56 protein-coding genes (1 of these 56 only partly in view) are annotated in these 53,788 nt (G+C 66.4%); 25 read left to right on the forward strand and 31 right to left on the reverse strand.

Going from position 1 to position 53,788, the window contains the following annotated elements:
• The first annotated feature begins 111 nt into the window (after nt 1-111).
• Nucleotides 112-1,197, forward strand: coding sequence for a helix-turn-helix domain-containing protein (locus tag HNP46_RS07545; RefSeq protein WP_184587376.1), 1,086 nt, complete (start codon nt 112-114; stop codon nt 1,195-1,197).
• Nucleotide 1,198: 1 nt separating this feature from the next.
• Here HNP46_RS07545 and HNP46_RS07550 read toward each other — a convergent pair whose 3' ends face one another.
• From HNP46_RS07550 to glpK, 4 genes are all read right to left on the reverse strand, one after another.
• Nucleotides 1,199-1,525 (reverse strand): GlpM family protein, encoded by a 327-nt coding sequence (locus HNP46_RS07550; protein WP_184587595.1) that lies wholly within the window; start codon nt 1,523-1,525, stop codon nt 1,199-1,201.
• Nucleotides 1,526-1,616: 91 nt separating this feature from the next.
• On the reverse strand, nt 1,617-3,158 hold the full coding sequence (glpD, locus tag HNP46_RS07555) for a glycerol-3-phosphate dehydrogenase (RefSeq protein ID WP_184587378.1): 1,542 nt from the start codon (nt 3,156-3,158) through the stop codon (nt 1,617-1,619).
• Nucleotides 3,159-3,309: 151 nt separating this feature from the next.
• Nucleotides 3,310-4,065, reverse strand: a complete 756-nt coding sequence (locus HNP46_RS07560) for a DeoR/GlpR family transcriptional regulator (RefSeq protein ID WP_184587380.1) — start codon at nt 4,063-4,065, stop codon at nt 3,310-3,312.
• A gap of 224 nt (nt 4,066-4,289) precedes the next feature.
• On the reverse strand, nt 4,290-5,804 hold the full coding sequence (gene glpK, locus HNP46_RS07565) for a glycerol kinase GlpK (RefSeq protein ID WP_184587382.1): 1,515 nt from the start codon (nt 5,802-5,804) through the stop codon (nt 4,290-4,292).
• A gap of 172 nt (nt 5,805-5,976) precedes the next feature.
• On the opposite strand from glpK, the gene ybaK reads away from it, so the two are divergent.
• From ybaK to HNP46_RS07580, 3 genes are all read left to right on the forward strand, one after another.
• Nucleotides 5,977-6,447 carry a Cys-tRNA(Pro) deacylase gene (ybaK, locus tag HNP46_RS07570; protein WP_184587384.1) on the forward strand — a complete coding sequence of 157 codons (471 nt, stop codon included), beginning with the start codon at nt 5,977-5,979 and terminating at the stop codon, nt 6,445-6,447.
• Between the two features lie 272 nt (nt 6,448-6,719).
• Nucleotides 6,720-7,505 carry a PhzF family phenazine biosynthesis protein gene (locus HNP46_RS07575; protein WP_184587386.1) on the forward strand — a complete coding sequence of 262 codons (786 nt, stop codon included), beginning with the start codon at nt 6,720-6,722 and terminating at the stop codon, nt 7,503-7,505.
• Nucleotides 7,506-7,600: 95 nt separating this feature from the next.
• The gene (locus tag HNP46_RS07580) at nt 7,601-8,545 is read left to right on the forward strand and encodes an electron transfer flavoprotein subunit alpha/FixB family protein (RefSeq protein WP_184587388.1); all 945 of its coding nucleotides are present in this window, start codon (nt 7,601-7,603) and stop codon (nt 8,543-8,545) included.
• On the opposite strand, the gene HNP46_RS07585 is transcribed toward HNP46_RS07580, so the two are convergent.
• Both HNP46_RS07585 and argF read right to left on the reverse strand, forming a co-directional pair.
• Entirely contained in the window at nt 8,542-9,603 is a 1,062-nt protein-coding gene (locus tag HNP46_RS07585; RefSeq protein ID WP_184587390.1) for an ABC transporter ATP-binding protein, read from the reverse strand. The two genes, HNP46_RS07580 and HNP46_RS07585, sit on opposite strands and share 4 nt — an antisense overlap.
• Before the next feature lie 17 nt (nt 9,604-9,620).
• Nucleotides 9,621-10,538 carry an ornithine carbamoyltransferase gene (gene argF / locus HNP46_RS07590; protein ID WP_184587392.1) on the reverse strand — a complete coding sequence of 306 codons (918 nt, stop codon included), beginning with the start codon at nt 10,536-10,538 and terminating at the stop codon, nt 9,621-9,623.
• A gap of 314 nt (nt 10,539-10,852) precedes the next feature.
• Here argF and HNP46_RS07595 point away from each other — a divergent pair, with 314 nt between their 5' ends.
• The 3 genes from HNP46_RS07595 (at nt 10,853) to HNP46_RS07605 (ending at nt 14,633) form a co-directional block, all read left to right on the forward strand.
• Complete coding sequence (locus tag HNP46_RS07595; RefSeq protein ID WP_184587394.1) at nt 10,853-12,946, forward strand: molybdopterin oxidoreductase family protein; 2,094 nt, start codon at nt 10,853-10,855, stop codon at nt 12,944-12,946.
• 132 nt (nt 12,947-13,078) lie between these two features.
• The gene (grxD, locus tag HNP46_RS07600; protein ID WP_184587396.1) at nt 13,079-13,405 is read left to right on the forward strand and encodes a Grx4 family monothiol glutaredoxin; all 327 of its coding nucleotides are present in this window, start codon (nt 13,079-13,081) and stop codon (nt 13,403-13,405) included.
• 64 nt (nt 13,406-13,469) lie between these two features.
• Complete coding sequence (locus HNP46_RS07605; protein ID WP_184587398.1) at nt 13,470-14,633, forward strand: MFS transporter; 1,164 nt, start codon at nt 13,470-13,472, stop codon at nt 14,631-14,633.
• 48 nt (nt 14,634-14,681) lie between these two features.
• Here HNP46_RS07605 and bfrB read toward each other — a convergent pair whose 3' ends face one another.
• Together bfrB and HNP46_RS07615 are read right to left on the reverse strand one after the other, a co-directional pair.
• Nucleotides 14,682-15,158 carry a bacterioferritin BfrB gene (gene bfrB / locus HNP46_RS07610; protein WP_024765400.1) on the reverse strand — a complete coding sequence of 159 codons (477 nt, stop codon included), beginning with the start codon at nt 15,156-15,158 and terminating at the stop codon, nt 14,682-14,684.
• 220 nt (nt 15,159-15,378) lie between these two features.
• On the reverse strand, nt 15,379-15,594 hold the full coding sequence (locus HNP46_RS07615; RefSeq protein ID WP_045209834.1) for a bacterioferritin-associated ferredoxin: 216 nt from the start codon (nt 15,592-15,594) through the stop codon (nt 15,379-15,381).
• A gap of 262 nt (nt 15,595-15,856) precedes the next feature.
• Between HNP46_RS07615 and HNP46_RS07620 the strand changes: the two genes are divergently transcribed.
• Nucleotides 15,857-16,459, forward strand: a complete 603-nt coding sequence (locus HNP46_RS07620; RefSeq protein WP_184587400.1) for a peroxiredoxin — start codon at nt 15,857-15,859, stop codon at nt 16,457-16,459.
• Between the two features lie 198 nt (nt 16,460-16,657).
• On the opposite strand, the gene rnt is transcribed toward HNP46_RS07620, so the two are convergent.
• The gene (gene rnt / locus HNP46_RS07625; RefSeq protein ID WP_184587402.1) at nt 16,658-17,338 is read right to left on the reverse strand and encodes a ribonuclease T; all 681 of its coding nucleotides are present in this window, start codon (nt 17,336-17,338) and stop codon (nt 16,658-16,660) included.
• Complete coding sequence (gene pyrC, locus HNP46_RS07630; protein ID WP_138212518.1) at nt 17,335-18,381, reverse strand: dihydroorotase; 1,047 nt, start codon at nt 18,379-18,381, stop codon at nt 17,335-17,337. The genes rnt and pyrC overlap by 4 nt, the downstream gene beginning before the upstream one ends.
• Before the next feature lie 138 nt (nt 18,382-18,519).
• On the opposite strand from pyrC, the gene HNP46_RS07635 reads away from it, so the two are divergent.
• The 4 genes from HNP46_RS07635 to ppnN all read left to right on the forward strand — a co-directional run bounded on the left by HNP46_RS07635 (nt 18,520) and on the right by ppnN (nt 23,047).
• On the forward strand, nt 18,520-19,518 hold the full coding sequence (locus HNP46_RS07635; RefSeq protein ID WP_184587404.1) for a flagellar protein MotY: 999 nt from the start codon (nt 18,520-18,522) through the stop codon (nt 19,516-19,518).
• Between the two features lie 132 nt (nt 19,519-19,650).
• Entirely contained in the window at nt 19,651-20,868 is a 1,218-nt protein-coding gene (locus tag HNP46_RS07640; RefSeq protein WP_184587406.1) for an argininosuccinate synthase, read from the forward strand.
• Nucleotides 20,869-20,963: 95 nt separating this feature from the next.
• Nucleotides 20,964-21,356 carry a lactoylglutathione lyase gene (gloA, locus tag HNP46_RS07645; protein ID WP_184587408.1) on the forward strand — a complete coding sequence of 131 codons (393 nt, stop codon included), beginning with the start codon at nt 20,964-20,966 and terminating at the stop codon, nt 21,354-21,356.
• Nucleotides 21,357-21,652: 296 nt separating this feature from the next.
• Entirely contained in the window at nt 21,653-23,047 is a 1,395-nt protein-coding gene (gene ppnN, locus HNP46_RS07650) for a nucleotide 5'-monophosphate nucleosidase PpnN (RefSeq protein ID WP_184587410.1), read from the forward strand.
• A gap of 170 nt (nt 23,048-23,217) precedes the next feature.
• Here ppnN and HNP46_RS07655 read toward each other — a convergent pair whose 3' ends face one another.
• The 10 genes from HNP46_RS07655 to HNP46_RS07700 form a co-directional block, all read right to left on the reverse strand.
• Nucleotides 23,218-23,400, reverse strand: coding sequence for a PA3496 family putative envelope integrity protein (locus HNP46_RS07655; RefSeq protein ID WP_017521020.1), 183 nt, complete (start codon nt 23,398-23,400; stop codon nt 23,218-23,220).
• A gap of 107 nt (nt 23,401-23,507) precedes the next feature.
• Complete coding sequence (gene nth, locus HNP46_RS07660; RefSeq protein ID WP_184587412.1) at nt 23,508-24,146, reverse strand: endonuclease III; 639 nt, start codon at nt 24,144-24,146, stop codon at nt 23,508-23,510.
• Nucleotides 24,143-24,856 carry an electron transport complex subunit E gene (locus HNP46_RS07665; RefSeq protein WP_184587413.1) on the reverse strand — a complete coding sequence of 238 codons (714 nt, stop codon included), beginning with the start codon at nt 24,854-24,856 and terminating at the stop codon, nt 24,143-24,145. The genes nth and HNP46_RS07665 overlap by 4 nt, the downstream gene beginning before the upstream one ends.
• The gene (rsxG, locus tag HNP46_RS07670; protein WP_184587414.1) at nt 24,849-25,484 is read right to left on the reverse strand and encodes an electron transport complex subunit RsxG; all 636 of its coding nucleotides are present in this window, start codon (nt 25,482-25,484) and stop codon (nt 24,849-24,851) included. The genes HNP46_RS07665 and rsxG overlap by 8 nt, the downstream gene beginning before the upstream one ends.
• Nucleotides 25,481-26,521, reverse strand: a complete 1,041-nt coding sequence (locus HNP46_RS07675; RefSeq protein ID WP_184587597.1) for an RnfABCDGE type electron transport complex subunit D — start codon at nt 26,519-26,521, stop codon at nt 25,481-25,483. The genes rsxG and HNP46_RS07675 overlap by 4 nt, the downstream gene beginning before the upstream one ends.
• Nucleotides 26,521-28,842 carry an electron transport complex subunit RsxC gene (rsxC, locus tag HNP46_RS07680; protein ID WP_184587415.1) on the reverse strand — a complete coding sequence of 774 codons (2,322 nt, stop codon included), beginning with the start codon at nt 28,840-28,842 and terminating at the stop codon, nt 26,521-26,523. The genes HNP46_RS07675 and rsxC overlap by 1 nt, the downstream gene beginning before the upstream one ends.
• On the reverse strand, nt 28,839-29,387 hold the full coding sequence (gene rsxB / locus HNP46_RS07685) for an electron transport complex subunit RsxB (protein ID WP_184587416.1): 549 nt from the start codon (nt 29,385-29,387) through the stop codon (nt 28,839-28,841). The genes rsxC and rsxB overlap by 4 nt, the downstream gene beginning before the upstream one ends.
• Nucleotides 29,384-29,968 carry an electron transport complex subunit RsxA gene (gene rsxA / locus HNP46_RS07690; protein ID WP_184587417.1) on the reverse strand — a complete coding sequence of 195 codons (585 nt, stop codon included), beginning with the start codon at nt 29,966-29,968 and terminating at the stop codon, nt 29,384-29,386. The genes rsxB and rsxA overlap by 4 nt, the downstream gene beginning before the upstream one ends.
• 37 nt (nt 29,969-30,005) lie before the next feature.
• Nucleotides 30,006-30,317, reverse strand: coding sequence for a CcdB family protein (locus HNP46_RS07695; protein WP_184587418.1), 312 nt, complete (start codon nt 30,315-30,317; stop codon nt 30,006-30,008).
• Entirely contained in the window at nt 30,317-30,562 is a 246-nt protein-coding gene (locus HNP46_RS07700; RefSeq protein WP_184587419.1) for a type II toxin-antitoxin system CcdA family antitoxin, read from the reverse strand. Before HNP46_RS07700 ends, HNP46_RS07695 begins: the two co-directional genes overlap by 1 nt.
• Nucleotides 30,563-30,710: 148 nt before the next feature.
• Here HNP46_RS07700 and HNP46_RS07705 point away from each other — a divergent pair, with 148 nt between their 5' ends.
• Complete coding sequence (locus tag HNP46_RS07705) at nt 30,711-31,229, forward strand: hypothetical protein (protein ID WP_184587420.1); 519 nt, start codon at nt 30,711-30,713, stop codon at nt 31,227-31,229.
• 45 nt (nt 31,230-31,274) lie between these two features.
• On the opposite strand, the gene HNP46_RS07710 is transcribed toward HNP46_RS07705, so the two are convergent.
• Both HNP46_RS07710 and metG read right to left on the reverse strand, forming a co-directional pair.
• Nucleotides 31,275-32,075 carry a DUF4349 domain-containing protein gene (locus HNP46_RS07710; RefSeq protein ID WP_409372414.1) on the reverse strand — a complete coding sequence of 267 codons (801 nt, stop codon included), beginning with the start codon at nt 32,073-32,075 and terminating at the stop codon, nt 31,275-31,277.
• Nucleotides 32,076-32,106: 31 nt separating this feature from the next.
• A complete protein-coding gene (gene metG / locus HNP46_RS07715; RefSeq protein WP_184587422.1) occupies nt 32,107-34,140 on the reverse strand; it encodes a methionine--tRNA ligase in 2,034 nt (677 codons plus the stop codon).
• Nucleotides 34,141-34,345: 205 nt separating this feature from the next.
• Here metG and apbC point away from each other — a divergent pair, with 205 nt between their 5' ends.
• Nucleotides 34,346-35,440 carry an iron-sulfur cluster carrier protein ApbC gene (gene apbC / locus HNP46_RS07720; protein ID WP_184587423.1) on the forward strand — a complete coding sequence of 365 codons (1,095 nt, stop codon included), beginning with the start codon at nt 34,346-34,348 and terminating at the stop codon, nt 35,438-35,440.
• Nucleotides 35,441-35,455: 15 nt separating this feature from the next.
• Nucleotides 35,456-36,070 (forward strand): hypothetical protein, encoded by a 615-nt coding sequence (locus HNP46_RS07725; protein WP_184587424.1) that lies wholly within the window; start codon nt 35,456-35,458, stop codon nt 36,068-36,070.
• 16 nt (nt 36,071-36,086) lie between these two features.
• Here HNP46_RS07725 and HNP46_RS07730 read toward each other — a convergent pair whose 3' ends face one another.
• A complete protein-coding gene (locus tag HNP46_RS07730) occupies nt 36,087-36,581 on the reverse strand; it encodes a rod shape-determining protein (RefSeq protein ID WP_184587425.1) in 495 nt (164 codons plus the stop codon).
• Nucleotides 36,582-36,726: 145 nt separating this feature from the next.
• On the opposite strand from HNP46_RS07730, the gene dcd reads away from it, so the two are divergent.
• Together dcd and HNP46_RS07740 are read left to right on the forward strand one after the other, a co-directional pair.
• Nucleotides 36,727-37,293: a dCTP deaminase gene (dcd, locus tag HNP46_RS07735; protein WP_017521037.1), complete on the forward strand. Its 567-nt coding sequence runs from the start codon at nt 36,727-36,729 to the stop codon at nt 37,291-37,293.
• Between the two features lie 26 nt (nt 37,294-37,319).
• Nucleotides 37,320-37,910 (forward strand): hypothetical protein, encoded by a 591-nt coding sequence (locus HNP46_RS07740; protein ID WP_184587427.1) that lies wholly within the window; start codon nt 37,320-37,322, stop codon nt 37,908-37,910.
• Here the strand turns inward: HNP46_RS07740 and HNP46_RS07745 are convergent.
• From HNP46_RS07745 to HNP46_RS07760, 4 genes are all read right to left on the reverse strand, one after another.
• Complete coding sequence (locus HNP46_RS07745; RefSeq protein WP_184587429.1) at nt 37,884-38,441, reverse strand: AAA family ATPase; 558 nt, start codon at nt 38,439-38,441, stop codon at nt 37,884-37,886. The two genes, HNP46_RS07740 and HNP46_RS07745, sit on opposite strands and share 27 nt — an antisense overlap.
• A 194-nt stretch (nt 38,442-38,635) precedes the next feature.
• Nucleotides 38,636-41,176: a penicillin acylase family protein gene (locus HNP46_RS07750; RefSeq protein WP_184587431.1), complete on the reverse strand. Its 2,541-nt coding sequence runs from the start codon at nt 41,174-41,176 to the stop codon at nt 38,636-38,638.
• Nucleotides 41,177-41,345: 169 nt separating this feature from the next.
• Nucleotides 41,346-41,546, reverse strand: coding sequence for an SEC-C metal-binding domain-containing protein (locus HNP46_RS07755; RefSeq protein WP_024765232.1), 201 nt, complete (start codon nt 41,544-41,546; stop codon nt 41,346-41,348).
• Between the two features lie 8 nt (nt 41,547-41,554).
• Nucleotides 41,555-42,040, reverse strand: coding sequence for an LEA type 2 family protein (locus HNP46_RS07760; protein ID WP_184587446.1), 486 nt, complete (start codon nt 42,038-42,040; stop codon nt 41,555-41,557).
• A 122-nt stretch (nt 42,041-42,162) separates the two neighbouring features.
• Here HNP46_RS07760 and HNP46_RS07765 point away from each other — a divergent pair, with 122 nt between their 5' ends.
• On the forward strand, nt 42,163-42,726 hold the full coding sequence (locus HNP46_RS07765) for a hypothetical protein (RefSeq protein WP_184587448.1): 564 nt from the start codon (nt 42,163-42,165) through the stop codon (nt 42,724-42,726).
• On the opposite strand, the gene HNP46_RS07770 is transcribed toward HNP46_RS07765, so the two are convergent.
• From HNP46_RS07770 to HNP46_RS07780, 3 genes are all read right to left on the reverse strand, one after another.
• Nucleotides 42,727-43,353 (reverse strand): trimeric intracellular cation channel family protein, encoded by a 627-nt coding sequence (locus tag HNP46_RS07770; RefSeq protein ID WP_184587450.1) that lies wholly within the window; start codon nt 43,351-43,353, stop codon nt 42,727-42,729.
• A 123-nt stretch (nt 43,354-43,476) separates the two neighbouring features.
• Nucleotides 43,477-43,950, reverse strand: a complete 474-nt coding sequence (locus HNP46_RS07775) for a YchJ family protein (protein ID WP_184587452.1) — start codon at nt 43,948-43,950, stop codon at nt 43,477-43,479.
• Between the two features lie 2 nt (nt 43,951-43,952).
• Nucleotides 43,953-44,441 (reverse strand): DUF6231 family protein, encoded by a 489-nt coding sequence (locus HNP46_RS07780; RefSeq protein ID WP_184587454.1) that lies wholly within the window; start codon nt 44,439-44,441, stop codon nt 43,953-43,955.
• Nucleotides 44,442-44,580: 139 nt separating this feature from the next.
• Between HNP46_RS07780 and HNP46_RS07785 the strand changes: the two genes are divergently transcribed.
• From HNP46_RS07785 to HNP46_RS07795, 3 genes are all read left to right on the forward strand, one after another.
• Complete coding sequence (locus HNP46_RS07785; RefSeq protein ID WP_184587456.1) at nt 44,581-45,213, forward strand: OmpA family protein; 633 nt, start codon at nt 44,581-44,583, stop codon at nt 45,211-45,213.
• Between the two features lie 120 nt (nt 45,214-45,333).
• A complete protein-coding gene (locus HNP46_RS07790; protein WP_184587458.1) occupies nt 45,334-45,621 on the forward strand; it encodes a DUF1145 domain-containing protein in 288 nt (95 codons plus the stop codon).
• Entirely contained in the window at nt 45,614-46,378 is a 765-nt protein-coding gene (locus HNP46_RS07795) for a collagen-like protein (RefSeq protein WP_184587459.1), read from the forward strand. The genes HNP46_RS07790 and HNP46_RS07795 overlap by 8 nt, the downstream gene beginning before the upstream one ends.
• A gap of 82 nt (nt 46,379-46,460) precedes the next feature.
• Here the strand turns inward: HNP46_RS07795 and HNP46_RS07800 are convergent, their stop codons facing one another.
• Complete coding sequence (locus HNP46_RS07800; protein WP_184587461.1) at nt 46,461-46,925, reverse strand: CopD family protein; 465 nt, start codon at nt 46,923-46,925, stop codon at nt 46,461-46,463.
• A gap of 122 nt (nt 46,926-47,047) precedes the next feature.
• Here HNP46_RS07800 and dinG point away from each other — a divergent pair, with 122 nt between their 5' ends.
• The 4 genes from dinG to HNP46_RS07820 all read left to right on the forward strand — a co-directional run.
• Nucleotides 47,048-49,192 (forward strand): ATP-dependent DNA helicase DinG, encoded by a 2,145-nt coding sequence (gene dinG / locus HNP46_RS07805; RefSeq protein WP_184587463.1) that lies wholly within the window; start codon nt 47,048-47,050, stop codon nt 49,190-49,192.
• Nucleotides 49,193-49,396: 204 nt separating this feature from the next.
• Complete coding sequence (locus tag HNP46_RS07810; protein WP_184587464.1) at nt 49,397-51,679, forward strand: beta-galactosidase; 2,283 nt, start codon at nt 49,397-49,399, stop codon at nt 51,677-51,679.
• 103 nt (nt 51,680-51,782) lie between these two features.
• Nucleotides 51,783-52,928, forward strand: coding sequence for a serine hydrolase domain-containing protein (locus tag HNP46_RS07815; protein WP_184587466.1), 1,146 nt, complete (start codon nt 51,783-51,785; stop codon nt 52,926-52,928).
• Between the two features lie 245 nt (nt 52,929-53,173).
• Nucleotides 53,174-53,788: the 5' portion of an OmpA family protein gene (locus HNP46_RS07820; RefSeq protein ID WP_184587468.1), read on the forward strand. The gene runs 192 nt beyond the window's last position; the window shows 615 of its 807 coding nt (coding positions 1-615); it begins with the start codon at nt 53,174-53,176; its stop codon lies off the right edge, out of view.

The following is a 53,788-nucleotide window of genomic DNA, read 5'->3' on the forward strand; positions in this document are numbered from 1 at the left end:
CACGGTCTGTCAGAGAAAGACAGTTGCTCCTACGACAGGGCACCGCTGTCATCCATCGGTTTACAGCTGTGTATACTGCGGCCCTCGACTTCGTCCAGGGACCGCGCCCCCATGCTGGAAAACAGCTTCGCCTTCCGTCTCAAGGAACTGCTCGAACACCACAAGCTGACGCTGCAGGCCGTGGGCACGGCGCTGGGGATTTCGCGCACGGCGGTGCACAAGTGGACCAAGGGTGGCGAGATCGACTACGACAACCTGCGCAAGCTGGCCGCCTTCCTCAAGGTCAACTGGCTCTGGCTGCGCTACGGCGAGGAAGCCCTGCGCAGCGTGCAGGACGCCGAGCCCGTCGAGTTGCCGATGACCGACCTGCGCCGCCGCTACACCGCCGAGATCATGGAGAGCGAGACGCGCATGAAGCTGGCCCAGGAGGGCGCGCGCATCGTCACCTGGGAATGGAACCTGATCAGCGACGAGGTGACCTACTCGCCCAACGTTGAAGCGGTCTACGGCTGGCACGTCAGCTCCAACCAGGACTTCTGGAGCCACCTGCCGGCGGAGGACCTGGCCACCGTGCAGGCGATGTATGACGGCGCCGCGGCGGACGGCAAGGGTTGCGAGTGCGACTTCCGCATCGTCCAGCCCGACGGCAGCGTGCGCTGGATCGCCTCGCGCGCCACGGTGGTCAACGATGCCGTCGGCCGGCCGCTGAAGATGGTCGGCATCAGCATGGACAACACCGAGCGCATGGCCACCGAGGAGCAACTGCGCAACAGCGAGGAGCGCTTCCGCGCGATCTTCGAGCTGACCTGGGGCGCGCTGGCCTACATTGGCCTCGATGGCGGCTGGCAGCGGGTCAACAGCAGCCTCTGCGAACTGCTCGGCTACCGTGCCGAAGAGCTCTACGCCCTGACCTTCCAGGACATCACCCACCCGGACGACCTGGCGACCAACCTCGACCTGCTGCGCCAGCTGCTGGCCGGCCACTTCGACCGCTACGTGGTGGAAAAGCGCCTGCGCCGTCGCGATGGCGACTACGTCTGGGTCCGCGTGCGTACTTCGCTGCAGCGCCGACGCGATGACGGCCTGCCCGATCACCTGATCAGCGTCTTCGAGGACATCCGCGCCGAGCGCGCCGAGCGTGAGCGCCTGCAGGCGCGTATCGAACAACTGGAAATGCAGCTGGCGGCGCGCGCCTGACTCAGTGCAGGCGCACCCAGACGAATACCAGCAACGACGCCGCCACCAGCCAGGCCATCGCCGCCATCGCGAGCGACAGTTCCAGGCGCAGGCGATCCACCAGCAGGTAGAGCGCGGCGAGGTAGACGAAGTAGGGAATGATCGACCACATGCCGAAGGCGATGGTGGTCTTCAGGTCGTCCACCGAACGGCTCTTGCCGACGATGTAGTGGGCGATCAGGGCGAAGGTGGGGAACAGCGGCACCAGGCCGGCGATGTAGTAATTGCGCGTCTTCGACAGCGCGGCGAGGATCAGTACCACGCCGGCGCCGAGGGCTGCCTTGAGGATCAGGTCCACGTCTCTCTCTATGCGGCGACGCCATCGGGTCGATGGCGTTGGGGATTATCCGCGAGACTGGTTGCTGGCTCCAATGCGACGTTCAGGCAACCTGCGTGCTCGGCTCCAGCGGACTTTCGCTGGCGAGGAACTGCTCCAGGCGCTCCTTCTGCCGGGCATTGAGGAACAGGCCGAGCTTGGTGCGGCGCCAGAGGATGTCTTCGGCATCGCGCGCCCATTCCTCGCGGACCAGGTATTCCACTTCCCGCGCATACAGCCCGGCGCCCAGGTGTTCGCCCAGTTCGCTGAGGTTGTGTGCGCCGTCCAGCAGCTTCCAGATGCGGCTGCCGTAGGTGCTGGCCCAGCGGCGGGCGAGGGCGGGGTCGAGCTGGCGCAGGCGCTCCATCAGCTGGATGGCCAGGTCTTCCACGGTGGTCATGGCTTCGCCGCCCGGTAGCGGGGCGTCGGCGGTCCAGCGCGGTTTCATCACGCCGCTGAAGTGCGGCGCCAGTTGTTCCAGCGCGGCCTCGGCGAGCTTGCGGTAGGTGGTCAGCTTGCCGCCGAACACCGAGAGCAGCGGCGCTTCGCCGGGGGTGTTGTCCAGCGCCAGGGTGTAGTCGCGGGTGACGGCGGACGGATCGTCCGACTCGTCGTCGCACAGCGGACGCACGCCGGAGAAGCTGCGCAGGATGTCCTGGCGGCTGATCTGGCGCTTGAAGTGGGCGTTGACCACGTTGAGCAGGTAGTCGGTTTCCGCCTCGCTGATGCTGATCTTTGCCGGGTCGCCCTGGTATTCGAGGTCGGTGGTGCCGATCAGGGTGAACTGGCGCAGGTAGGGGATGGCGAAGACGATGCGCCGGTCCTCGTTCTGCAGGATGTACGCGTGCTCGCCTTCGTAGAGGCGCGGCACGATCAGGTGGCTGCCCTGGATCAGGCGGATGCCGTAGGGCGGTTTCTGCCGCAGTTCTTCGCGCAGGAAACGATCGACCCAGGGGCCGGCGGCGTTGACCAGCACGCGGGCGCGGATCGAATAGAGGCTGCCGTCGCGCCTTTCGAGGTGCAGGTGCCACAGCCCCTTGCTGCGCCGCGCGCTGACGCAGCGGGTGCGCGGGTGCACGTGGGCGCCGTGCTCGCGGGCGGCCATGGCGTTGACCACGACCAGGCGGGCGTCGTCCACCGAGCAGTCGGAGTATTCGAAGCCGCGGCTGATCTCGGCTTTCAGCGGGCTGTCCAGGCCGAAGCGCACGCCACGGGAGGCCGGCAGTTTTTCGCGCTTGCCCAGGTGGTCATAGAGGAACAGGCCGGCGCGGATCATCCAGGCCGGGCGCAGGTGCGGGCGGTGCGGCAGCACGAAGCGCAGCGGGTGGACGATGTGCGGGGCCTTGGCCAGCAGCACTTCGCGCTCGGCGAGGGCTTCGCGGACCAGGCGGAATTCGTAGTGTTCCAGGTAGCGCAGGCCGCCGTGGACCAGCTTGCTGCTGGCGGAGGAGGTGTGGGCGGCGAGGTCGTGCTGTTCGCAAAGGAACACCGACAGCCCGCGCCCGGCAGCGTCCGCCGCGATGCCCGCGCCATTGATCCCGCCACCGACGACAGCCAGGTCATAGACTTCGGCCAGGGGCGCGTGGCGCTTGCTGGTGGGGTTCATGGGGCCGCCTTGGGGTTGAAAGTGAATCTTTGAATGTTCGTTTTCGAAAATATCCTAGTCCAGTGAACGAAATATGACCAGCCTTCGGCGCGAATTCGCGCAGGCGTTCGTCTGAATGTTCGAAAGTGAATGGGCCGATCGAAGATTTCGCTCAAACCAGTTCGAGCTGCACCTTGTGCTGCTGCATCAGGCGCACCACGGCAGCCGGCGGTGGGCTGTCGGTGAACATGCGGCTGACCAGGGAAATCGGCCCCAGGCGTACCACGGCGTTGCGGCCGAACTTGCTGGAGTCGGCGGCGAGGAACACCTGCCGGGCGTTGTCGATGATGGCGCGGGAGACGCGCACTTCCTGGTAGTCGAAGTCCAGCAGGCTGCCGTCCTCGTCGATGCCGCTGATGCCGACCACGGCGAAGTCGACGCGGAACTGTTCGATGAAGTCCACCGCCGCCTGCCCGACCACGCCGCCGTCGCCGCGCACGGTGCCGCCGGCGATCAGTACTTCGAAGTCGTCCTTGCCGGCGAGGATGCCGGCGACGTGCAGGTTGTTGGTGATGACCTTGAGGTTCTGGTGGCCGAGCAGGGCGCGGGCAATCGCTTCGGTGGTGGTGCCGATGTTGATGAACAGCGAGGCGTTGTCCGGAATCTGCGCGGCGATGGCTTCGGCGATGCGCTGCTTCTCGTCGCGCATCTGGTCGGCGCGGGTGTTGTAGGCGGTGTTCTCGACGCTGGAATCCCACGCCGCGCCGCCGTGGTAGCGGCGCAGCAGGTTCTGTTCGGCGAGCTGGTTGATGTCGCGGCGGATGGTCTGCGGAGTCACGGCGAACTGCTGGGCGAGTTCCTCGATGCTCAGGTAGCCGCGCTCGCGGACCAGGTCGAGGATGCTTTGCTGTCGGGGTGGCAGGTTCATGCGCTGTGCTCGTGCGGACGGGCCGGGAGGGCAAGGATGCCGCAGCGGAGGCTCGCTGTCATGCCGGGTTGGTTAGGCGCGGGTGCTTTCCCTCACCCTAACCCTCTCCCAGAGGGAGAGGGGACTGATCGGTGCCGGCTGGCACCGTTGCATCAGCCGGTGTGGCCGGCTCCCTCTCCCTCTGGGAGAGGGCTGGGGTGAGGGCGTGATGTGGCACCCAACTTTCAGTCGTCGGCCGCCCAGCCGCGGGTACGCTCCACGGCCTTCTTCCACCCTGCATACAGCCGCGCGCGCTCGGCTTCGTCACAGGCCGGCTGGAACACCCGTTCGATCACCGCCTTGTTCTTCAGCTCGTCCAGGCTGCCCCAGAAGCCGCAGGCGAGGCCTGCCAGCAGGGCGGCGCCGAGCGCGGTGGTCTCGCGCATCTGCGGGCGTTCCACCGGGGTGCCGAGGATGTCGGCCTGGAACTGCATGAGGAAGTTGTTGGCCACCGCACCGCCGTCCACGCGCAGGGCGCGCAGCGGTTCGCCGGCGTCCTGCTGCATGGCGTCGAGCACGTCGCGGGTCTGGTAGGCGATGGATTCCAGGGTGGCGCGGATCAGGTGGTCGGCCTTCACCCCACGGGTCAGGCCGAACAGCGCGCCACGGGCATACGGGTCCCAGTAGGGCGCGCCGAGGCCGGTGAAGGCGGGCACCAGGTAGACGCCGTTGCTGTCCTTCACCTTGGTGGCGAAGTACTCGGAGTCGTGGGCGTCGTTGATCACTTTCAGCTCGTCGCGCAGCCACTGCACGGTTGAACCGCCATTGAATACCGCACCTTCCAGCGCATAGGCCACGTCGCCGCGCGGGCCGCAGGCAATGGTGGTGAGCAGGCCGTGGGTGGATTTCACGGCCTTGTCGCCGGTGTTCATCAGCAGGAAGCAGCCGGTGCCGTAGGTGTTCTTCGCCTGGCCTGGCTCCACGCACATCTGGCCGAACAGCGCGGCTTGCTGGTCGCCGGCGATCCCGGCAATCGGCGTGCGGTGCATGCCCAGGCCGCCGACCTTGCAGTGGCCGTAGACCTCGGAGGAAGCGCGCACCTGCGGCAGCATGGCACGCGGCACGTCCAGCGCGGCGAGCAGGCGTTCGTCCCAGTCGCGCCTGTGGATATCGAACATCAGGGTGCGCGAGGCGTTGGTGTAGTCGGTGACGTGCACCTCGCCTTCGGTGAGCTTCCAGATCAGCCAGCTGTCGACCGTGCCGAACAGCAGTTCGCCGCGCTGGGCGCGCTCGCGGGCGCCGTCTACGTGGTCGAGGATCCACTTGAGCTTGGTGCCGGAGAAGTAGGGGTCGATGACCAGCCCGGTGGTGTCGCGGATGTGCTGCTCCAGGCCGTCACGCTTGAGCTGCTCGCAGATCGCCGCGCTGCGCCGGCACTGCCAGACGATGGCGTTGTGGATCGGCCGGCCGGTGGCCTTGTCCCACACCAGGGTGGTCTCGCGCTGGTTGGTGATGCCGATGGCGGCCACTTCGCCGAAGCCGATGTTGGCCTGGGCCAGGGCTTCCACCAGGGTCGAGCTCTGGGTCGCCCAGATTTCCATGGGGTCGTGTTCGACCCAGCCCGGTTGCGGATAGATCTGCGCGAACTCGCGCTGCGCCGTGCTGACCACGTTGGCGTCGTGGTCGAAGACGATGGCGCGCGAGCTGGTGGTGCCCTGGTCGAGGGCGACGACGTATTTCTTGTTCTTCGGGTCGGTCATGGCGGCGGCCTTGTGCGGATTCCGTTCGGCAGCTCCGGCCACGCAGGCCGGAAGAGCAATGGCGCAGACCATACGGGATTCGCTGGCGTCGGTGAAGCGAACACCGTGCAGTGCAGCACGCCTTGGCTTACTGTTATGCGCTGGAAAGCCGCTCGCGAGAAGCCCGCCGATCATGACCCCCGCCATCGACCTGCTGAAGAAGAACCGCGCCGAACACCATGTGCTGAGTTACGAGCACGACCCCAAGGCGCCGTCCTACGGCCTGGAGGCCGCCGAAAAGCTCAACCTCGACCCGGCGCGGGTGTTCAAGACGCTGCTGGCGGCCAGCGAGAAGGGCGAACTGCTGGTGGCGGTGGTGCCGGTGGTGGGCACCCTGGACCTCAAGGCGCTGGCCCATGCGGCGGGCGTGAAGAAGGCCGACATGGCCGACCCCAACGCCGCCCAGCGTGCCACCGGTTACCTGGTCGGTGGCATCAGCCCGCTGGGGCAGAAGAAGCGCCTGCGCACCTTCATCGATGAATCCGCCCAGGGCTTCCCGACCATCCACGTCAGCGCCGGTCGACGTGGGCTGGAGGTGGAGTTGAGCGCCGAGACGCTGGCCGGGCTGACGGCGGCGAAGTTTGCGCCTATCGGGCGCAGTTGAGCTTTTTCAGGAGCATCTGTGTTCTCTTGATGAGTGCGTGCCGGCCTGTGCCCTTACCCCAGCCCTCTCCCAGGGGGAGAGGGGGTAGATCGTGCCGGCTGACGCTTTGGTTTCATCCTGCACCGAACGGTCCCCTCTCCCGCTTGCGGGAGAGGGTCAGGGTGAGGGGCTCCTGATCTTGTAAAGGTTTGGGGGACTGTGTGGTCCCCACTGTACGGTTCACCGTTCGCCGGCTTCTGTCATGCTCGGCCATCACTGACAAGGAGATTGCCATGCTGCTCGACTTCCACCAGGTGGACGCCTTCACCGACCGTCCTTTCGCCGGCAACCCGGCCATGGTCTATCGCCTCGACGCCTGGCTGAGCGACGAGCTGATGCAGAAGATCGCCGCCGAGCACAACCTGTCGGAGACTGCCTTCCTGGTGCGCGAAGCCGAGGGCTGGCGCATCCGCTGGTTCACTCCGACCGCCGAGGTGCCGCTGTGCGGCCACGCGACCCTGGCCAGCGCCCATGTGCTGTTCGAGGTGTTCGACGAGCCGGGCGAGGTGCTGGAGCTGAACTCGCTGTCCGGCCCGCTGCGGGTGACCCGCGAGGATGGCCGGCTGGCGCTGAACTTCCCGGCGCAGCCGCCGAGCGAGTCGGGGTCCACGGTGGAGTTGCAGAACGCGCTGGGCGTCGAGGTGGTGGATGCGCTGAATACCGCCAATCACCTGCTGGTGTTGCTGGAGTCGGAACAGGCGGTCCGTGATTGCCAGCCGGATTTCGCCGCCCTCTCTCGCCTGCCTTACCTGGGCGTGATCGTCACGGCGCGCAGCGATGACTACGACTTCGTCTCACGCTTCTTCGCCCCGGCGATCGGCCTCAACGAAGACCCGGTGACCGGTGCCGCCCACTGCGTGCTGATTCCCTATTGGTCGCGCCGCCTGAACAAGCTGCAGCTGCGCGCATTCCAGTCCTCGGCACGCGGCGGCGAACTGTGGTGCCGTCTGGAAGGCGAGCGCGTGAGCATCGCCGGCTATGCGCGCCTGGTGGCCAGCGGTCGTCTGCTGGTTGTTTGATCTGTGACCGGGGGGCTTGCCGTCCCCCGGCGTACCCTTGCCTTCATTCACGGCCGCGTCGCTCCTGCGCGGCGCGTCCGAAAGGAGGCAAGCCCATGGCAATCCTGCTCATCGCTGACTATCCATCCACCGGCGCCCCCGCCGCTCTCGCTCCGGCGACCCTGAGCGCCCTCGCGGCTGCCCGACAGATCGGTGGCGAGGTCCATCTGCTGCTGGCCGGCAGCGGCCTCGGCGACCTGGCCGGGCGCGCCCGATGCATCGACGGGGTGGCGCGGGTTCTGCTGGCGGACGACACGGCCTACGACCACCTGCTGGCGGAAAACCTGTCTGCGCTGGTCGTCAGTCTGGCGCCGCGCTACACCCACATCCTCGCGCCGGCCACCGCCGTGGGTCGTGATTGCCTGCCGCGCATCGCGGCCTTGCTGGATGTGGACGCCGTGTCCGACGTCACCGCCGTGATCGACGAGCAAACCTTCCAGCGCCCGATCTACGCCGGCAACGCCATCGCCACCGTGCGCTGCGAGGGGCCAGTCGCGGTGCTGGGTATTCGTCCTACGGCGTTCGACCCGGTCGCCACCACAGGTGGTCACGCTGAGCTGGAGCGCATCGACGGGCCGGGCGATCTCGGCCTTTCGCAGTGGCAGGACGAGGAGCATCCGGACTTCGAGCGCCCGGCGCTGGAGTCGGCAGATGTCATAGTCGCTGGTGGTCGCGGGTTGCAGACGGCGGAAGGCTTCGCTGCGCTCTATCCCCTGGCGGATCGTCTGCACGGGGCTGTGGGGGCTTCGCTGGCAGCGGTGGATGCGGGCTTTGCGCCGGCGGAGCTGCAGATCGGCCAGTCCGGGCGCATCGTCGCGCCGCAGCTCTATCTCGCCGTGGGGATTTCCGGTGCAGTGCAGCATGTGGCTGGGATGAAGGACGCCAAGGTGATCGCCGCGATCAACCTCGATCCGGACGCGCCGATTTTCGAGATCGCCGACTACGGTCTGCAGGGCGACCTGTTCGAATTGCTGCCGGAATTAGCGAAGGCGCTCGCCTAGAGCGCCACGCTGCCCTGGGCCGGGAACAGCACCAGATGCTCGGCGGCCACGCCGATGCCTACTTCGTCGCCCGGCTGATGGTCCGCATGGCTGGGGAACAAAGACTCCAGCTGGGTGCCGGTCGGCAATTGCAGGCGATAGAGCGTCGCCGCGCCGAGGAATGACTTGCCGACGATCCGCGCCTTCAGCGCGCCATCGGCGGCGGGCACCAGATCATCCGGGCGCAGCAGCACGTCCACCGCGCTGCCGTCCGGCAGGCTGTAGGCGCGGTTGCCGCGCAGCAGGCCCAGTTCGGTCTGCACTGCGTCGGTGCCGCACATCTGTCCGCGAATGAAGTAGCCCTGGCCGACGAAGCTGGCGACGAAGGGCGTCTGCGGTTCGTGGTAGAGGTTGAACGGGGTGTCCCACTGTTCCAGCAGGCCGTTGCGGAACACGCCGACATGGTCGCTGACGGCGAAGGCTTCTTCCTGATCGTGAGTCACCAGGATGGCACTGGTACCGCGCGCCTTGAGAATGTCGCGCACCTCGTGGCTGAGCTGGCGGCGCAGCTCCACGTCGAGGTTGGAGAAGGGTTCGTCGAGCAGCAGCAGTTGCGGCTGCGGTGCCAGCGCACGGGCCAGGGCCACGCGTTGCTGCTGGCCGCCGGAGAGTTCGTGGGGGAAGCGCTGACCGAGGCCACCGAGCTTCACCAGTTCCAGCAGCTCGCCGACGATGCGCTCGCGCTCGGGGTCCTTGCGGATGCCGAAGGCGATGTTGTCCGCCACCGACAGGTGCGGGAACAGCGCGTAGTCCTGGAACACCATGCCGATCCGGCGCTTCTCCGGTGACAGGGTGAAGCCGGGGCGCGAAATCACTTCGCCGGCCAGTTCGATGCGGCCACTCTGCACCGGCTCGAAACCGGCGATGGCGCGCAGGGTGGTGGTCTTGCCGCAGCCCGAGGGGCCGAGCAGGCAGCCGATGTCGCCGGCGTTCAGGTGCAGGCTGACGCCTTGCACCACACGCTGCTGTTCATAGCCACAGGAAAGATCGTCGAGGGTGAGCAGCAGCGGTTGGGTCATCGGACTCTAAACAGGGATCAGGCGTAATGCGCGTGCTCGACCAGCAGTTCGAGCAGGGCTTTCTGCGCGTGGAGACGGTTTTCCGCCTGGTCCCAGGCCACGGAGCGCGTGTCGTCCAGCAGGTCTTCGCTGATCTCTTCGCCACGGTGGGCCGGCAGGCAGTGCATGAATAGTACATCCGCCGCCGCGCCGTCGAGCAGCGCACGTGTTACCTGATATGGCTGGAACAGGCGCAGGCGCGCGGCCGCTTCGTCTTCCTGGCCCATGGAGGCCCAGACGTCGGTGCTCACCAGATGGGCGCCGGCCACGGCTTCGCTAGGTGCGCGGAAGATCTTCACGCGCTCGCCAGCCTGCTGCATCAGCGCGGCGTTCGGCTCATAGCCTGCCGGGCAGGCCACGTTCAGCTGGAAATCGAAGCGGATCGCCGCCTCGATGTAGCTATTGCACATGTTGTTGCCGTCGCCGATCCAGGCCACGGTCTTGCCGGCGATGCTGCCGCGATGCTCGTGGAAGGTCTGCATGTCGGCCAGCAGCTGGCAGGGATGCAGGTCGTCCGACAGGCCGTTGATCACCGGCACGCGGGAGTTCTCGGAGAACTCGATCAGGTTGCTGTGGGCGAAGGTACGGATCATCACCGCATCGACCATCCGCGACATGACCCGCGCGGCATCGGCGATCGGTTCGCCACGACCCAGCTGGGTGTCGCGCGGGGAGAGGAAGATGGCCTGGCCGCCGAGCTGGATCATGCCGGCTTCGAAGGATATCCGCGTGCGGGTCGAGGCCTTCTCGAAGATCATCCCCAGCACGCGGTTCTTCAGCGGTTCGTAGAGCACGCCTCGGTCGCGCAGGTCCTTCAGCTCGCTGGCGCGGCGGATCAGACCGAGCAGTTCTTCGGTCGTGTAATCCAGCATCGAGAGGAAGTGACGTGCGCTCATGGTTCGTACCTACTACTTATTCTCAGAATCAGGCCGAGGTACCGACCGGCTTTCGTGAGAAAAAACGGGCTGAACCTGCGGCGGGACCGCATGGAGCGGGAAATGGGGGAAGGCGCGATCCTATAAGGAAATGACGGATCTACGCAAGTTTCGCCCGGAGGGCCCGTCGGGCGCGGCTTCAACATGGTCGTTCCTGATGTCCCGCGATTCACCCGACGGAAGCTGGTGGTGCATCCTCCAGCCAGGATTCATAGTGCTTTCGACCCCGCGACCGGCCCCCTGAGGCGCCGGCGACAACAAGAACGAGGCGAGCCATGAGCAAGACCCTCCACCACCGTGCGTGCCATCTGTGCGAGGCCATCTGCGGCCTGACCATCGAGACCGAGGATGAGCGCATCCTCTCGATCAAGGGCGATGCCCAGGACAGCTTCAGCCGCGGCCACATCTGCCCCAAGGCGGTGGCCCTGCAGGACATCCAGAACGACCCGGACCGTCTGCGCCAGCCGGTGCGTCGCGTCGGCAACGAGTGGCAGCCGATCAGTTGGGACGAGGCCTTCGAGCTGGTCGCCACGCGTCTGGCGGACATCCGCCAACGCCACGGCAACGACGCGGTGGCGGTCTATCAGGGCAATCCCAGCGTGCACAACTATGGGCTGATGACCCACAGCAACTACTTCCTCGGCCAGCTGAAGACCCGCAACCGCTACTCGGCGACCTCCGTGGACCAACTGCCGCACCACCTGGTCAGCCAGCAGATGTTCGGCCACGGCCTGCTGATCCCGATCCCCGACATCGACCACACCGATTTCATGCTGATCCTGGGCGGCAACCCGCTGGCGTCCAACGGCAGCATCATGACCGTGCCGGACGTGGAGAAGCGCCTGAAGGCGCTGAAGGCGCGCGGCGGCAAGCTGGTGGTGGTCGATCCGCGCCGCACCGAGACGGCGGCGCTGGCGGACCAGCACCTGTTCGTCCGCCCTGGCGAAGACGCAGCCTTGCTGCTGGGCATCCTCGACACGCTGCTCAGCGAAGAACTGACCCGCGAGACCTCCCTGCCAGTCAACGGCCTGGAGGCGGTGCGCGAAGCGCTGGCGCCGTTCAAGGTGGAAGCCATGGCCGCGCGCTGTGGTGTGCCCGCCGAGGATATTCGCCAACTGGCGCGGGAATTCGCCGCTGCCGACAAGGCCGTTTGCTACGGGCGAATGGGCGTTTCCACCCAGGTTTTCGGCAGCCTCTGTCAGTGGCTGGTGCAGTTGATCAACCTGGTCACCGGCAACCTCGACCGCGTCGGCGGCACGCTGTGCACCACACCGGCGGTCGATCTGGTGGCGACCACCGCGGGCGGCGCGTTCAACCGCTGGCAGAGCCGCGTCTCTGGCCTGCCGGAATACGGCGGCGAACTGCCGGTGGCGGCGCTGGCTGAAGAGATGCTCAGCGAAGGCGAAGGGCAGGTGCGTGCGCTGGTGACGGTGGCCGGCAACCCGGTGCTGTCCACGCCCAATGGCCGACGCCTGGAGCAGGCGCTGGACGGCCTGGAGTTCATGCTCAGCGTCGACCTCTACATCAACGAGACCACCCGCTACGCCGACCTGATCCTGCCGCCCACCGCGCCGCTGGAGCACGATCATTACGACACCACCTTCAACGTCTTCGCGGTGCGCAACGTCACCCGTTTCAACGAGGCGATCCTGCGCAAACCCGAAGGCGCCCTGCACGACTGGGAAATCTTCGTCGGCCTGGCCAGGGCTTTCGCTGCGCGCCTGGGCAACGAGCTCAAGCCGACCCTGGCGCCGGAGCAGATGATCGAGATGGGCCTGCGCTTTGGCCCCTATGGCGACGCCAGCGAGCACAAGCTGAACCTGGCGCGGCTGCGTGAGCATCCCCACGGGCTGGACCTGGGCCCGCTGCAGCCGAACCTGGCACCGCGCCTGAAGACGGCCAGCCGCAGCATCGAGGCGGCGCCGGACATCTTCCTCAATGACCTGCGCCGTTTCGCTGACAGCCAGTCCCATGCCATCGACCAACTGCTGCTGATCGGCCGCCGTCACGTACGCAGCAACAACTCGTGGATGCACAACTACCACCGCCTGGTGAAGGGCAAGCCGCGCCACCAGTTGCTGATGCACCCGCAGGACCTGGCCACGCGCGGGCTGGTGGACGGGCAGAAGGTGCGGGTGCGTTCGCGGGTCGGCAGCATCGAGATCGAAGTGGCCGCCAGTGACGAAGTCATGGCCGGTGTGGTCAGCCTGCCCCACGGCTGGGGGCACGGGCGGCCGGGCGTGCAGCTGTCGATTGCCCGCGAGCAGGGTGGCGCCAGCGCCAACGACCTGACCGACGAACGCCACCTCGACGCGCTCTCCGGCAACACCGCGCTCAACGGCGTGCCGGTGGAGGTCGAGGCGGCCTGACGAGCTGACGCACGTCACCTGCAAAGCCGAGCGTTGCACTCGGCTTTGCAGTACAATGCGCGGTACCGTGCCGGCCAAAGCCCACCGTGGGGACTGCCGGGTCAGTATCTGAAAGTTAAGCCGAGGAAGTTCATGGATATCATCGATACCATCAAAGAGCAGATCTCCAGCAACCCTGTCCTGCTGTACATGAAGGGTTCGCCGAACGCTCCCCAGTGCGGTTTCTCGTCCCGCGCCGCGCAGGTGCTGATGGCTTGCGGTGAGAAGTTCGCCTACGTCGACATCCTGCAGAACCCGGAAATCCGCGCCAACCTGCCCAAGTACGCCAACTGGCCGACCTTCCCGCAACTGTGGGTCGGTGGCGAGCTGGTCGGCGGCAGCGACATCCTGGCCGAGATGTTCGAAAAGGGTGAGCTGCAACCGCTGATCAAGGACGCCGTAGCCAAGGCCAACGCCTGAGTCTTTCGTGCTGTCGCACAAAGCCCCGCCTTGGCGGGGCTTTGTTTTTGGGAAGAAATAAACAATGACTGAACAGACGCGGGCCAACGCCGCGCGCTGGGCGTGTGGATACTGCTTCGCCATGGGCGGGATGGTCCACGGCAGCGTGATGGGGCGGGTGCCGGCCCTCAAGAGCATGACCGGGGTGGACGAGCAGCAACTGGGCCAGGCCCTGCTGGGCGCAGGCTTCGGTGCGCTGCTGGCGTTCGCCTTCGCCGGTGCGCTGGTGCGTCGCTATGGCAGCCGGGCAATCACGGTAATTTCCGGGCTGGCGCTGATGGCAACCTTCCCTCTGCTCGGGCTGGCGCAGGATGTCTGGGTGCTGGCGGCGGGCTTCCTCGCCGTCGGCCTGACCTTTGCGACCATGGACGTGGCGATGAACACCCAGGCGGTGGAAGTCGAGCGGCGCCTCGGTCGCCCATGCATTTCCAGCCTGCACGGCATGTACAGCCTGGGCGGCCTGGTCGGAGCCGTCGGCGCAGCAGCCTTTGCCGATCTCGCACCGATCTGGCATTTCAGCCTGCTGGCGTTGATCGCCGTGGCGATCCTGCCATTCTTCGCCCGAAACCTGTTCGAAGGACGTCCGGAACCGCTGGAGGACGAGGCGCCAGCCCAACGTGGCTGGCGCCTGCCGCCACCGGCGCTGATCGGCCTGGGGCTGCTGACCCTCTGTGCTTTCGTTTCCGAAGGGGCGGTCGCCGACTGGGGCGCCTTGCTGCTGCACCAGGTGCTGGGCGCCTCCGAACGCCTGGCGGCGCTGGGCTTCGCAGCGTTCTCCGCGACCATGGTGCTGGGCCGGCTGTTCGGTGATCGCCTGCGCGTGCGCTTCGCCGACGAGGCGCTGGTGCGTAACCTCGCGCTGCTGGCGATTGCGGGCATGTTCCTGGCGCTGTTCAGCCCCTGGGTGGCCGGCGCGATTGCCGGTTTCGCCCTGGTGGGCGCGGGACTGTCGGTGGTGGTGCCGATCCTGATCGGCGCAGCCGGCAACCGGCCGGGCGTCGAGCCGTCGCGTGGCGTGGCAGCAGTGGCGTCGTTCGGTTATGGCGGCTTGCTGATGGGCCCGCCGCTGATCGGCTTCCTCGCCGAGCACGTGGGCTTGCGCCTGTCTTTGCTGGTGGTGGTGGGACTGTGCGCCGGGCTGGTGCTCAAGGCGTCACTGGTGCGCCGTCCGCCAAAGGCGAACGCCTAGAAGGGAAGGGCACCGGCGTCCACAACCGCGCCGGTGCCTTGTGCCTGATCAGTCGTCTTCGTGCATGTGCGACTGCAGGTAGTTTTCCAGGCCGACCTTCTGGATCAGGCCCAGCTGGGTTTCCAGGTAGTCGATGTGCTCTTCCTCGGACTCGAGGATGTCCTTGAGCAGGTCGCGGCTGACGTAGTCATGCACGCTTTCGCAATGCACGATGGCGTCGCGCAGGTCCTTGGTGGCCTTGAGTTCCAGGTTCAGGTCGCACTGCAGCATTTCCTGGGTGTTCTCGCCGATCAGCAGCTTGCCCAGGTCCTGCAGGTTGGGCAGGCCTTCGAGGAACAGGATGCGTTCGATGAGCTTGTCGGCGTGCTTCATCTCATCGATGGACTCGTGGTACTCGTGGGCACCAAGGCGCTTCAGGCCCCAGTCGTTCCACATGCGCGAGTGCAGGAAGTACTGGTTGATGGCGATCAGCTCGTTGCCGAGGATCTTGTTCAGATGCTGGATGACTTTCTTGTCGCCTTTCATGCCGGGGTCCTGCCGTGTGGAGTGGGAGAGATTGAAATTCTCGCGCCCTTATAACCATCTGTCAAACATAAGTCCTTGAAATTGTTATAAAAAGGAATATGAATGCGAATGTTTTCATTCCGCAACTTGACGCTAAACCACTGAATTACAGGCATAAAAAAACCGGGCCTAGGCCCGGTTTCTTCGGAATATCTGCTGAACTGATCAGCGGTATTTTTTCTCAGCCCGCCGCGTAGGCCAGGTTGTAGTTCATCGACTGGGCACTCTGCAGCTCGCCGAGGGTATCGCGGACCACCTGTTTGGCCAGGCAGGCGCACTTGCCGCACTGGGTGCCGACACCGGTGCATTCGCGCACTTCGCGGTAATTGCAGGCGCCGTCGTAGATCGCATCGCGGATCTGGGTATCGGTGACACCGTTGCAGAGGCAGACGTACATATGTGCACTTCAGTCGCTGTGGGGTTGTTGGAAGCGATACTAATAATAATGAGAATGATTGTCAAAAGTTGACGGGATCTCATTTCGGCCAGCCGATAAATGGTTAACGGGTTCAAGGAGTTAGCGTCGAGACCGCGTGGATGAAGGCTTCGCGCCCGCGGTGTATGATGGCTCCCCCCTGGAGCGGCAGCCCCTCAAGCACGGCAGTTTTGACCGGGCAGGGTGCCTGGCTCCGCAGCGCCTCACTCTCAAGGAGAAGGAAATGAGCGTACTCGTCGGTAAGAAAGCCCCCGATTTCAACGTGGCTGCCGTGCTGGGCAGCGGCGAGATCGTCGACAGCTTCGTACTGTCCGAAGCCATCAAGGGCAAGTACGGCCTGGTGTTCTTCTACCCGCTGGACTTCACCTTCGTCTGCCCGTCCGAGCTGATCGCCCTGGATCACCGCATTCCCGAGTTCCAGGCGCGCAACGTGGAGGTGATCGGCGTCTCCATCGATTCCCACTTCACCCACAATGCCTGGCGCAACACCCCGGTGGACAAGGGCGGCATCGGCCCGGTGAAGTACACCCTGGCCGCCGACATCAGCCACGAGATCTGTAAGGCCTATGACGTCGAGTCCGAAGGCGGCGTGGCCTTCCGCGGCGCCTTCCTGATCGACCAGAACGGCGTGGTGCGCTCGCAGATCATCAACGACCTGCCGCTGGGCCGTAACATGGACGAGCTGCTGCGCCTGGTGGATGCCCTGCAGTTCACCGAGGAGCACGGCGAAGTCTGCCCGGCCAACTGGAAGAAGGGCGACAAGGGCATGACCGCCTCGCCCGAAGGCGTCGCTGCCTACCTGGCCGAGAACGCCGGCAAGCTGTAAGGCTGCTGCTGCATGAAAGAGCCCCGCTTCGGCGGGGCTTTTTCATGCACGGTCGAGCGTGTGTGATTGGCGTAGGAGCGGACTCCGTCCGCGATAGGCTCGCGTCGCACCGGATGCCATCGCGGACGGAGTCCGCTCCTACGAATTGCCAAAGAAAAAGCCCCGCGAGTGCGGGGCTTTTAATTCACGAAGCAGCGATCAGTGATCGTCTTCCATCCAACCGCCGAATTCCTTCCAGCGGTTGACGATGCCGCAGAACAGCTCGGCGGTCTTCTCGGTGTCGTATCGCGCCGAGTGCGCCTCGCGGTTGTCGAACTCGATGCCGGCGGTCTGGCAGGCCTTGGCCAGCACGGTCTGGCCGTAGGCGAGACCGGCCAGCGTGGCGGTGTCGAAGCTGGAGAACGGGTGGAACGGGTTGCGCTTCACGCCGCTGCGGTTGACTGCGGCGTTGAGGAAGCCCAGGTCGAAGCTGCTGTTGTGGCCGACCAGGATTGCCCGCTTGCAGCCGTTGGACTTCAGCGACTTGCGGATGCCCCGGAAGATTTCGGTCAGCGCCTGTTCTTCCGGCACGGCCATGCGCAGCGGGTGGTCCAGCTTGATGCCGGTGAACTCCAGCGCCGCCTGTTCGATGTTGGCGCCTTCGAAGGGCTCCACACGGAAGAAGTAGGTGTGCTCCGGGAACAGGTAGCCGCTGTCGTCCATGCCGATGGTCACGGCAGCGATTTCCAGCAGGGCGTCGGTGCCGGCGTTGAAGCCGCCGGTCTCGACGTCGACCACGACCGGCAGGTAGCCACGGAAGCGGCGCGCCATCGGGTGGCGCGGGCCGGGCGGGAAGGAACCGTCGAGTTCTTCTTCGAAGATTTCGTTCTCGTCACTCATGCCTCGGTCTCCAGCAGGCGCCAGCGCAGTTTTTCACCGGCGCGCAGCGGGACCACGTCGAAGTCGCCGAACGGCAGGGAGGCCGGGGCTTCCCATTCTTCGCGGACCAGGGTGATGCGGTCGCTGTTGCGCGGCAGGCCGTAGAAGTCCGGGCCGTGGAGGCTGGCGAAGCCTTCCAGCTTGTCCAGCGCCTTGCGTTGCTCGAAGGCCTCGGCGTACAGCTCGATGGCGGCGTAGGCGGTGTAGCAGCCGGCGCAACCGCAGGCGGCTTCCTTGGCGTGGCGCGCGTGGGGAGCCGAGTCGGTGCCGAGGAAGAACTTCGGGCTGCCGCTCGTGGCGGCATCCAGCAGGGCTTCCTGGTGGGTGTTGCGCTTGAGGATCGGCAGGCAATAGAAGTGCGGGCGGATGCCGCCCACCAGCATGTGGTTGCGGTTGTAGAGCAGATGGTGCGCGGTGATGGTGGCGCCGACGTTGGCCGGGGCGGCCTTGACGAAGGCGGCGGCATCGCCGGTGGTGATGTGTTCGAAGACCACCTTGAGGGTCGGGAATCGCTCGACCACGCGGGTCAGGTGCTCGTCGATGAAGCGCTTCTCGCGGTCGAACACGTCGACCTCGGCGCGGGTCACCTCGCCGTGCACCAGCAGCGGCAGGCCGACTTCGGCCATGGCTTCGAGCACGTGGAAGATGTTGTCGACGCTGGTCACGCCCGAATCGGAGTTGGTGGTGGCGCCGGCCGGGTACAGCTTGGCGGCGTGCACGAAGCCGGAGGCCTTGGCGGCGCGGACTTCCTCGGCGCTGGTGCGGTCGGTGAGGTAGAGCACCATCAGCGGCTCGAAGCGGCTGCCGGCCGGGCGGGCGGCGAGGATGCGCTGGCGATAGGCGTCGGCTTCGGCGGCGTTGCGTACCGGCGGCACCAGGTTCGGCATGATGATGGCGCGGCCGAAGGTGCGGGCGGCGTCGCCGACGGTTTGCGCGAGAGCGGCGCCGTCGCGCAGGTGGATGTGCCAGTCGTCGGGGCGCAGAAGTGTCAGGCGGTCGGACATGCGGATTCCAGGGAGGCGGTTGCAGCGGGAAGAGGGTGAAATGCTACCGGAAAAGGCCGTCGCCGGCACTCGCTATCAAGTTTTGCCGAGGCCGACCGATAGAATCTGGGACGCCTCTTTACCTGTATGGAAGCCATCGTGCGCCAGCCCTCTCTTCTCCTGCTCGCTCTCTGCGCCAGCCTTCCGGCCTGGGGGCTGACCTTCCAGACGCGCATGGAGAGTGCGCAATGGACGGTGGCGGGCGATCAGTTCGAGTGCCGGCTGTCGCAGAGCGTGGCCGGTTTCGGCCTGGGCGAATTCGTCTGGCGTGCCGGCGAGCAGCCGACCTTCCGCCTCAAGCCGCAGACCGGCTGGCTGGGCAGTGGCTCGGCAACCTTGCTGGCCGCCGCGCCGCCGTGGCGGCCGGGGCAGGGCGACCTGAACCTGGGCTCGGTGCAGGTCGGTTCGGGCGACGTTCCGTTCAACAGCACCCAGCAGCAGGCCGGGCGCCTGCTCGGCGGCCTGCTGGAAGGCCGTGCACCGGAAGTGCGGCACCGCACGCGTACCGGCGACAACCTGCTGGTGCGGCTGATGCCCACGCGTTTCGCCGACGGATACGCGCAATTCCAGGATTGTTCGACGAAGATGCTCCCGGTCAACTTCGACCAGGTGCGTCAGAGCCAGATCAGCTTTCCCGACGGCGGTACCGAGGTCGACGCCCTGGGCCGCGCCAAGCTGGAGATCATCCTGCAATACATGAAGGCCGACCCGACGGTGAACCGCATCGAACTGGACGGCCATTCCGACAACAGCGGCAACCGCCTGGCCAATCGCGAGGCTTCGCGCCGCCGCGCCATTGCGGTGATGGAGTACCTGAAGGCCAATGGCGTGGCCGAATCGCAGATCACCGTGCGCTTCTATGGCGAGCGCTACCCGCTGGTGAAGAACAACTCCGCCGCCAACCGCGCGAAGAATCGCCGGGTGACGGTGAACCTGTCCCGCGAGGCGGTCGTCGACCAAGCGCCTGCCGATCCCCCGCCAGCACCCGCCGCAGCGGCTCCCGGCGCCGCCAGCGCCCCAGCCGGGGGCGCCCCGGCAGCGCCTGCAAGCAACGCCACCAATCCGGCCGTCACGCCGCCTGCCGCACCCAAGGGGTAAGCTGCGGCGGCGGGTCGCACCGACGATAGTATTTGTCGCTTTGTCGTCAAAAGCTGTCGCCCCTCTGTAAATTATTCCAGGCGAGCAGTAGAATCGGACCCTTTCGAGACAACCCCCGTGGAGTTGAGTGGCATGGCGGACGTGAAGAAGGTAGTCCTGGCGTATTCCGGTGGCCTGGATACCTCCGTGATTCTGAAGTGGCTGCAGGATACCTATAACTGTGAAGTGGTGACCTTCACCGCCGACCTGGGTCAGGGCGAGGAGGTCGAACCGGCCCGCGCCAAGGCCAAGCAGATGGGCGTGAAAGAAGTCTTCATCGAGGACCTGCGAGAAGAGTTCGTCCGCGACTTCGTGTTCCCGATGTTCCGCGCCAACACCGTCTACGAAGGCGAGTACCTGCTGGGTACTTCCATCGCCCGTCCGCTGATCGCCAAGCGCCTGATCGAGATCGCCAACGCCACCGGCGCTGACGCCATCTCCCACGGCGCCACCGGCAAGGGCAACGACCAGGTGCGTTTCGAGCTGGGCGCCTATGCGCTGAAGCCGGGCGTCAAGGTCATCGCTCCCTGGCGCGAGTGGGACCTGCTGTCCCGCGAGAAGCTGATGGACTACGCCGAAACCCACAACATCCCGATCGAGCGCCACGGCAAGAAGAAATCGCCGTACTCCATGGATGCCAACCTGCTGCACATCTCCTATGAAGGCGGCGTGCTGGAAGACACCTGGACCGAGCACGAAGAGGACATGTGGAAGTGGACCGTCTCCCCGGAGAAGGCCCCTGACGCTGCCACCTACATCGAGCTGACCTACCGCAAGGGCGATATCGTCGCCATCGACGGCAAGGACATGACTCCGGCCCAGGTACTGACCGAGCTGAACCGCATCGGCGGCGCCAACGGTATCGGCCGTCTGGACATCGTCGAGAACCGCTATGTCGGCATGAAGTCCCGTGGCTGCTACGAGACCCCCGGCGGCACCATCATGCTCAAGGCGCACCGCGCCATCGAGTCGATCACCCTGGACCGCGAAGTCGCTCACCTGAAGGACGAGCTGATGCCGCGCTACGCCAAGCTGATCTACACCGGCTACTGGTGGAGCCCGGAGCGCGAGATGCTCCAGCAGATGATCGATGCCTCCCAGGAACACGTGAACGGCGTCGTGCGCCTGAAGCTGTACAAGGGCAACGTCATCGTGGTCGGCCGCAAGTCCGACGACTCGCTGTTCGATGCCAACATTGCGACCTTCGAGGAAGACGGCGGCGCCTACAACCAGGCCGATGCCGCGGGCTTCATCAAGCTCAACGCACTGCGCATGCGCATTGCCGCGAACAAGGGCCGCAAGCTGTTCTGATAAGCTTGCGTCTCCCGTGACAAGCAAACCCCGGCCACGAGCCGGGGTTTGTGTTTATAAGCCCGCCAACCGGGCACCTGATGAGGAAAGCATCGATGAGACTGCTGCACACCATGCTGCGCGTCGGCGACATGGACAAATCCATCGCCTTCTACACCGAAGTTCTGGGCATGACCCTGCTGCGTCGCAAGGATTACCCGGACGGCCAGTTCACCCTGGCCTTCGTCGGCTACGGCAACGAGGACGACAACAGCGTCATCGAGCTGACCTACAACTGGGGTGTGGATAAGTACGAGCTGGGCAGCGGCTACGGCCACATCGCCCTGGAAGTGGCCGACGTCTACAAGGCCTGCGAGGACATCCGCTCGCGCGGCGGCAAGATCACCCGCGAGCCGGGCCCGATGAAGCACGGCACCAGCATCCTGGCCTTCGTCGAAGACCCGGACGGCTACAAGATCGAGCTGCTCAGCCCGCAGCGCAAGGACTGATCCTTCGCCTGCTGGCGATGTGTCTCCGGAAAACCCCGCCGCCCTGGCGGGGTTTTTCTTTTCCGGCTGTCATCAGAAAGTCACCACAGCGTTCATACTCAAGGGGCATCGACGCTGGAAGCGTCGATTGCGGAAGCAGTTTCCGCCATTCGCTTGTCAGAGTCAGAAGGAGCGCGCTGCGGGCCGAAGAATCCCCGCCGTGACGCCCCCTGCAACAACGGCTGAATGGACGGCCGCATCGATTTACCGGAAGGCCCGCGCGCCAGCGCCCGGCCTCCATCGTCAAGGAATACAGCATGTCCCCAAGACCGGTTAACAACGCCTCGGTCAGCCCCAAGGGCAGCCTTGAAACCCTCTCCCAACGTGAAGTCCACCAGCTCAGCGAAGCGGGCTCGGGCAGCACCTACAAGCTCTTCCGCCAGTGTGCCCTGGCCATCCTCAATACCGGCACGCAGATCGACAACGCCAAGCACATCCTCGACGCCTACCGCGACTTCGAGCTGGAAATCCATCAGCAGGACCGCGGCGTGCGCCTGGAGCTGTTCAACGCGCCGGCCGACGCCTTCGTCGACGGCGAGATGATCGCCAGTACCCGCGAGATGCTGTTCAGCGCCCTGCGCGACATCGTCTACACGCAGAACGCGCTGAACAGCCGGCGCTTCGGCCTGGACAGCTCGGCGGGCATCACCGACTACGTCTTCCACCTGCTGCGCAATGCCCGCGCCCTGCACGCCGGCGTGGAGCCGAAGATCGTCGTCTGCTGGGGCGGCCATTCCATCAGCACCAACGAGTACAAGTACACCAAGAAGGTCGGCCACGAGTTGGGCCTGCGCAGCCTCGATGTCTGCACCGGTTGCGGCCCGGGCGTGATGAAGGGCCCGATGAAGGGCGCCACCATCGGCCATGCCAAGCAGCGCATCACCGATGGCCGCTATATCGGCCTGACCGAGCCGGGGATCATCGCCGCCGAGGCGCCAAACCCGATCGTCAACGAGCTGGTGATCCTGCCGGACATCGAGAAGCGCCTGGAGGCCTTCGTCCGCCTCGGCCACGGCATCGTCGTGTTCCCCGGCGGGGTCGGTACGGCGGAGGAGTTCCTCTACCTGCTGGGTATCCTGATGCACCCGGACAACGCCGATCAGCCGTTCCCCCTGGTGCTCAGCGGCCCGCGCAGCGCGGCGGCGTACATCGAGCAGCTGCACGCCTTCGTCGGCGCGACGCTGGGCGAGGCGGCGCAGCAGCGCTACCGCATCATCATCGACGACCCGGCGGAAGTGGCGCGGGAGATGAGCCAGGGGCTCAAGCGGGTCAAGCAGTTCCGCCGCGAGCGCAACGACGCCTACCACTTCAACTGGCTGCTGAAGATCGACGAGGGCTTCCAGCGTCCGTTCGAACCGACCCACGAGAACATGGCGAGCCTGGACCTGGGTCGCGACGTGCCGCCCCACGAGCTGGCAGCGAACCTGCGCCGGGCGTTCTCCGGCATCGTCGCCGGCAACGTCAAGGAGCAGGGCATCCGCATGATCGAGGCGTTCGGCCCCTACGAGATCCACGGCGACGCCGCGATCATGGAACCGCTGGATGCGCTGCTGCAGGCGTTCGTCGAGCAGCACCGCATGAAGCTGCCGGGTGGCGCGGCCTACGAGCCGTGCTATCGGGTGGTGCAGCGCAGTCCAGCAATGGCCGACTGACTCAGGGCCCGCGCTTGGCAGAGGACAGTCCCCTCTCCCTCTGGGAGAGGGAGCCGTTCGAGTCAGCGGATACCGCGGAGTCAGCCTGACAGCACAAACAAAAAGCCCCGCCAGAATGCGGGGCTTTTTCATGCAGGTACTTCGCTTGGGACTTTCGTTCAGGAGCAGGCTTACAGATCGAAATCGTAGTCGGACAGTTGGCGCTGCAGGCGACGTTCTTCCAGGTAGTTGTCGATGATGCGGCGCTTGGTCAGGTTGGTCTTGGCGACCTCTGCGGTGGCTTCCGCGCCGTCATCGCTGTCGTCTGTGCTGACATCGTCCTCGAGTTCGAGGTCTTCTTTGTCGTTTGCCATTCGGTGCACTCCACAACACGGGGTGTGTTGGCGCCCCTTATATCGACAAAGGCCCGGACGGTAAAAAAGATTTTTTCAATCAGGCTGAAGGAATTTTCCCATAACGCTCAATCGTCCGAAGTCTTGTGCTTGAACTCGCACAAGTCCTCGATCCGGCAGCTGCCGCACTGCGGCTTGCGTGCCTTGCAGACGTAGCGGCCATGCAGGATCAGCCAGTGGTGGGCATCGAGCAGGTATTCCTTGGGCACGAACTTGAGCAGCTTGCGCTCCACTTCCAGCACATTGCGCCCCGGCGCGATATGGGTGCGGTTGGAGACGCGGAAGATGTGGGTGTCCACCGCCATCGCCGGCTGTCGGAAAGCCGTGTTGAGCACCACGTTGGCGGTCTTGCGGCCCACGCCCGGCAGGGCTTCGAGGTCTTCGCGGTTCTCCGGGACCTGGCCGCCGTGCTTCTCGATGAGGATGCGGCAGGTCTCGATGGTGTTCTTCGCCTTGCTGTTGTACAGGCCGATGGTCTTGATGTACTCCGACAGGCCTTCCACGCCCAGGGCGTAGATCGCCTCCGGGGTATTGGCTACCGGATAGAGCTTGGCAGTGGCCTTGTTCACCCCGACGTCGGTGGCCTGGGCGGAGAGCAGCACCGCGATCAGCAGCTCGAAGGGCGTGCTGTAGGCCAGTTCGGTTTCGGGGTTGGGATTGTCTTCCTTGAGTCGGCGGAAAATCTCCGCGCGCTTGGCGGCATTCATTCGATCACTCCGGTCACGCGGACGCGTTGGCGCTCGGTCGCGGGTGCGTCGCCCGCTGGCGCCTTGGCGCGGTCCGCCAGGCTTTCATCAATACGGTTCTTCAGTGCAAGCAGCAGGCCCAGCAGCAGGAAGGCGCCGGGGGGCAGGACGGCCAGCAGCAGGCCCTGATAGCCAGGAATCTGCAGCTTCCAGTCGGCGGCACCAGGGCCGAACAGCAGCTCCATGCCGGCCAGCAGAGTGCCATGGCCGAGCAGTTCGCGCAGGGTGCCGAGGATCAGCAGGACCAGGGCGAAGCCCAGGCCCATCATCAGGCCGTCGAAGGCCGAGCGCGCGACCTTGTTGTGCGAGGCGAAGGATTGCGCGCGGCCGAGGATCACGCAGTGGGTGGCGATCAGCGGAACGAAGATGCCCAGCACCTCGTACAGCTCGTAGCGCCAGGCCTGCATCAGCAGTTCGACGCAGGTGGCCAGGGTGGCGCTGATCAGCAGGAAGGCGGGCAGGCGCACCGTCTCACTCAGGCTGCTGCGCAGCAACGACGCGGCAATGCTGGAACAGACCAGCACGCAGACAGTCGCCAGCCCCAGGCCGAGGGCGCTGACCATGGAACTGCTGGTGCCCAGCAGCGGGCACAGGCCGAGCAGCTGCACCAGACCGGGGTTGTTCTTCCACAGGCCCTGCAGGGCGATGTCGCGGTAGCCGGGGCTATTCATCGGTACCTCCGGAGGCCGCCGGGGCGAGCAGCTGCGCCTTGTGCGCGTCGAAATACTGCAGCGCCAGGTGGGTGGCCTTGACCACTGCACGCGGAGTGACGGTGGCGCCGACGAACTGGTCGAACTGGCCGCCGTCCTTCTTCACCTTCCAGCCGGCTGCGCCCGGGTCGTTCAGCGAGTGGCCGTCGAAGCCGTGCAGCCAGTCGCTCTTGCCCGGCTCGATGCGATCGCCCTGGCCCGGTGTCTCGTGGTGCGCCACGACTCGCACGCCGAGCAGGCGACCCTGTGCGGTCACGCCGACCAGCAGGTGGATCGAGCCGCCGTAGCCGTCGCGCGCCACCGGTTGCAGGATCACCGCCGTGGCCTGGCCCTGAAAACGGGCGATATAGGCCGGCGCCGGCTCGTCGCGCCCCAGCAGAGCGGGATCGAAGGTGCTGACTGCGGTTTCCAGCGGGTGGTTGTCGTAGCTGCCCTTGGGCAGCAGTTCCAGCAGCGTGCGGCCACGCGCGTCGCGCTGGGCGGTGTCGATGCGCTGGGCGGTGAACTGGTGGACGGCTGCCACCAGGCCGGCGGCGATCACCACAAGCAGACCCAGTACGAGGGCATTCTTCAGCACGGCGCGGTTCATCGTTCATCCGCCTTGAAGCCGCGCTCGGGCTTCTGGTGGCCATAGGTGCGCGGGCGGGTGAAGTGGTCGATGGTCGGCGCGGCGAGGTTCATCAGCAGCACGGCGAACGCCAGCCCTTCCGGGTAGCCACCCCAGGCGCGGATCATGTAGGTGAACACGCCGACGCCGATGCCGAACAGCAGCCGGCCACGGTTGCTGGTGGCGCCGGAGACCGGGTCGGTGACGATGAAGAAGGCGCCGAGCATGGTCGCCCCGCTGAACAGGTGCAGCAGCGGCGAGCCGTGGGAGTCGGAGCCGCTGCCGTTCCAGAACAGCAGGCTCATGACGAACAGGCCGCCGAGCATGCCCACCGGGGCATGCCAGGTAAACAGCCGGCGCCAGAGCAGGAACAGCCCGCCGGCGAGGAAGGCCAGGTTGACCAGCTCCGCGCCGCGCCCGCCGACGCTGCCGAAAGCGGGGGACTGCACCAGCAGTTCTTCCATGGTCAGGCTGTGGTTGTTGCGCACCACGTCCAGCGCCGTGGCGCCGACCCAGGCGTCCGGCGCCAGGCTGGCGAAGCCGAGGATCTGCCCGAGGCCTTCGCCGACTCCGAGCGTGCTGTCCGGCGCCGGCCACTGGCTCATCAGTTGCGGGAAGGACACCAGCACTGCGGCGTAGCCGACCATCGCCGGGTTGAACGGGTTCTGCCCGAGGCCGCCGTACAGGTGCTTGCCGAAGATCAGCGCGAATACCGTGGCCACCGCGCTCAGCCACCAGGGCGCATAGGGCGGCAGGGCGAGGGCGAGCAGCACGGCGGTGACCAGTGCACTGCCGTCCTTGAGGAAGAACGTCACCGGGCGCTCGCGCAGTTTGAGCATCAGCGCTTCGGTGGCGAGGGAGAGCAGGCTGCACCAGAGCAGGTTGAACAGCGTGCCGACGCCGTACAGGCCGATCAGCACCAGTGCGCCCGGAGTGCAGGCGGCCAGCAGGGTCAGCATGACCTTCTGCGTGCGATTCGCGCCGCTGGCGTGGGGCGAGCTGAAGCGCGGCAGCTTTATCAAGGCGCTTCACCGCTGGCATCGGCGACGGCGTGCTCGGCCACCTGCACGCGCTCGCGGGCAGCGGCCAGGGCGGGTTCGCCGGCGCCTTCGCGTTCGAGCTTCTTCAGGTCGGCGCGGGCATAGGCCAGCTCGGTCTTGGCGGCGCGCAGGGCGTTGCTCACCGGGCGCTTGTCGGTGCGCACCAGGTCCGGCGGCGCCTTGCCGCTGGCATCCTCGGCGGCGTGCAGGGCCTGTTCGGCCTCGGCCAGCGTCCGGCGGATCGCTTCCAGTTCCTCGGTGGTGGCGCCTTCGCGCTCAGCGGCGCGCAGGGCATCGCGCTGGGCGATGTAGGCCAGCTTGGCCTGGCGCAGGGCGAGGACGCCGTCGATGGGCGGCTCGGCTTTGGGTTCGATCGGCATGGCAGCCCCCTGCAGTTCGTTGAGCTGGTGTTCGATGCGTTCGACGTCCTCGCGCAAGGCAGCGAGGGTGGCGCACTGCTCGTCGGCGGGCGATTCGCCGAAGGCCTTCGCGGCTTTCTTCCATTGCGCGCGGGCCATGGCGGCGTCGATCCTGGCTTTCTTCAAGGCAGCTTCGTTCGTCGCGGCAGTGGCGGCGGGGACTGGCTCCGGGTTGGCGCTTTGCGCTTCGACGGCGGCCAGCGCGGCTTTCGCTGCTTCAGCGGCGATGCGCAGTTCGGCAACCTGGGCGCGCAATTGTTCGGTGTCGTGGGAAGCCAGCTGTTTCTCGGCTTTCTTCAGCGCGACCTGGGCCATGCTCGCGTCGATCTTCAGCCGCTTGAGCTGGTCCGGCGCGTTGCCCACGGCTTTCTCGGCTTTGACCCTGTCGATGACCGACTGCGCAGCCGGCGTCGCGGGCGTTTCGGCCGTGGGCTGCTGCTCCTGCAAGCGCGCCGCGCGCTCCTGGCGGGCCAGGCGTTCGGCGGCGCGTTGGTCTTCCTCGCGGCGCAGGCGCTCCTGGCGCTGCTCGAAGCGCTGGCGCCAGTGCGCAGCCTTCGACTGACGCTGTTGCTGTTCGCGGATAGCCGCCTTGGACGCGCGGTAGGCCTGCACCAGCGGGATGCTCGACGGGCAGACGTAGGCACAGGCGCCGCACTCGATGCAGTCGAATAGATTGTGCGCCATCAACTGGTCGTGGTGTTCCGCGAAGAAGTACAGCTGTTGCGGCAACAGGCTGGCGGGGCAGACCTGCGCGCAGTCGCCGCAACGGATGCAGGGCATGGCTGGTGCTGGCGCCGGCAGCTCGTCGCGGGTGGCGGCCAGTAGGCAGTTGGCGGTCTTGAGCAGCGGCACCTCCAGCGCGGGCAGGCTGTCGCCCATCAGCGGGCCGCCGAGCAGCAGGCGATCCAGCTTCGCCGGGTCGAGACCGGCGAAGTCCAGCAGCTCGCCGACCGGTGTGCCGATCAGCGCTTCGACATTGCACGGGCGCGCCAGCGCAGCGCCGGTGAGGGTGGTGATGCGCGAGATCAGCGGCCGCCCGCGCAGGATGGCGTCCGCCACGGCGACCACGGTGCCGACATTCAGGCAGAGCATGCCGATGTCCGCCGGCAGCCCGCCGGAGGGGACTTCCCGGCCGGTGAGGAGCTGGATCAGCTGGCGCTCGCCGCCAGCGGGATAGCGGGTCTCCACCACCTGCAGACGGATGCTGCGCTCGCCGATGGCGGCCAGCACGGCGGCGATGGCTTCGGGCTTGTCGTCCTCGATGCCGAGCAGCACCTGCTGCGGCTGGAGGATGTGCATCAGCACTTCGATGCCTTGCACCAGTTCGGCGGCGCGCTCGCGCATCAGCAGGTCGTCGGCGCTGATATAGGGCTCGCACTCGGTGCCGTTGATGATCAGGGTGAGCGGCTCGTCCCGCCGGCGAGAGGCCAGCTTGGCAGCGGTGGGGAAGCCGGCGCCGCCCAGGCCGGCGATGCCGGCCTGGCGGATACGTTCCAGCAGTACGTCGGCGGCGAGAGCGGCGTAGTCCGCAACGGGCTCCAGCGTCGTCCATTGCTCGGCACCGTCGCTGTCGATGACGATGGCGGGCGCCGTCAGCCCGGAAGGATGCGGGTAGGGCTGCGCGCTGATCTCGATCACCGTTCCGGACGTCGGTGCATGCAGCGCGGCGCTGATGGCGCTGCCAGCCTGGGCGATCAACTGGCCCTTTAGCACGCGCTGGCCGACTGCGACGCAAGGCACGGCGGCGTCGCCGCTGTGCTGTTGCAGCGGCAGCACCAGGCGCTGCGGCAGCGGTGGGCGCTGGATCGGCGTCGCGGTGGACTGCTGCTTGTTCGCCGGCAGGCTCAGGCCGCCGGGGAAGCTCCACACCTGGGCGTTCATGCCGCCTGCTCCCGGTCGCGGTGGATCAGTCGATCGGGCTGCGGCCATTGCCAGTCGGCGACGCGCGGCGGCAGTTCGCGCATCTCGATGCAGTCCACCGGGCAGGGTTCCAGGCACAGGTCGCAGCCGGTGCATTCGTCGCTGATCACCGTGTGCATCAGCCGGGCCGCGCCGACGATGGCGTCCACCGGGCAGGCGCGGATGCACTTGGTGCAGCCGATGCACTCGGCCTCGCGGATGTAGGCCACGCGTGGCGCTGTCTCGACGCCATCCAGCGGTGGCGCCGGGACCTGCAACAGCTCGGCGAGGGCGGCGATGGTCGCGGCGCCGCCGGGCGGGCACTTGTTGATCGCATCGCCCTCGGCGATGGCCTGGGCGTAGGGCTTGCAGCCGGCGTAGCCGCACTGGCCGCACTGGGTCTGCGGCAGCAGGTCGTTGACTCGCGCAGCGAGGGGTTCAGCAGCGACCTTCACCCGCGTGGAGGCACGGCGCAACGCCACGACGCCAGCCAGGCAGACGAGGATGATCAGCAGCGCCGCGCTCATGGCTTGAGCATTCCGCTGAAGCCCATGAACGCCAGGGACATCAACCCGGCGGTGAGCATGCCGATGGCCGCGCCCTGGAACGGCTTGGGCACGTCGGCCAGGGCGATGCGTTCGCGCAGGGCGGCGAACAGCACCAGCACCAGGGTGAAGCCCAGTCCGGCGCCGAAGCCCAGCAGGGTGGATTGCAGGAAACCGGACCCGGCGTTGCGCGCATTGAGCAGCGCCACGCCCAGCACGATGCAGTTGGTGGTGATCAGCGGCAGGAAGACGCCCAGCCCATCGACCAGCCGCGGCCGGGTCTTCTTCACCAGCAACTCGGTGAACTGCACCACCACGGCGATCACCAGGACGAAGCCGATGGTGCGCAGGAACTCCACGTCCAGCGGTTGCAGCACGTAGCGCTCGAGGAGGTAGCCCAGCGCCGAGGACAGCGTGAGGACGAAGGTGGTGGCCAGGGCCAGGGCGAGCGCCGTCTCGATCCGGCGCGCCACGCCCATGAACGGACTGATGCCGAGGAACTGCACCAGCACGAAGTTGTTGACCAGGATGGCGCTGACCAGGATCAGGGCGAGTTCGGTCATGGCCGGCGGCCTGTGCACTGGCGTGGGCTGTTCATGCTCAGATTCCGCTGATCAGCAGGTCGATGGCGGCGATGATCTCCAGGCGCAGGTGCGCCAGGCTGCCCACCGGCTCGCCCAGTTCGCGGCGGGCGATGCCGGCCATCTGTGGGGTCAGCAACAGGAGGCTCTCGTCGCCCACGCTCACTGCCGGCATCAGCCGGTTGATGCCGGCCAGTCCCTGGGCGCGGCTGAGCGGAATCACCATGCGCGTGTTGAGCGAGGCCAACAGATCGCTCTGCACATCCAGCAGCAGCGGGATCGCCTTGCAGGTGCGCGGGTTGGCGTTGCGGTAGAGGTCGAACTGCGTCATCAGAAGCTCCGCAGACCGTCGCTGAACACGCCGGTTTCCTCGACGTGCTGGTTGTAGGTTTCTATCGCTTCGCGGTTCTGCTCCAGCCAGCGCTGGGCCAGGCGCTCCTTGACCACATCGGCCAGCGCCTCCTCGAGTACCGCCGACAGGTTCACGTCCAGCTCGCGGGCCTGTTTGAGCAGGTCGCTGTTGAGGCTGAGATTGGTGGCCTTCTTCGGCGCCTGGGGATCGTAGGTCGTGTGCATGGGCACCTCCACGGTAGATGCGCATAGGTTATGCGCATTGCCGGACGGGAACAATCTTCCTGCGCTGTAAAGCAGTTGCGGTAGCGGGGCCGGCAGGAGGAGTATCGGCGGTTGCCGAACTCGCTCGGCAACCTTCACGGACACTTTCATGCCCAGACGCTTCACCGCCCTCTGCCTGCTGTTCTCCAGTGGCCTGGCTTCGGCCGCGCCGTTCACCACCGCCGACCTGGTCGCCTGGCCGCGCATGGGCGTGGCGGATTTCGCCTGCCTGCTGGAGCAGCGCACCGGTCAGGCTGACGCGCAGTTCGGCTGTGCGGCGAGCAGGAAGCTGAGCAACTGGGGCGACGCCTGCCACGACACCGACCTCAGCTACGCCGGGCCGCAGCTACCGGAAGCGCTGGTGCGCCAGCTTGATCCGCGCATCGCGGCGGTGGACCTGGACTGGGAGTACGGACGCCTGCAATCGGTCAACGTCACCTTCGACAGGATCATGACCGCGGAGGAGGTGGCCGACATCTTCCCGCAGGTAAACCTGGACGACCCCACCTCGCGGGACAACCTGAGCAACGCTTCGCTGCAGGACTGCGCGTCGGATGCCTCGTGCCTCTACCTTGAGGGCTTCGAGCACCTGGGCGGCGGCGATGTGGATTGCGAGGATGCTCAGTAACGCCAGGGCCCGAGCCCCGGCGTTGAGCTCCGAGTTTGAGCCGCGTCAGTCGGCCTTGTGCGCGCCGCGCCGTCTGCCGAGCCTGCGCCACAGCCAGCGCAGGATCAGCCCGGCGATCAGCAGCACGACCAGTATCGGCAGGCCGAAGGCGGCCATCTGGATGGCGTTGACGGTGCCGTCGGTGAGCTCTTCCAGGGAGTTGCTGAAGGCGTTGCCGATGCGCGACCAGCGGCCGGTGGGCTGGTATTCGCTGGAGAAGTCCAGGGTCAGCAGGTTGGTGGCAATACGGCGCTGCTGCTGGGCGGCGTCCTGGCTGGCGGCGTGCAGTTGCTGCTCCACCTCGGCGGTGGCCTTGGCCAGCGCCAACAGGTCGCTGACGCTCATGTCCTTGCGGCCCTGGAAGCTTTGCAGGGTCTGGTATTCGCGCTGCAGCCGGTCGCGCAGCTGCTGGTTGTCGCTGACCGCCTGGGCAAGGTCTTCAGCCTGGGTGCTGCGGCTCTGCAGTTGCCCGCCTTCGGCGGCCAGTGCCACCAGCTTCTCGACGCCCTCGGGAACGATGCGCACTACGAGATGCGCCCGGCGCATCTGGCTGTCGCCGCTCTGCTCGATGGCGATCAGGTCGCAATGGCCGAAACGGTCCTGCTGGCAGGCATCGCGGGACGCCGCCAGCTGCGCGTCGATGCGTTCGCTGGCCAGGCGGATGCCGACCTGATGTTCATAGGCGAGGAAGGCGCCGGCTTTCGCCGCTTCCCCCTGGAAAGCGACGCCTGCGCCGGCGCCGTGTTCGGAAGGGCCGCTACAGCCGGCGAGGGCGACGGTCAGTGCGAGCGCCGCCCAGTGGTGCAGTTTCATCGATGGCCTCCTTGCCTGGCGATGCTTACTTGACGCGCTGGCCGGGCTTGGCGCCGCTGTCGGGGCTCAGCAGGTAGATTTCCTCACCGCCGGGGCCGGCAGCCAGGACCATGCCTTCGGAGACGCCGAACTTCATCTTGCGTGGGGCCAGGTTGGCCACGTACAGGGTCAGGCGGCCTTCGAGCTTGCTCGGGTCCGGGTAGGCGCTCTTGATGCCGGAGAACACGTTGCGCTTCTCGTCGCCGATGTCCAGGGACAGGCGCAGCAGCTTGTCGGCGCCCTCGACGAACTCGCACTTCTCGATCAGCGCGATGCGCAGGTCGACGGCGGCGAAGGCGTCGAAGTTGATCTCCGCGGCCAGCGGGTCCTTGGTCAGCTCGCCGTTACCGGCAGGCTGGTTGGCGGCGGCGAGGTCTTCCTTGGAGGCTTCGATCATGGCTTCGATTTTCGCAGGCTCGATACGGGTCATCAGCGGGTTGAACGGGTTCAGTTGGTGGTTGGCCAGCAACTGTTCGTGGTCGGCCCATTTCAGCGGGGCGACGTTGAGGAAGGCTTCGGCGGCTTCGGCCAGCTTCGGCAGCACGGGCTTCAAGAAGATCACCAGCTGGCGGAACAGGTTCACACCCAGGGCGCAGATCGCCTGGACTTCGTCCTGCTTGCCTTCCTGCTTGTTCAGCGACCACGGGGCCTTGTCGGCGATCCAGGCGTTGGCCTGGTCGGCCAGGGCCATGATCTCGCGCATGGCACGGCCGAAATCACGGGCTTCGTAGGCGGCGGCGATGCTCGGCGCGGCGTCCTTGAAGGCCTGGGCCAGCTCCGGCGCCGGGTTGGCGTCCACCAGCAGGCCGTTGTTGCCCTTGTGGATGAAGCCGGCGCAACGGCTGGCGATGTTGACCACCTTGCCGACCAGGTCGGAGTTGACCTTCTGCACGAAGTCCTCGAGGTTCAGGTCGAGGTCGTCGACGCCGCGGCCCAGCTTGGAGGCGTAGTAGTAGCGCAGGTACTCCGGGTCCAGGTGGTCCAGGTAGGTGCGCGCCTTGACGAAGGTACCGCGCGACTTGGACATCTTCTGGCCGTTGACGGTCAGGTAGCCGTGCACGTTCAGCGCGGTCGGCTTGCGGTAGCCGGCGCCTTCGAGCATGGCCGGCCAGAACAGCGCGTGGAAGTTGACGATGTCCTTGCCGATGAAGTGGTACAGCTCGGCGTCGGAACCCTGCTGCCAGTAGGCGTCGAAGTCCAGCTCCGGACGGCGCGCGCAGAGGTTCTTGAAGCTGGCCATGTAGCCGATCGGCGCGTCCAGCCAGACGTAGAAGTACTTGCCCGGCGCATCGGGAATCTCGAAGCCGAAGTAGGGCGCATCGCGGGAGATGTCCCATTCCTGCAGGCCACTGTCCAGCCACTCGGCGAGCTTGTTGGCCACCGAGTCCTGCAGGGTGCCGCTGCGGGTCCACTGCTGCAGCATGTTCTGGAAGTCAGGCAGCTTGAAGAAGTAGTGCAGCGATTCCTTGAGCACCGGGGTGGCGCCGGAGATCGCCGATTTCGGGTCCTTCAGCTCAGTGGGCGAGTAGGTCGCGCCGCAGGCTTCGCAGTTGTCGCCGTACTGGTCGGCGGTGCCGCACTTGGGGCAGGTGCCCTTGATGAAGCGGTCGGCCAGGAACATCTGCTTTTCCGGGTCGAAGTACTGGGTCACCGGACGGGTGGCGATGTGGCCGGCGTCGCGCAGCTTCAGGTAGATGGCCGAGGACAGCTCGCGGTTCTCGTCCGAGTGGGTCGAGTGGTAGTTGTCGAAGTCGACCATGAAATCGGCGAAGTCGGCCATGTGCTCGGCGCGCACACCGTCGATCAACTGCTCGGAGGTGATGCCTTCGCGCTCGGCGCGCAGCATGATGGCCGAGCCGTGGGCATCGTCCGCGCACACATACACCGCCTGGTTGCCACGCATCTTCTGGAAGCGCACCCAGATGTCGGTCTGGATGTACTCCAGCATGTGACCCAGGTGGATCGAACCATTGGCGTAGGGCAGGGCGCTGGTGACGAGGATCTTGCGGGCTTCGGACATGATGATCGGCCGTTCCGGTTAAAACGAGGGAATCGGTAACTATATAGGAAGCGGCAAGCGGTAAGCCAGAATGGGCTACAGGCGGCAGGCTATGGGCTGCAGGCGGGAGCGAGGCGCCAAGTCGCGCCTGGAGCCTGCAGCCTGAAGCCTGCCGCTGCTGTTAGAATGCCCGCCTATTCTGCTCAGTCTTTCATCGGGAGTACCCATGAGCGCCGTTACCCGTGCCACGGTGGAGGCCGTCCTCCGCCAGATCAACGACCCCCACACCGGCCAGAACCTGCTGGACGCCGGCTACCTGCGCGAGCTGGACATCCAGGGCGGGCGCGTCGCGCTGACCCTGGAGCTGGGCTACGCCGCCGGCCTGTTCAGGAACGGCCTGGCGCAGACCGTGCAGATGGCCCTGGAAGCACTGGACGGTGTCGACTCGGCCCAGGTGAAAGTGGAAACCCACATCGCCGCGCACAAGGCCCAGGCCCAGGTGCCGGGGATGAGCAACGTCAAGAACATCATCGCCGTGGCCTCCGGCAAGGGCGGCGTGGGCAAGTCCACCACCGCCGCCAACCTCGCGCTGGCGCTGGCCCGCGAAGGCGCCAGGGTGGGCATCCTCGACGCCGATATCTATGGCCCGAGCCAGGGCATCATGTTCGGTATCCCCGAGGGTACCCGGCCGCAGATCCGTGAGCAGAAGTGGTTCATCCCGCTGCAAGCCCACGGCGTCGAAGTCATGTCCATGGCCTTCCTCACCGACGACAACACCCCGGTGGTCTGGCGCGGCCCGATGGTTTCCGGCGCGCTGCTGCAGCTGATCACCCAGACCGCCTGGAACGACCTGGACTACCTGGTCATCGACATGCCGCCGGGCACCGGCGACATCCAGCTGACCCTGGCGCAGAAAGTCCCGGTGGCCGGCTCGGTGATCGTCACCACCCCGCAGGACCTGGCCCTGCTCGACGCGAAGAAGGGCGTGGAGATGTTCCGCAAGGTCAACATCCCGGTGCTGGGCGTGGTGGAGAACATGGCCGTGCACATCTGCTCCAACTGTGGCCACGCCGAGCACCTGTTCGGCGAGGGCGGCGGCGAGAAGCTGGCGGCGCAGTACGGCGTGGAACTGCTGGCCTCGCTGCCGCTGTCCATGGCCATCCGCATGCAGGCCGACGGCGGCAAGCCCACGGTGATCGCCGATCCGGAAAGCCAACTGGCGATGATCTACCAGGAAATGGCGCGTTGCGTCGGCGCCCGCATCGCCCTGAGCGAGAAGGCCGCTCCGGACATGCCGAACATCTCCATCAGCGACGACTGATCGCCAGGAACTCCCATGCGCAAGGATGCGAAAAGCGCCGCCGGCTGGCTGCTGGCGGCGTGCCTGGGCCTCACCGGCTCACTGGGCTGGGGCGCCGACGAAGACTCCGCCGATTGGCAGGCCCAGTGTGTGATCGGCGGCCAGCCGTTGACCCTGGACTTCCGTTCCGCCTCCGGTGATGCCTTCGAGGACGACATGACCGTGCAGGCGCGCCGCGCCGACGGCTCCAGCGTCGCGCTGCCACTGCCGCCCGCCCTCTACCACGCCACCGGACTGCTCGGCAGCCCGCGCAGCGCCTGCGACCCAGTGCCGCTGCTGGACATGGGCAACGGCCTCGGCCTGCTGCTCCTGGTGCGCGACAACCTCCCCGGCCTGCCGGTGGTGGATGTGTTGCTGCTGGATCTGGTCACTTTGCAGGTTGTGGACAAGCGCCTGGGCGATCCCGGCGCCTTGGAAGGCCTGCTGAAGACGTCCAGCCTGGTGCTGCGTCAGTCAGCCGAGGGAGTCGATTTGCGCCTGGTGCGCGAAGCCGTGCCCGGCGCCGAATGCGATTGCGCCGACGCCTATGCCGAAGACTGGCTGCGCTTCTCGGTGGAGCAGCGACGATTGCGAACGGCCTGGTTGCCCTGAGCCCGCGGAGGAGCCCTCACACTTTCCAGTCGGTTCCGGCTCCATCCGGAAACTGGCCGTTGCGCAGCTCATCGATACTGAGTTCCCGCCCGGTCCAGACGTGCACCTTGCGTGCCCCCGCCCCGCGACAAAGCTCATGGAAACCGCGGGCTTCCACCATGGTCAGGCCACCCTCGAGCAGTTCCTGGGGGTGCAGAATCGCGATCGGCGCCGCCTTGAACAGGGTTCTGGGTACCAGGCGCCGGAACAGCAGCTGCAAGGTCTTCTCGCAGATGGGGTAGTTCGCCAGCAACGTCCGTGGATGATCAAAGCCGTTGAGTACCTCGACGCCGGCCTGGCCCTGCAGTTGCTGTGCCGCCTCGCCGACTGCAAGGACCTTGGGCTTGCCGTCTTCGTAGCGCAGGGCCAGTAGCGGTGGTTCGCCGAACGCCTGGCCGGAGGGCAGCAGCACGCCGCTGATCCAGTGACGGGAAAGCTTCAGGTACAGGGTGGACGAAAAGTGCTCAAGCATTTGCGGTCTCTTCCGTGAGGCGATGCGGCGCAGGTTACGGAAATCCACCTGAAGCCGTCGACCATCCGGCCGCACCCTTTGCTGGAAATTGTGACGCCCGGTAAGATTCGCCTTCTTTTTTCAACCGCCGCACAGGACACCCGCCATGAGCATCAAATCGGACAAGTGGATTCGCCGCATGGCTCAGGAACACGGCATGATCGAGCCGTTCGTCGAGCGCCAGATCCGTGGTGCCGATGACAGCCGGGTGATTTCCTACGGCGTCTCCAGCTACGGCTACGACGTGCGCTGCGCCGCCGAATTCAAGGTGTTCACCAACATCCACTCGGCCGTGGTCGACCCGAAGAACTTCGACGAGAAGAGCTTCGTCGACATCAACAGCGACGTCTGCATCATCCCGCCGAACTCCTTCGCCCTGGCGCGCACCGTCGAGTACTTCCGCATCCCGCGCGACGTGCTGACCATCTGCCTGGGCAAGAGCACCTACGCGCGCTGCGGCATCATCGTCAACGTGACCCCGCTGGAGCCCGAGTGGGAAGGCCACGTGACCCTGGAATTCTCCAATACCACCAACCTGCCGGCGAAGATCTACGCCCACGAAGGCGTGGCGCAGATGCTGTTCCTGCAGTCGGACGAGGCCTGCGAAGTGTCCTACCGCGATCGCGGCGGCAAGTACCAGGGCCAGACCGGCGTGACCCTGCCCAAGGCCTGATCGGGCCGTACAGAGAGAACACGGACATGACCTCGCAAGGACTGCGGGGCCTGCTTTGCGCCCTGTTGCTGGGCGCCAGCGGCCATCTGGCGGCCGCCGAACTCAACGTCACCCCGGGTGGCGACGTGCTTGGCCTGCCGCCCAACGCTCCCCTGAAGCAATTCGTCGAACGCCTGGGCGAGCCCACGGCGCGCCTGCCCATGCGCAATGGCGAGCAGGGCCTGCTCTACGGCAACGCCACGCTGCTGGTGTTCAAGGGGCAGCGCCTGACGGAAGTGCGCTGCTGGTTGCACAGCCGGTTCACGCCGTCGCTGTTCCTGGGCTGGCTGGACCAGGTCGAGCCTGGCAAGGACCCGCTGACCTTCGCCGTGGACGGCAAGGTGCATCTGGGCCAGGAGCGTGGCGCGGCCACTCAGGGGCTCAACGGCCTGGAAGGCGACGGCGACGAGTTGTCCGACATCCGCATGAGCGGCGAGAGCGAAATCTGGCTGGGCTACGGTAATTCCGAGGACTACGGCATCCAGGGCGAGAGCCATCAGGTCGTGGTCTCCCTCAGCGTGAGCATGCCCGAGCCGCTGGCCGCTGCGGCTTCAATGGGCGTGATGAGCCGTCCCTAGGGACTCCAGCACGAAAGCCGCTCGCTCCTCCAGCCCCGCGAGCGGCAGCCGCACGATGCGATAGCCCAGCTCTTCGTACACCCTGGCCATGACTGCCGCCGTGCGCCGTGCTTCGGTGAAGTCCTGCCGGCGCTCGGCGTCCTGGCGGTAGATGGCTTCCCACGGCGGTGCCAGGAAAACAGTCGGCCCATAACGCAGTTCCCGAGCGGCGGTTTCCAGTTCGACGGGAACAGGCAGGCCACAAAGCCGCGCATAGCCCAGCACATCCACCAGGCCGCGATCGAACAGCCACAGCCCGCCCGCAGCGAGCGCTTGCTCGCGGGTCGTCAGCGCGTGTTCGAACATCGCCTGGCAGAAGGCTTCCCGGTTGGCCCATGGCAGGGCGTCTGCGCCCATGGCCAGTTGCTGGCGGATGATGGCGCGGCCGCCTTCTTCGATGACGTTGAGGCCGTGATACTGGTGCAGATAGTCGAGCAGCGTGCTCTTGCCGGCTCCGGGGCCGCCGGTGATGACGATGAGGGATTCGGACATGGCGATGACTCCTGGGTAAAGGATGGAGGGAGTGCCAGTCGGGAAGGTCTTGCGAGGGGAGGTACGGCGGAAGCGGGGCGGGAAAAAAGAAAGGCACCCAAGGGGTGCCTGAATATGATCATGGAGTAAGTCGACAATTCTGATTCCGAGGCGGGATGCAAGTTCCCGACCCCGGTGAAATATTTTTCAGATCATCACTTTTCCGGCACCAGCGTCAGGCGCTTCACGCCGTAGACCTTCTCCAGGTTCTGCGATTGGAACGGGAAGGTCATGTAGTTGCCCTTCAGCCAGGCGTCGATGCCGTCGGCGTAGTGTGGGCTGGCCGGGTTGCCGGACTGGCCGCTGCTGTTGAGGGCGATCATCGGTTCGCTCTGGCCGAAGTCGACGATCAGGCGCATGGCCGGGATCAGCCAGGTATCGAAGTCCTGGCCCCAGTGGTAGGCGGAGACGTTCAGCGTCGTGTGATCGCCGCCGGCCGGGTACGGGCCGCGGTCCAGGTAGCCCTTGATTGCGCCGAGGCTGGCGCGCTCGCTGGCGCTGAGGTTGGGCGCCATCTTGGTGCTGTCGCTGACCCACTCGTAGGTGTGCAGCTTGCCCCACTGCCAGGCGCGGCGGTCGCTGCCCAGCTTCTGTTCGCAGAAGGCGGTGGCGGCGGCCAGGCTGCGGGCGAGGATCGCCGGCTTGTCTTCCTTCTGCGGGGTGCGGGTGTCGTCCCAGAACGGGCTGTCGTCGCGCCCCAGCAGATGGTCGGCCTGGGCCGAGTAGGAGAGGTTGGCGGTCTCGACGAAGGCCTTCCACGACGGGCTGTCTTCCGGGCCCAGCTCGTCGAGGAAGATCTGCCGGGTGCTTTCCTGCAGGAAGGCTTCGTACAGCGCGGCGTCGCCGGAGGTGGGCGAGAGCTTGCCGTCGAACGCCATGATCCGGTCCAGCGCTTCGCGGGCGCGGGCGCGCTGGTCGGCGGGCAGGGCGTCGATGGCCTTCTTCAGCGGCTGGGCCATGCCCGGCGCATCCAGCATCGATTGCAGCTTGCCGGCGAACGGCGTGGTCTGGTCGTACTGCATGGCGATCATGCTGCGGTAGTCGTGGCTCTTGCTGGCGCCGGCGAGCTGGGCGATGCGCTCGTAGCGCTCGGGGTAGTACCAGGAGCTGGAAAGCTGCGCGCCGTAGCCCGGCTGCACGCTGCGGTGGTTGGCGGTGCCCAGCCAGCCCTGCGCCGGGTCCTGGTCGGACGGATGGAGGATCGGGTCGGCGTAGCCGTCCCAGTCGTAGCGGCCGTCCCAGCCGGGGGAGGGCAGCAGGCCGCGGCCTTCCTTGCGGTTGGGGAAGCGCCCGGTGACCTGCCAGCCGATGTGCTTCTCGTCGGCGAATACGATGTTCAGCGCCATGGCGCGCACGTCGCGGGTGGCATCGAAGGCCTGCTCGACGTTCTTCGCCCGGGACAGGTCGAAGAAGGCGTCGAGGGTGCGGTCGGTCTCGTTCTGGATGCTCTGGTAGGCAATGCCGTAGCCGCTGGACAGCGGCAGCGGTTGCAGTTCGTGCTTGCGCTCGCCCAGGGCGCTGTTGAGCAGCGGGCCGTGACGGGTCTCGTAGATGACCTCGCGGACCGGACTCTGGCCCTTGATGAAGAAGGTCTCGTTGCGCTCGATGGCCGGTTTCCACTGGCCGTCGGCGAGGTAGTAGAGCTTGCTGCCCTGGCGCTTCACCTGTTCGAGGAACAGGTCCTGGTTGTCGCCCATGACCATGGTCATGCCCCAGGCCAGCTTGCCGTTGAAACCGGCCACCACGCCCGGTACGCCGGCGATGGAGACGCCCGCGGCGTTGTACTTGGGCGAGCGGATCTGCACGTAGTTCCACACCGAGGGCATGGATAGCGGCAGGTGGGTGTCATTGGCCAGGATGCTTTTGCCGCTGCGGCTGCGCTGCGGGGCGATGGCCCAGTTGTTGGAGGCGGCGACGCCCATCATCTGCAGCGACGCGACCTGCCCGGCGGCGCGGTCGAGGGCGTCGAGCCCGGCGATCCTGCCGTCCAGGCGCAGGCCCTTGAGCTTCTCGGCTTCCTCGAAGGGCAGCGCTTCGTCCGGATAGATCGGCGTCAGCCAGGGCAGCTTGTCGGCGCCGACCTTCTGCGCCAGCACCAGGGAGGCGATCTCTTCCTGCAGGTTCACCGCCAGGCCGAAGTTCAGCAGGCTGAAGACCAGCGCGGAGTCTTCCGGTTTCCAGTACTCGGGACGGTAGCCGGATTCGGCCAGGTCCATCGGCAGCTTGTCGCGGTAGCGGTACAGGTAGGCATTGACGCCGCGCGCGTACGTCTCGAAGAAGCGCTTCAGGCGCGGCGAAGAGCCAGCATACAGCGCATCCGCGGCCTTCTTCAGGTTCACCGTGCGCATGAAGCGGTCGGTCTCCAGGGCGCCGGGGCCGACCATCTCGGACAGGCGTCCCTGGGCCATCAGGCGCAGGCCGACCATCTGGCTGATGCGGTCGCTGGCGTGCACGTAGCCCAGGGTGAACAGCGCATCGTGGAAGGTGCTGGTCTCGATCAGCGGCATCCCCAGGCTGTTGCGGCGGATCGACACGTTGTCCGCCAGGCCCTTGATCGGCTGCACGCCATAGCTGGGCGGCAGGCTGTCGGAATAGCGGTCATTCAGCCAGCCCTGGCAGCCGCTGAGGCTGACGGCGGCGCTGAGGGTGGCGGCAAGGCCGAAGCTGGGAAGCCGGCGGAAGGCTCGCGGGGCCATGGAGATGTGCTCCTGCACAAGAGGGACGCGGAAAAGGCGCTACGTTAGTGAGCCGAGGATAGCTGTGCAAGCCACGCACGGCGGGATTTTCAGTGACTGGCCGATAGTCGTGCCAGACAGCAGAAGGCCCGCACGGGGCGGGCCTTCTTTGCAGTGCGTAGGGCCTGGGTCAGGCGCCGTGGCACTTCTTGTACTTGCTGCCGCTGCCGCAGGGGCAAGGATCGTTGCGGCCCACGTCCTTGAGCGGGTTACGGGCCGGCTCGTGGCTGTGGTTGCAATGCGGGCCGTGCACGTGGCCATGGTCATGGTGGTGGTCATGATCGTGGTCGTGGTTGCAGTTCGGACCGTGTACGTGGGGTTCCTGGCTCATGGTGACGCTCACTCGGGGATGAAATCGCCGGGAATTATCTCGCCATTGCGGGCGATGTGCACGCTCTGTCCGAACAGCAGGCCGGTCTTCACTTCACCGGTGAGGCTGTACTTGATCGGCTTGTCCGGGTCTTCCAGCAGCTTGACGATGTACTTCATGTGCCGCCACAGGTTGGTGGTCACCGGCACCTCGAAGGTTTCGTGACCATTGGCCGGCACTGTGAACCAGTCGTTCGACTCGCCCTCGGCGAGATCGACATCATTGAGCTTGACCTTGTAGGCCAGGCCGCGGACCGGGAGGCTGAAGTCGTTCGGATTGTCGATGCGGAAGTGCAGGACGAATTCCTGTTCCAGCAGGCGAGCCTTGACGACGTCCACCTTCTGCAGCTTCACGTCGGGTTGCTCGAAATCACCAGCCATCCAGCTACAGCCCGATACGAAACCGAACAGCCAGATCAGGCTGAGAATTCTTATCATTTGCGCCTGATAATTCATGTCTACCCCTCAAGACGCCCCAGTGTACCAAGCACCTGCTCGGCTGCAAGTTGTTGTTAGGTTAAAAGAAGCTGCACCATACTGGCCGAATGTAACCGGCGGGTTAACACAGGAGAGTGAAGATGAGCCGCTATGAGATCGCTTTCTCGGGCCAGACGGTGCCGGGTGCTCAACTGGAGACCGTGAAAGCCAACCTGGCCCGGTTGTTCCAGGCCGACGCCCAGCGCATCGCGCTGCTGTTCTCCGGGCGCCGCATGGTGATCAAGAACAACCTCGACGCGGAGGCGGCGGAGAAGTACCGCAGCGTGATCGAGCGCGCCGGCGCCGTCGTCGAGGTGGTCGACATGGATGCGCAGATCGAGGAGATCGAGCTGGCGCCACCGCCGCCCGCCGAGCCGGTCGCCGCTGCGCCGCGGTCGACGGCAACTGGCGAAAGTGCGCCGCAGGGCCGCCTGAAAGTGGCCCCGCGCGATGAGTACATGGCGGCATTCGCCGATGTCGAGGCGCCGGACTTCGGCCTCGCCCCGGTGGGTTCCGACCTGCAGGACGAGAAGCCCGAGGCCCAGGCGCCGCGGGTGGACCTCAGTCAGTTCAGCGTCGCCCCGGTGGGCAGCGACATGGGCCAGGCCAGGCCCGAACCTGCGGGGCCGGCACCGGACACCAGTCACCTGAAGCTGGCGGACTGATCAGTCGCCCTGGTGCGGGTCGTCCTGGTAGACGAACTTGGGCATTTCCCAGTGGAAGCGGATCGCCAGCATGCGGAACAGGAAGCCGGCGAACAGGGTGATCAGCATGGCCTGCTCCTTGGGCAGGTCGATCTGCAGGCAGATCAGGTAGCACCAGGCGCTGGCGAAGGACACGCTGGCGTACAGTTCGCGGCGGAAGATCAGCGGCACGTCATTGCAGAAGATGTCCCGCAGGATGCCGCCGAATACCCCGGTGATCACTCCGCTGACGGCGGCGATCAGCAGGCTGTGGCCCATTTCCAGGCTGACCTGGCAGCCGATCAGGGTGAAGGCCACCAGGCCCACGGCGTCCAGCGCGAGGAACAGCGAGCGCAGGTGGCGCATCAGCGGGGCGATGAACACGGTGATCAGGGCTGCTGCGGCGGTAAGCGCGAGGTACTCCGGGTGGCGTACCCAGGTCAGCGGGTAGTGGCCCAGCAGCATGTCGCGCACCGAGCCGCCACCCAGGGCGGTGACGCAGGCCACCAGCACTACGCCGAACAGGTCCATGCTGCGCCGCCCGGCGGACAGCGCGCCGGTCATGGCTTCGGCGGTGATGGCGATGATGTAGAGAACGGTCAGCAGCATGGCGAGGTCCGGCAGGAGTAGCCGGTGCGGCGATTGGCCGCCGCCCCGGAAAAAAGCGCGGATTCTAGCCCAGACACCTCAGGCCCCCAAGGGGGACGGATCGGCGCTTGCCTCGATCCTGCCTTACTCAATCCAGGGACCGCAGCATTTCTTCAGCTTGCCGCCCGCACCGCAGGGGCACGGATCGTTGCGGCCGAGCTTCATCGGCACGGTGGGGTCGAGGAAGTACCAGCGGCCTTCGCGCTGGACGAATCCCGAGCATTCGCGATGGCTGTGCTCGCCATTGGCGTCGTGCCAGCGCGCGACGAAGGTTACCCGCGCGTGTTCCGGCTGGCCGCCGAGCACTTCGTGGCTTTCCACCTCCAGGCCCAGCCAGGTGCTGCCCAGGCTCCAGGTGCGGATCGCTTCCAGGTCCAGGCCCTGTTGCTGGGCGGGCAGCGTGGTAGCGCGCAGGTAATCCACCAGGCCCAGGGCATAGGCGCTGTAGCGCGAGCGCATCAGCGCCTCGGCGGTGGGCGCGGCGACGCCGGCATGCAGGCGCCCGCAGCAGTCGGGTAATGGGCGGCCGCTGCCGCAGGGGCAGGTCGGTTCGGTCATGGTCACCACCAGTACTTGCCGAAGTTTTGCGGGTTGGCCCAGAACTTCGCGTTGAGCCAGTCCGGGACCTGTTTGTACTCGCGCAGATCGTAGGTGAACAGGGTGATCACCTGGGCGTCGCGCTGGAAGCGTTCGCTGGCCTGCATGGCCAGCGCGTAGAAGTCGGCGTCCTGCGCCTGCGCGGCATCGAGGTCGACCAGCACCGCCACGCGGCTGCTGTTGAGGTTGCGGATGCCGCCCACCAGTTGCTGCGCTTCGCGGCGCGGCAGGTGCTCCAGGCAATCGGCCAGCAGCGCGAGGTCGTAGCGCTGGCCCGCCAGGTCGGCTGGCAGCGCCCCGGCGTCGGCGTGAAACAGTTCGCAATCCGGGTGCGCCGCGAGGAAGGCATCCACCGCCGGAATCTGGCTGGCGCCCACCAGCAGCAGGCGCTGCGGCGCATAGCGATCGAGCAGGGCGGCGAGGGCTTGTTGCGGGGTGCGTGATGAAATCATGGGACTCGTCGATGCAAAAAATAATGAACGAAGACTAGCGTGTGACACCCATATGGCCTAGTGCTGGCGCATTCTGTCAGTCACGTCTTTACTCGGTAATTGTCGGTCAAGACCCGATCATTAGAGGAGACTTAACTTTATGAGCATCAAAAGGACCGCTTTACCCCTGCTGCTGGTAAGCACGTTGCTCACCGGTTGCGCAGGGTTGCAGAAGTCCGACTGGCCGACTTGCGCCGTGGTAGGCGGTGTGGGTGGCGCAGGTTTAGGTTCCATCGAAAGCAGCGCCTGGGCGGGCTGGGGCGCCCTGATCGGTGGTGTACTGGGTGCGTCCTACTGCTGGGTGCATGGCGCCGCCGAGCAAGTGGCCGAGGTCCCGCCGCCCGCTCCGGCTCCGGAACCGGCTCCGGCTCCGCTGCCCAAGGAAGAAACCATCGTCGTGCGTGACCTGCACTTCGCCTTCGACTCGTCGAAGATCGATGCGCAGGACAAGGACAAGCTCGACACCATCGCTACCCGCCTGAAGGGTGAGGCTGCGACCACCGAGCTGAACATCGGCGGTCATACCGACAGCATCGGTACCGACGCCTACAACCAGAAACTGTCCGAGCGCCGCGCCAACGCCGTGTCCAACTACCTGGTCGATGCCGGCGTACCTGCCAGCAGCATCAAGTCGGTGGTCGGTTATGGCGAGAGCCAGCCGGTGGCGGACAACAAGACCAAGGAAGGCCGCGCCGAAAACCGTCGCGTGGAAATCAAGATCACTCGCCAGTAACTTTGGCGTGATGTGCGCAAAGGGGGCCCTGGTGGCCCCCTTTGTCATTCCCGGTTGCCACTGGCATCGCCCGGTGCGGAGGCGTATGTTCCCCGGCAAAGAAAAACACGGGGGCATTTCATGAAAGCGTTGTTGGGGCTGGGCAAGCTGATTGCCCTGATGTTCTGGCTGGCGGTGCTGGCCAACCTGATCCAACCCTTTGCACATCCCTTCGCGCTGCTGCTCAATGCGGCCGGTGCGCTGATCCTGCTGATCCACATCCTTGAAGTCCTGGCGCTGCGCAAGCGCCTGCAGGGCCGCCCGCATCCGGGCATGGACCGCCTGCAGATCCTGCTGTTCGGTGTCTTCCATTTCGCCACCCTGCCGCCGCCGGAAACCGCAAAAGTAGAAGGAGATACCCATGCGTAAATCGCTGCTGGGCCTGGCGCTGTTCGCCCCGCTGGCCTGTTCGGCTGCCGGCACCGTCTCGGTGGAGGCCAATACCGTGCTGCGCCTGCCGGTGAAGGGCGACAGCCTGAGCCTGGATCGCATCAGCGTCGGCCCTGAGGGCGCGCTGCTGATCCCGTCGCGAGTCAAGGAGCTGAAGATCGGCGAACTGGAGCTGGCGAAGAACGCGCGGATCGGGGTGTTCCCCGGCAGCGATGCGCTGCAGATCGAGGTGCAGCACGGCAACCTCGCCGACGGCAGCGTGATCGCCGCGCAAGGCAGCTCCGGCAGTTTCGAGAAGCCCGCCAGCGCCGGCCGCAACCTGGTCCTGCGCCTGCAGGACGTGCAGGTGGACAACCTGCTGATCGACGTCCGTGGCGGTGTCGGTGCGCCCGGCTACGACGGCCTGGATGGCGGCAGCGCGCAGACTTCCGGCTGCCTGTGGGGCAGCGGGCGTTCCGCCGGTGACGGGCAGAACGGCGCCGATGGCCAGCAGGGTGCTGCTGGCGGCGTGGTGCGCCTGGAAGTGCCCGAGCAGTTCGCTGTCGAGAAGGTCAAGGTACGCCTGGAAGGCGGCGCGGGCGGAGCGGGCGGCAAGCCCGGCAAGGCCGGCCTGCCCAGCGGCAGGAAGGGCTGCTGGTTCTATTCGGTGGCGGGCGAGAAGCCCGGCGCCCGAGGCCAGGGCGGTGCGGAAGGCGCGAAGGGCGGCGAAGGTCGCCTGGACGTGAAGCGCTTCTGAGTCGCAGCTAGCCAGTAAGGGACTGCTCAGTAAAAAGCCCGTCCGGCAAGCGGACGGGCTTTTTTATGGACGGCGCGCCGTCTTACCAGTGCGGGCGCGCAGCAACAAAGGCCACCAGTGCCATGCCGATCAGCAGGTTCAGGCCCACGGTCTTGCGGATCCTGCCCAGCGCGGCGCCACCGGCCGGCCAGTCCTCGGCACCGACTGCGCGGCGCAGTTCTGGCAATTGCAGCGCCTGGATGCGCAGGAACAGCGCGAGCATCGCCACATACAGTCCCATCATCACCTGCACGTAGCGCGGCGCGCCGGCCATGCCGTTGAAGCTCAGGTGCAGCATGCCCACGCCGGTCACCGGCAGCAGGATTACCGCTGCCCACACCCAGCGGAAGAAGCGCGGAAACACCTCCAGCCACAGCTTCAGCCGGGCCGGCGGCTCCAGCGCGGCCACCGCGGCCGGGCGCAGCACCATCCAGGCGAAGAACATGCCGCCGACCCAGACCAGGGCGGCCAGCAGGTGCAGGGCATAGACGAAGGCAAAGGGTGTCATTCGGACGATCTCCGCTGGCGATAAAGGACAAGCGCGCTATCATAGCCGCCGATTCGAACCACTGAAAATTTATCCAGCATCCGGATGTGTCCTCGAGGCATGCTCCGGGGCCCGGGAAGTCCATGCTCAGCACCGAACTCAAAGGCACGATCCAGGGCGCCTACTCGCGCTTTCTCGAGGCCAAGGAACTCAAGCCGCGCTACGGCCAGCGCCTGATGATCGCCGAAGTCGCCAAGGTCCTGGGGACCATCGCCACTGACGAGGAAGGCCATCGCCTGGGCGATGCCGCCGTGGTCGCGGTGGAAGCCGGCACCGGCACCGGCAAGACCGTCGCCTACAGCCTTGCCGCCATCGCCTGCGCCAAGGCTGCCGGCAAGCGTCTGGTGGTCGCCACCGCCACCGTCGCCCTGCAGGAGCAGATCGTCCACAAGGACCTGCCCGACCTGCTGCGCAACTCCGGCCTGTCGTTCAGCTTCGCCCTGGCCAAGGGCCGTGGGCGCTACATGTGCCTGTCCAAACTCGACCACCTGCTGCAGGAAGGCCAGGCGCAGAGCGCCACCGCCCAGCTGTTCGAGGAGGAAGGGTTCCGCATCGACGTCGACGAGACCTCCGCCAAGCTGTTCAACCAGATGATCGAACGCCTGGCCGGCAACCGCTGGGACGGCGACCGCGACTCCTGGCCCGAGGCCATCGAGGACGCGCACTGGGCGCAGGTCACCACCGACCACAGCCAGTGCACCAACCGGCATTGCCCGAACTTCCAGCAGTGCGCCTTCTACAAGGCGCGCGAAGGCATGACCAAGGTCGACGTGATCGTCACCAACCATGACCTGGTGCTGGCCGACCTGGCCCTGGGCGGCGGCGCGATCCTGCCGGACCCGCGTGAAACCCTCTACGTGTTCGACGAAGGCCACCACCTGCCGGACAAGGCCATCGGCCACTTCGCCCACTTCACCCGCCTGCGCGCCACCGCCGACTGGCTGGGCCAGGTGGAGAAGAACCTGACCAAGCTGCTGGCGCAGAACCCGCTGCCGGGCGACCTCGGCCGGCTGATCGAGCAGGTGCCGGAACTGGCCCGCGAGCTGCGCACGCACCAGCAGTTCATGTTCACCGCCTGCGAGGAGGTCGGTGACTTCCGTGCCGGCGAGGACATGGAAGGCCGCGAGCGGCCGCGCCATCGCTTCGTCGGCGGGGTGATTCCCGAGCACATCCGCGACATGGGCATCGAGCTGAAGAAGGGCTTCTCCAAGCTCACCGACCTCTTCACCCGCCTGACCGAACTGCTCAAGGAAGCCATGGACGGGGAGGGCAGCGTCGGCATCGCCAGCCACCAGGCCGAGGAGTGGTACCCGCTGTTCGGCAGCCTGCTGTCGCGCGCCCAGGGCAACTGGGAGCTGTGGACCGCCTTCACCAGCGAAGACCCGGAAGACAGCCCGCCCATGGCGCGCTGGCTGACCCTGGCCGAGAGCGGCACCTTCTACGACATCGAGGCCAACGCCAGCCCGATCCTCGCCGCCGAGACCCTGCGCCGCAACCTGTGGAACGTGGCCTATGGCGTGCTGGTGACCTCCGCGACCCTCACCGCACTGGGCACCTTCGACCGCTACCGCATGCGCGCCGGCCTGCCACGCGCCGCCGTTACCGCCGTGGTGCCGAGCCCGTTCCACCATGCCGACGCCGGTGTGTTGCGGGTACCCGACCTCAAGGCCGACCCGCGCGACGCTGCCGCCCATACCGCGGCGATCATCCGCGAGCTGCCGGAGATAGTCGAAGGCTCGCGCGGTTCGCTGATCCTGTTCTCCTCGCGCAAGCAGATGCAGGAAGTCTTCGACGGTCTCGACCGAGACTGGCGCAAGCGCGTGCTGATCCAGGGCAACCTGTCCAAGCAGGAAACCCTGAACAAGCACCGCTCCCGCGTCGACGACGGCGAGCCGAGCGTGCTGTTCGGCCTGGCCAGCTTCTCCGAAGGCGTGGACCTGCCCGGCGCCTACTGCGAACACGTGGTGATCGCCAAGATTCCCTTTGCCGTGCCGGATGACCCGGTGGAAGCGGCGCTGTCGGAATGGATCGAGGCGCGCGGCGGCAATCCGTTCATGGAGATCGCCGTGCCCGACGCTTCGCTGCGCCTGGTGCAGGCCTGCGGCCGCCTGCTGCGCACCGAGCAGGACCGCGGCACCATCACGCTGCTGGACCGCCGCGTGGTGACGCAGCGTTACGGCAAGGCCATTCTTAATGCGTTACCCCCATTCCGCCGCGAAATAGCTTGATCAGAGTTTGATCAGCTGCGCGTCGGCATAACTGCGTTGGAAGCTGGCCCGTGATGCTCATTTACTGCGTGTAAACTCCGCTCCCGGGCCAGCTTCCGCCTTGTTCTGCTCTAGCTCGCAAGATCCTTGAGCTCTGAGCGGATAATGCTTCCTGGTTGAACCAAACGACCGCCTTGAGGCGGCGTGTAGTAAGGACAAGGACACATGATCGCTTTGCGTTGGCATCTGCCCCTGCTGCTCAGCCTGGCCATCGCCAGTGCCCCGGCCTGGTCGGCCGGCGGCAATGAAACCCTGTTCAACTTCGTCAAGCCGATGGCCGTGGTCAGCGTCACCACGCAGAACGCCGACCTGCCCAGCTCCACCGCCGAGGCCACGCCCGAGGGCGAGATCCTGCGCCGGGTGAACTTCAACCCGGCACCACAGCCGACCCTGCGCCTGGCGCCGTCCAGCGGCAGCTGGGACTGGTCCCAGGCCGACAGCGTCAGCCTGCGCATCCAGAACGCCATGGACTGGGCCATCACCCTGGAAGTGGAGATCGAAGGCGTCGCCGGCGCCCCCGGCCTGCGCGCGAGCATCGCCTTGCCGCCGGGGCCGGCGCAGACCCTGGTGATCCCGCTGCACGCCATCGCCCCGGAAGACTTCGGCATGCGCGCCGGCGTGCCCATGCCCGTCACCCAGGACGGCCAGCGCCTGCTGCTGGCCAGCAAGGTCACCGGTGAGCTGAACCGCAGCCAGGTCGGCGCGGTGAAGCTGTTTCTCACCTCGCCCAAGGCGGCGCAGGACATCCTCGTCGGCCGCTTCGGCACCCGCGCCGGCAACGACGAATACCACAAGGCCTACACCGGCATCGTCGACGCTTTTGGCCAGTCCACCCGCAGCGACTGGCCGGAGAAGGTGAAGAGTCCCGAGCAGTTGGCCAACGCCTGGAAAGCCGAAGGCGAGCAACTGAAGAAGTGGCAGCCGGCGCCCGGCCGCGATGCCTTCGGTGGTCTGCTCGACGGCCCGGCCTTCGAGGGCACCGGTTTCTTCCGCACCGAAAAGCGCAACGGTCGCTGGTGGCTGGTGACGCCCGAAGGGCATTCGTTCTGGTCCATGGGCGTCAACGCGGTGAACGCCGACAGCAGCCAGACCTACGTGGAAGGCCGCGAATACATGTTCGCCAGCCTGCCCAAGGAGGACGAGCCGCTGGCCGCCTTCTACGGTCAGCGCGACGACCGCAGCGGCGTTGGCGCCCAGCAGGGCCGCGCGTTCGGTAATGGCCGCTGGTTCGACTTCTACGCCGCCAACCGCTTCCGCGCCGACGGTGGCCTGACCGCCGATGCTGCCGCAGCCGCCTGGCGCGAGCGTACCGTGCAGCGCCTGGGCTCCTGGGGCTTCAATACCCTGGGCGACTGGAGCGATCCGGCCTTCGCCGACGATCCGCGCCTGCCCTACAGCGTGCCGCTGTCCATCAGCGGCGACTATGCCACCGTCAGCACCGGCTACGACTGGTGGGGCGCCATGCCCGATCCGTTCGACCCGCGTTTCGCCATGGCCGCCGAGCGCGCCATCGCCATCGCTGCCCGCGATCACCGCGAGGATGCCTGGCTGCTGGGTTACTACGCCGACAACGAGCTGGCCTGGGCCGGCCGCAGCGACGATGCCCAGGGGCATTACGCGCTGGCCTTCGGTGCGCTGAAACTGTCCACCGACAGCCCGGCCAAGCGCGCCTTCATCAAGCAGCTCAAGGACAAGTACCAGGAGCACGAGCACCTGGCCGAAGCCTGGGGCGTGCAGCTGGGCGCCTGGGAAGACCTCGACGCGCCGGGCTACCAGGCGCCGGTCCCGAGCGAGGCGCACCCGGCCATCGCCGAGGACTACAGCGCCTTCCTGCGGCTGTACGCCGACCAGTACTTCAAGACGCTGAAGGACTCGCTGAAATGGCACGCGCCGAACCACCTGCTGCTCGGCCCGCGCTTCGCCGTCAGCACGCCCGAGGCCCTGGCCTCCTGTGCGCAGTACTGCGACATCCTCAGCTTCAACCTCTATGTACCGCTGCCCGAGCAGGGCTTCGACGCCAACTACGTGAAGAGCCTGGACAAGCCGGTGCTGATCACCGAGTTCCACTTCGGCTCCCGTGATCGCGGGCCGTTCTGGGGCGGCGTCGCCGAGGTCTACAACGAGCAGCAGCGCGGCGAGGCCTACCAGCGCTTCCTCAGCGAAGCGGCGAAGGCGCCGAATATCGTCGGCGCGCACTGGTTCCAGTACCTCGACCAACCGGTGACCGGCCGCCTGCTCGACGGCGAGAACGGCCATATCGGCCTGGTCGGCATCACCGACCTGCCGTTCACCGGCTTTGTCGATGCCGTGCGCAAGGCCAACCAGCAGACGCTCAAGGGCATCGACGAACTGGCCCGTGCCGCTGCCAAGGCGGCGCCTGAGCCGGCGCCGACACCGGCTCCGGCCGAAGACGACAGCGCTGACGAGGAACAACCGTCGCAGCAATGATCCGTCATTCCCGCGGCAGCACCCTGCCTTCGGCAGGGTTCCCAGGGGCGAAGCGCGCTGGAACAATGGCGCCCTTCGCCCCTGTGCATGTCCGGAGCTTGAAATGACCCTGAACGGCCACTGTGATCCGCGCTTCACCCCCGTTGCCGATGCCTTCAGCGCGCTGTTCGAGGACCCGCAGGAGCGCGGCGCGGCACTCTGCATCCAGGTCGGCGGCGAGACCCTGGTCGACCTCTGGGCCGGCAGCGCGGGCAAGGAGCCGGGCCAGGACTGGCAGGCCGACACGCTACTCAACCTGTTCTCCTGCACCAAGACCTTCGCCGCCGTTGCCGCGCTGCAACTGGTGGGGGAGGGCAAGCTGGAGCTGGACGCCCCGGTGGCGCGCTACTGGCCGGAGTTCGGCCAGAACGGCAAGCAGGACATCAGCGTGCGCCAGCTGCTGTGCCATCGCGCCGGACTGCCGGCGATCCATGAGCCGCTGGCGCCCGAGGCGCTGTATGACTGGAACGCCATGACCGCCGCACTGGCCGCCGAAACGCCCTGGTGGACGCCCGGTGCCGAACACGGTTATGCGCCCATCACCTACGGCTGGCTGATCGGCGAAGTGATCCGCCGGGTCGACGGTCGCGAGCCCGGCGCCGCCATCATCGAGCGCACGGCGAAACCCCTGGGGCTGGATTTCCATATCGGCCTCGCCGACAGCGAGTTCCACCGCGTGGCGCACATCGCCCGTGGTAAGGGCAATCTGGGTGATGCCGCCGCGCAACGCCTGCTGCGCACCATGATGACCGACGCCGCAGCGCTCTCCACCCGCGCCTTCACCAACCCGCCCTCGGTGCTCACCAGCACCAACAAGCCGGAGTGGCGGCGCATGTCGCAGCCGGCGGCCAACGGCCACGGCAATGCGCGCTCGCTGGCCGGTTTCTACAGCGGCCTGCTGCAGGGCAAGTTGCTGGACGAAGCGCTGCTGGCCGAACTGACCCGCGAGCACGCCCTGGGCGACGACCGCACCCTGCTGACCAGCACCCGCTTCGGCCTGGGCACCATGCTCGACCAGCCGCAAGTGGCCAACGCCACCTACGGCCTCGGCCCGCGGGCCTTCGGCCATCCGGGCGCCGGTGGCTCCATCGGCTTCGCCGACCCCGAACGCGAGCTGGCCTTCGGCTTCGTCGTCAACACCCTCGGCCCCTACGTGCTGATGGACCCCCGCGCCCAGCGCCTGGCACGCCTCGCCGGCGACTGCCTGTAACGACGAGCGGGAGGAACCTTCCTCCCGCTGCGTCTTCTTAAGCTCGTCCGCTTTTGCCGTCGCCAACGATGCGACGGCGTTCCGCTTCATTCGCCGAGAGGCGCCGCTCGTCAGTTAGAGATTAAAATCTCGTTCCAACTGAGTAAGTTATGTACAACTCTTAAGCTGATTGCTGAAGTCGGGGTGCGGCTGACACTCTGTCGCACCCGGCCTCCCGTCATGTTCCGCCTTATGGAAGCGCTCCCATGAACCTGCTGTTCTCGAACTCGCTGAAACTCTCCACCCTGGCCCTGTGCGTCGGTCTTTCCGCCTGCAGCCAGTTCCAGTCCGCGGACTCGGCGCAGGCTGCGCCGGACACCGCTGCCGCTGCCAAGCCTGCGGCCGGCGCCAGCCACTGGTGGTGGCCCTTCGGTGGCGATGAGGAAGTGACCGCTGCCGCGCCCGCGCCGCAGAAGAAAGCGGTGGAAGCGCCCAAGGTCGCCGATGCCGGCAGCAAGCAACCCGGTGGCCACTGGTGGTGGCCGTTCGGGGTGAGCGAGAGCCAACCGGGCGCCGACAAGGCGGCCAAGCCGCAGGACGTGAAGGTCACCAAGGAGTGGCTGGACCAGCACGAGAAGTCCCTGCGTGCAGCGGTGGCCGGTAGCAAATTTACCGTCGAGCGCCGCGACAACGCGCTGGTGCTGATCGCCCCGGTGGAAGGTTCCTTCAACCCCAAGCGTCCTGAACTGCTGCTGCCGGTGACCCTGGCGCCGCTGGGCAACGTGGCGAAGATGCTGCAGAACGACCCGGAAAGCGGCGTGCTGGTGCTCGGCCACAGCGACAGCTCCGGCGACAAGGTGACCAACGACAAGGTCAGCCTG

The organism is Pseudomonas nitroreducens, from assembly GCF_014204515.1.
GTDB classification, from domain to species: Bacteria; Pseudomonadota; Gammaproteobacteria; order Pseudomonadales; family Pseudomonadaceae; genus Pseudomonas; species Pseudomonas nitritireducens_A.

Bases quoted from the DNA above. Each gene is read 5' to 3' on its own strand.
- HNP46_RS07545 (WP_184587376.1), top strand. From the start codon at position 112: ATGCTGGAAAACAGCTTCGCCTTCCGTCTCAAGGAACTGCTCGAACAC.
- glpD (WP_184587378.1), bottom strand. From the start codon at position 3,158: ATGAACCCCACCAGCAAGCGCCACGCGCCCCTGGCCGAAGTCTATGAC.
- HNP46_RS07560 (WP_184587380.1), bottom strand. From the start codon at position 4,065: ATGAACCTGCCACCCCGACAGCAAAGCATCCTCGACCTGGTCCGCGAG.
- glpK (WP_184587382.1), bottom strand. From the start codon at position 5,804: ATGACCGACCCGAAGAACAAGAAATACGTCGTCGCCCTCGACCAGGGC.
- ybaK (WP_184587384.1), top strand. From the start codon at position 5,977: ATGACCCCCGCCATCGACCTGCTGAAGAAGAACCGCGCCGAACACCAT.
- HNP46_RS07575 (WP_184587386.1), top strand. From the start codon at position 6,720: ATGCTGCTCGACTTCCACCAGGTGGACGCCTTCACCGACCGTCCTTTC.
- HNP46_RS07580 (WP_184587388.1), top strand. From the start codon at position 7,601: ATGGCAATCCTGCTCATCGCTGACTATCCATCCACCGGCGCCCCCGCC.
- HNP46_RS07585 (WP_184587390.1), bottom strand. From the start codon at position 9,603: ATGACCCAACCGCTGCTGCTCACCCTCGACGATCTTTCCTGTGGCTAT.
- argF (WP_184587392.1), bottom strand. From the start codon at position 10,538: ATGAGCGCACGTCACTTCCTCTCGATGCTGGATTACACGACCGAAGAA.
- HNP46_RS07595 (WP_184587394.1), top strand. From the start codon at position 10,853: ATGAGCAAGACCCTCCACCACCGTGCGTGCCATCTGTGCGAGGCCATC.
- grxD (WP_184587396.1), top strand. From the start codon at position 13,079: ATGGATATCATCGATACCATCAAAGAGCAGATCTCCAGCAACCCTGTC.
- HNP46_RS07605 (WP_184587398.1), top strand. From the start codon at position 13,470: ATGACTGAACAGACGCGGGCCAACGCCGCGCGCTGGGCGTGTGGATAC.
- bfrB (WP_024765400.1), bottom strand. From the start codon at position 15,158: ATGAAAGGCGACAAGAAAGTCATCCAGCATCTGAACAAGATCCTCGGC.
- HNP46_RS07615 (WP_045209834.1), bottom strand. From the start codon at position 15,594: ATGTACGTCTGCCTCTGCAACGGTGTCACCGATACCCAGATCCGCGAT.
- HNP46_RS07620 (WP_184587400.1), top strand. From the start codon at position 15,857: ATGAGCGTACTCGTCGGTAAGAAAGCCCCCGATTTCAACGTGGCTGCC.
- rnt (WP_184587402.1), bottom strand. From the start codon at position 17,338: ATGAGTGACGAGAACGAAATCTTCGAAGAAGAACTCGACGGTTCCTTC.
- pyrC (WP_138212518.1), bottom strand. From the start codon at position 18,381: ATGTCCGACCGCCTGACACTTCTGCGCCCCGACGACTGGCACATCCAC.
- HNP46_RS07640 (WP_184587406.1), top strand. From the start codon at position 19,651: ATGGCGGACGTGAAGAAGGTAGTCCTGGCGTATTCCGGTGGCCTGGAT.
- gloA (WP_184587408.1), top strand. From the start codon at position 20,964: ATGAGACTGCTGCACACCATGCTGCGCGTCGGCGACATGGACAAATCC.
- ppnN (WP_184587410.1), top strand. From the start codon at position 21,653: ATGTCCCCAAGACCGGTTAACAACGCCTCGGTCAGCCCCAAGGGCAGC.
- HNP46_RS07655 (WP_017521020.1), bottom strand. From the start codon at position 23,400: ATGGCAAACGACAAAGAAGACCTCGAACTCGAGGACGATGTCAGCACA.
- nth (WP_184587412.1), bottom strand. From the start codon at position 24,146: ATGAATGCCGCCAAGCGCGCGGAGATTTTCCGCCGACTCAAGGAAGAC.
- HNP46_RS07665 (WP_184587413.1), bottom strand. From the start codon at position 24,856: ATGAATAGCCCCGGCTACCGCGACATCGCCCTGCAGGGCCTGTGGAAG.
- rsxG (WP_184587414.1), bottom strand. From the start codon at position 25,484: ATGAACCGCGCCGTGCTGAAGAATGCCCTCGTACTGGGTCTGCTTGTG.
- rsxC (WP_184587415.1), bottom strand. From the start codon at position 28,842: ATGAACGCCCAGGTGTGGAGCTTCCCCGGCGGCCTGAGCCTGCCGGCG.
- rsxB (WP_184587416.1), bottom strand. From the start codon at position 29,387: ATGAGCGCGGCGCTGCTGATCATCCTCGTCTGCCTGGCTGGCGTCGTG.
- rsxA (WP_184587417.1), bottom strand. From the start codon at position 29,968: ATGACCGAACTCGCCCTGATCCTGGTCAGCGCCATCCTGGTCAACAAC.
- HNP46_RS07695 (WP_184587418.1), bottom strand. From the start codon at position 30,317: ATGACGCAGTTCGACCTCTACCGCAACGCCAACCCGCGCACCTGCAAG.
- HNP46_RS07700 (WP_184587419.1), bottom strand. From the start codon at position 30,562: ATGCACACGACCTACGATCCCCAGGCGCCGAAGAAGGCCACCAATCTC.
- HNP46_RS07705 (WP_184587420.1), top strand. From the start codon at position 30,711: ATGCCCAGACGCTTCACCGCCCTCTGCCTGCTGTTCTCCAGTGGCCTG.
- metG (WP_184587422.1), bottom strand. From the start codon at position 34,140: ATGTCCGAAGCCCGCAAGATCCTCGTCACCAGCGCCCTGCCCTACGCC.
- apbC (WP_184587423.1), top strand. From the start codon at position 34,346: ATGAGCGCCGTTACCCGTGCCACGGTGGAGGCCGTCCTCCGCCAGATC.
- HNP46_RS07725 (WP_184587424.1), top strand. From the start codon at position 35,456: ATGCGCAAGGATGCGAAAAGCGCCGCCGGCTGGCTGCTGGCGGCGTGC.
- HNP46_RS07730 (WP_184587425.1), bottom strand. From the start codon at position 36,581: ATGCTTGAGCACTTTTCGTCCACCCTGTACCTGAAGCTTTCCCGTCAC.
- dcd (WP_017521037.1), top strand. From the start codon at position 36,727: ATGAGCATCAAATCGGACAAGTGGATTCGCCGCATGGCTCAGGAACAC.
- HNP46_RS07740 (WP_184587427.1), top strand. From the start codon at position 37,320: ATGACCTCGCAAGGACTGCGGGGCCTGCTTTGCGCCCTGTTGCTGGGC.
- HNP46_RS07745 (WP_184587429.1), bottom strand. From the start codon at position 38,441: ATGTCCGAATCCCTCATCGTCATCACCGGCGGCCCCGGAGCCGGCAAG.
- HNP46_RS07750 (WP_184587431.1), bottom strand. From the start codon at position 41,176: ATGGCCCCGCGAGCCTTCCGCCGGCTTCCCAGCTTCGGCCTTGCCGCC.
- HNP46_RS07755 (WP_024765232.1), bottom strand. From the start codon at position 41,546: ATGAGCCAGGAACCCCACGTACACGGTCCGAACTGCAACCACGACCAC.
- HNP46_RS07760 (WP_184587446.1), bottom strand. From the start codon at position 42,040: ATGAATTATCAGGCGCAAATGATAAGAATTCTCAGCCTGATCTGGCTG.
- HNP46_RS07765 (WP_184587448.1), top strand. From the start codon at position 42,163: ATGAGCCGCTATGAGATCGCTTTCTCGGGCCAGACGGTGCCGGGTGCT.
- HNP46_RS07770 (WP_184587450.1), bottom strand. From the start codon at position 43,353: ATGCTGCTGACCGTTCTCTACATCATCGCCATCACCGCCGAAGCCATG.
- HNP46_RS07775 (WP_184587452.1), bottom strand. From the start codon at position 43,950: ATGACCGAACCGACCTGCCCCTGCGGCAGCGGCCGCCCATTACCCGAC.
- HNP46_RS07780 (WP_184587454.1), bottom strand. From the start codon at position 44,441: ATGATTTCATCACGCACCCCGCAACAAGCCCTCGCCGCCCTGCTCGAT.
- HNP46_RS07785 (WP_184587456.1), top strand. From the start codon at position 44,581: ATGAGCATCAAAAGGACCGCTTTACCCCTGCTGCTGGTAAGCACGTTG.
- HNP46_RS07790 (WP_184587458.1), top strand. From the start codon at position 45,334: ATGAAAGCGTTGTTGGGGCTGGGCAAGCTGATTGCCCTGATGTTCTGG.
- HNP46_RS07795 (WP_184587459.1), top strand. From the start codon at position 45,614: ATGCGTAAATCGCTGCTGGGCCTGGCGCTGTTCGCCCCGCTGGCCTGT.
- HNP46_RS07800 (WP_184587461.1), bottom strand. From the start codon at position 46,925: ATGACACCCTTTGCCTTCGTCTATGCCCTGCACCTGCTGGCCGCCCTG.
- dinG (WP_184587463.1), top strand. From the start codon at position 47,048: ATGCTCAGCACCGAACTCAAAGGCACGATCCAGGGCGCCTACTCGCGC.
- HNP46_RS07810 (WP_184587464.1), top strand. From the start codon at position 49,397: ATGATCGCTTTGCGTTGGCATCTGCCCCTGCTGCTCAGCCTGGCCATC.
- HNP46_RS07815 (WP_184587466.1), top strand. From the start codon at position 51,783: ATGACCCTGAACGGCCACTGTGATCCGCGCTTCACCCCCGTTGCCGAT.